A 54179-nucleotide genomic window follows, 5' to 3' on the forward strand; every position below is an offset into this window, starting at 1 on the left:
TCTTCGTGGAGCCTTCCGCTTTCACGAGGAATTCGCGGTCGCCGTCGAGCTGCTCAACAAGGGGCTGGTCGACGTCAAGCCGCTGATATCGGCAACCCTGTCGTACCGCGATTCGGCCCGCGCCTTTGCGCTGGCGGCCGATCGTACGCAGGCGATGAAAGTGCTGCTGAACTTCGAGTGACGCGTGCGTATTACTTGCTCATGACCGCGTCGGTGGCGTCCGTGGCTTGCGGGGCTTGGGGGTCTTCGTATGCCCTGCCGCCCGGAACCAGCGCCGAGTGAGCGCGCCGCGAGTGGATCAGCGGGTAGAACATCTCGACGAACCAGCGCTCCTTGCCGAAGACCAGATCGTCGTTGAGACCCACCTTGGGCGGATAGCGGCGGGTGATCTTGGCTGTGCCGAAGAGCATGTCCCACACGAACAGCAGGTTGCCGAAATTGCCCTTGTAGTGCCCGACGCCGTCGTCGTTGGTGAGCGCGTGGTGCGCCCAGTGTGTGGCGGGTGTCGAGATCGTGCGTTCGAGCACCCAGGCGAGGGGATTCAGCCACTTGATGCGATAGAGCGGCGCATCCCATGGCACGGCACTATGGGCACCCAGGATCACTGCGAGCTTGATCACGATGTAGACGAGGTAGGCGTTCCCGAAGCCCAGGTAGATCAGCACGCCGGAAGCCCACAGGCCGGGCATCATCAGGTAGTAGAAGAAGTTGTTGCGGTACGTGATGCGGATGCTCATGTAGTGCGCGGTGTGGTGCGCCCGGTGCAGCGGCCAGAGCAGCGGCGAATGCGAGATGCGATGCCACCAGTACTGCGTCATGTCGTCCGCCACCAGCAGGATCGCGCCCATGGCCCACCACGGCAGGTGCGCCCATGCGCCGCGCTGGCCGGGCATGGCCAGTTCGCTCAGCTTGCCCGTCACGCCGAAGATGAAGGGCTGGGACACCGCCAGCAGCGAAAGGAACATGAACAGTTCCAGCTTGGTGTCGTCCTTGGTTGCATTGAAGTGCGCGTGCTTGCCGGAGCGGATCTCCAGCACGGCAAAGAACAGGATGATCGCGACGAGCACGACGTTTTGGATCAGGTTCACCAGGTTGTCTCCTTGGCTTTGATTCGGCGGGCCGGGGTCCTGTGACTGAACGCCGGGCTCTTTGGGGGCTTGATGGAGGCGATTGTTGAGGCGAACCCCGATTGAGTCCAATGCATAGTTCGTCCACGATCCATGCAGTGGATGCAATCGGACCGAAGGAGCAGTTCATGGATCTCAAGCGCTGGACACACATCGTCGCCGTCGCCGACCGGCGAAGCTTCATCCGGGCTGCCGAGCAGGTGCATCTGAGTCAACCGGCACTGACGCGCAGCATCCAGGCAGCCGAAGCCGAACTAGGCCTGCAGCTTTTCGATCGCGGCGCGCTGGAGGTGGTCCCGACGCCGGCGGGTGAGTTCGTGGTCGCACGTGCGCGCCAACTGGTGTTCAACAGCCGCTGCCTGGAGCGCGACGTCGAGCTGTACCGCAGCCGTGCCTTGGGCGACACGGCATTCGGCATCGGCCCGTTTCCCGCGGTCACCTTCCTGAAGCCGCTGTTGGCAGCGATGCGGCGGGAATATCCGGCGATCAACCTGCGTGTCGAGGTCAGCAACTGGCAGCTCTTGCTGAAGCGCCTGCTCGAGGAAGACATCGAATTCTTCGTTGCCGAGACCAGGGACCTGCCGTCGGAACCCAACCTGCATGTTCAGGGATTGCGCAACGATCCGGGCGGCTTCTTCGTGCGCGACGGACATCCATTGACCCAATGCGGCTCCGTCCCGCTGGAGCAGCTTTGGGAGCACGGCGTGCTTTCGGTCCGGCTTCCCAAGGCAGTGCGCGCGGTGCTGTCCGGCCTTCTTGGCCTTGGCTCGGCTGAGGCGCTCTCGCTGGCCCTGGAATGCGACGACTTCGATGTGTTGAAGGACGTGGCGCTGGAGAGCGACTCGGTACTGGCTGCGACGCATGCCTCCGTGGCGCGAGAGGTCGCCTCCGGCAGACTTCACCTGCTGAAAGTCACGGGCCTGCCCGCCGTCGCGACCGAGATGGGTCTGGTCACTTTGCGCGGACGCACGCCGTCCCCCATGGCCGAGCTCATCATCGGCCGGTTGGCGAGAAATGAGCTTACCGGCGTCCGGACGCTTCGCGCGTAGATGCCCTCATCCGTCAGCGGATGCCGATCAATCCGGCGCCGAGAAGGACCACTGAAAGGCCTGCCAGCCTGGGCCACCACGGCTGGGCACGGCGCAAGCCGGCGCCCAGGGCGATACCGGATACATGCAGCAGGATAGATGCTGCAAGCATGCCCGCCAGCGCGAATGCCGCGTCGGACTGGTCCGCCAGTTCGCTGCCGTGTGCGTGGCCGTGGAACAGCGCGAAGAGACCGACGACCATCGCCGCCATGGGCGCGGGCAGCCGGTACTGTGTCATGACGAGCAGGCCGAGCACCAGCAGCGACACGGCGATCGACGATTCGACAGCCGGCAGTTGCACGCCGGCCATTCCCAGGAGCGCTCCCAGCAGCATCATCAGCGCAAAGGCCGATGGGGCGACCCACAGGTCAGCCCGACTGCGCGCTGTGAGTGCGGTCCAGAGCCCGACGGCCAGCATCGCAGCCAGATGGTCGGCGCCGGTCAATGGATGCAGGAACCCGGCAGCAAAGCCGTGATGGAGCCCTGCATCGGCGCCGGTATGGGCCATTGCCGCGAAAGGCAGGAGCGCGGACAGCCAGAGCGCTGCCCGAGTCGTTTGGTGAACAAGCTTCATGTCGTTGGTCCTCGGTCCTTGCTGATGCTCAGCGCCAAGCGCCTCGCCAGTTCCTGTCGATGGCGATCCATCCGATCGAGTCGCCGCCCGACGCCTGCGCCGGGCTTGCCGGGTCTTCGCTACGGTCCCAACCGACGATCCGGAAATCGAAGGAGGGTTGTCCTTTCATCGCTTGCAGCGGCGTCGCGGCGACCCAGGCGCTGAAAGAGGCGAAGGCACCGCCGGCAGCGGCGGCACCGCTGCCGAGCACAAAAGTCCTGCGATCGATGGGCATGGCCGATCTCCGTTTGATCCGTTTGGAAGTCCGCGAGCCGCTAAGGCATGGCCGCGAGCGGCGATTGCCTGAAGGCCGATGTCGATCCCCATTGCACCCGCGCCGCAGCCAGGATGCCTTGGGCCGCCAGCGTCTCTCCAGCATTGCTGGCGGCATCATGCGCCTTCTCGAACGCGCGCAGGGTCTGCCGGTTTGCCAGGTCGACCCGGGTCAGCTCGAAGGCTCTGCGTGAATCGCCGCCGCTGCCGGCGTAGAACTCCGCCGCGTGGTCCGCAAAGGCGAGGGGGTGCCGAGCCAGCAAGCGCTCGAAGCCACTGCGAGCGGCCTCCGACTGCGTCTCGGCCTCCGCGGATCGGCCCAGCGCGAGCGCCACATCGGAAAGGCGCCAACTCACTTCCGGGTCGCCGCTCGGAAGCGCTGGAACCAGCAACGCTCGCGCTTGCGGAGCGCAGTTCTCGGACAGACGAATCTCGGCAAGGTGTACGCGCGCCTTGACGTAGCCGGGCACGTACTCGATCGCCTTGGCATACCAGCGAGCCGCGCGCTCCGTCTGCGCTTGCGGCACGCGTTCGCCCCACAGCACGCCGAGTTGAAAGCACACCCAGGCGACTGCGAAAGGAGAGACATCGCTGTAGGCGCCCAAGCCCCTGCAGTAGGCGCGTTCGGCCTCATCGAATTCACCGAGGTCGGCAAGCAGCGAGCCCAGAGGCACCCAGTCTTCAAGGCGGCCTGAGTGCGCGGCGAGGCGCAGCCTGCGCTCCAGCAAGGGCTCGAGCGATACGCCGCATGCCTGGTCGATGCTCATTTCGAGTCGATCGGTGGCCTCCGCCGGACATCCTCGCTCCCCCGCACGCGCAAGAAAACCCCTCGCATCCGAAAACCGGTGCGTGGATGCAGCCACTTGTCCGTTGATGAGTGCCGTGCGAGCGGAGCCCTCATCGACCCGCATCAGGTGGCTCGCCATTTGCTCCAGCCGGTCGAAGGCATCGAGATCGCCCAGGTATTGCGCGTTCAGTTGCTCTTGCTCGATGAGTGCTTCGGCGATGCCCGGCCTCAGCGGCGCTTGCCAGAAGCGGCTCCATGATTGCGCGAGCGTGCTGCGCAGGTTGATCGCGGCGATCACGCCATCGGTCGCCTGCACGGGGCTCGTCGCGAGATCGGGCTCGGCGATCATGAGGCGGCGCCGAACCGAGGCTTCAGGCTGTCGAGGCCGGTCTTCAGCAGCGTGGAGCTGATGGTCTTGACGATGAGATCCGGCTGTCCGCCCGGCATGTATTGCACGCGCCATTCGACCGAACTGCCGCTGCCCTTGGGCTTGACGTCCAGCATGCCGGTGTAGTCGGTGGCAGGAATGCCAGCGATGGACGTGTAGCGATAGTTGCGCTGTGCGTCGTCCATCGCGTCAAGCCTTTCGATGATCTGCTTGCCGTCGATGGTCTCGATCGTGCGCAATTGACCCACACCGGTGCCTGTCAACTTGATGCTTGCGATCAACGGATGCCACTGGCCCCCGAAGCCGCCAATGAGTGCCCAGACTTGCTCAGGCGGCGCGGCAAGGTCGACGGAGAAGGCCAGGTTCTGGAGTTCCGCGTTGGGGGACGCGAGGTAGGGGAAGGTTGTGGTGCCGGGTTTTGTCGCGCCAGCCGAGCCGCCCTGCAGGAATTCGCGATCGTGGTTGACCATCCATGTGAGGAGGATGTCGATGACATCGGCGTTCACGGTGCGGCCGCCGCCTGTCTGATAGGGCCGACCGGCGAGCGTGCTCTTCTCGATTTCCATATGGCTGGTATCGGTCGTAGGCTTCGTCACGTCGATCACCATGAAGTCGTCGAGGAACATGTTCGCGTTGGCTGCCAATGCAGCCGGGGTCCAGTCTTGTTTGCCGTCGCGCATGTCCCAGTTCTTCAGGCTGTCGACCATGCGCTTGCGGAACACGGGCATCAACTCCTCCGAAATCGCGAAGGGAGTCTGCTGGTTCCACAAGTCACGCACATCGTCAGTGCCTTCCATGCCGTTGTTGTTCAGGCGCATGTTGGTCTGTTCTGGGCGGCCGACCCAATCGATGCGCGGCGGCTCATGACCGATGAAGCCGCCCGGCTTGGGTATCGGAATGGTTTCGGCGACTACGCCGAAGAGCGGTCCCTTGGCCGGCTCCAGCACACGCCGAGTGTCGAACTCGATGAGGAAGCTCAGCACGTTGTCGTGCTGAAGCAGATTGGGGAAGCGCTTGAGTTCGGCCACGATCCAGGCCAGGTAGAACGGATCGGAGCGAAGGCCCGCGAACACGCGGTAGGTGCCGTCGGCGGAGGTCGCTCCTTTTTCGTCATCGACGACGAAGCGGAGCGTTTGCCCGCCCGGCAGCGTGCAGGTGCCTCGTTGCACGGGCCGCTTGCCTTCCGGTGCATGCTCAAGCACATCGAAGCGAAACGTGAAGCGAAGCTCCGGATCGCTCGGCCTGAACTTGGTCGACTCGCCGGTACCGGCAATGGTCAGGCGCCGGATGACGATCGCATGGTCGATGGCGTTGGAGAACATCGCCTGGGTGCCGGCGGACGGAAACACGTTGGCCGCGAGGACGGTGCGGTTCGGGTCGGTCGGGCTGACGAAGGCAAAAAGATCGGTGAGGTCTGCCGAGGGATCACCGATCTGGCGTGGGCCGTCGACGTGGTCGGACATCGTTGCGCCCCGCTACTTGCGTGACCACTGGCTGGTGCCAGTCACCGCGTTAGGTGGGCCACCGAATGGCGTCGCGCGGCCCGGTTCCTCAGGGATCGACTTCAGGTATTCGACCAACTCCCAGCGTTGCGAATCTGTCAGCAAGGGGCCGATGATGCCGTTGCCGAGCGGGCCGTTCTCGAACGAATGTCCGGCATTCGAATTGCCCCGCAGTTCGGTGTCGAGCAAAAAGGAGCCGCTCTTGCCGCTGGTGTCCAGACCGACCTTGACCGGATCGAACTCGCGGCCCACGTAAAACTTCTTGGTCCGCTCCTTGGCTGGGACCAGCATTTCATAGAGATTGGGCACCGAGCCGTTGTGCATGAAGGGTGGGGTCGCCCATACGCCGTCGCGCGGCGCCGCCTTGTACGCTTCTTCCATCTGGCGGGGCGGCGGCAGTTCGCGATAGCCGTGCAGATTGATGGTCTGCTGTTCGTCGAGCTTCAGTTGCGACAACGCCTTGTCCAGCACGAGCTTCTGGGTGATCAGGTAGAGAGCGCCCGTCGGGATGATCTCCTTGTCCTTGAAAGGCCCCGGCAGATAGGGCGCGAGATTGGCGGTGATGGCATAGGGGCGCAGGTTGTCGAACTGGCCCGGGTCGGTGCCGACGTACTTCTGCGGGACCACGCCGACCTCCAGGAAGCGCTTGCCGTATTTATTCGGCGCAGTCCACGTATAGGGCCAGGCGTTGTGGCAACTCGCGCAATGCGTGGAGAACAGTTCCTTGCCGGCAGCTGCCTTCTGGCGGTCGATCTGCCCGAAAACCTCCTCGGGCCATTTCGGCGGCGCGAGCCGCGTCAACTGGTTCTCGATCTGCTGCAAATTGAGAAGCTGCGCATTCGAATCGAAGAGTCCTTCCTGTGGCGTCTTCGAGTGCAGGTTCATCGGGAGATAGACACCCATTGATTCAACGAGATTGCGATTGATCGGGTCTTGCTGCGAGGCGCGCCACTGGGTCCAGGTGCCGTGAGGGGCATTCCACAAGAACGGAGGCTTGGTCGGCGCGAGCGGGGTAGACGAGTTCTGCGGGATATTGGGCTCGATCGCCAGCAAGCGATTCACGATGGCGGAAATCGCGTCGATACGAGACGGTCCCCAGGCAGTCGGCGTTGCGAGCGTGCGTGTGCGGTAGTCGTGAATCGGAACGGCTTCGCGCTCGAAGCGCTTGCCCAATTCACTCTTCGCCTCCGCGCTCATGGCCCCGAGCTTGGTCGCCAGCCGGTCGAACTTCTGCTTGTCCGCCAGGGTGGCCTGCATGGCATCGTCAAGGGCGCTCACGTAGCCCAGCATATCGAAGGTATTGGCCACACCCCCGTCGATGCGTATGCGTTTTCCCTGGTAGTTCAGTTGAGCGTTGTGGCATGCGGCGCAGTTCAGGCCGATCTGCACGTCCTCCACACCGTTGCCCTTCTTGATGATCGTCTTGCTCAAGCCGATCGGCAACGCATCGGGATTGTTCTGCGGGTCGGCTGGCTGGGTGATCAGGCCGAACCGGTCGCTGTTGGCATCCGAGCGGAAGAGATCCTTGGCACCCGCCACCTCGAGATTCATGAAAAGGTCATAGGACATCACCGCCGAGCCTTGCGACACCTGGTAGTACCAGGCTCGCTCCGCAGGCGTCCAACCTTGGTCGAGGAAGATGACCGGGCCCTGCGAACCGGTCTCGGCCTGTGCTGCCGCGCCTTGCAGCGCCAGCCCCAGGACGAGAGTGCATCCAGGAACAAACAGGAGTCTGCGTTGCATGAAGGTACTCCAGACGATGACCACCGACCACGACCACGACCATAAGCATGGGCTTTCCGCCCGGGCCTGATGCGGCATTCTGAAACGGCTGGTTTGGGCGGCCTATCCCGGCAGCTACGTAACGGCACGTACGTGGCAATTGCACGTGTACAACGCCCGCCGAATGCGTGATCGACATGAAGAGGGAATTCCTTGATGATCCCGTGGCGCGGCCAACCACGTACGTGCAAGTACGTGCTGGCCCGGCTGGATTTGCGGAACAGCCGCTTTCACAATGAATTCACCGCACACCATGGCGGATGAAGTGGACGTCGCATCGCAAGGCCGGAGTCGTGAAGGTTCTTCATGGCTCTGGGACGCTTCAACTATTCACCAAAGGAAAACATGATGAGCAAACTACTCGCAGTCTTGATCGCCGGCCTCTTCGCAGCTGGCGCCTATGCTCAGAATCCTGCCGGCGCGTCCTCGCAGGAGCAGGAGATCACCAACAGCAAACCCCAGGAGAGGGCACAGGCCAAAGCCAACGCGCGTCCGCAGGACAAGGTCAAGAAGGTGGGCGGCGACGAATTGAAGTCGTCCGAAAACGATGCGATCGGCACCGGCAAGTCCGCCAGCGCCGGCCAGGCAAAGATCCAGTCGCGCGACAAGAAGCACCCCAACCGGAAGCAGGCGCCGCAGGGCGGAACGCCTGACATGGCGGGCGCCAAGTAAGAGCCAAGCTATACAAAAGCCGCCGCTGCAATGCACAGGCGGCGCAACGGGGCCGGCCGGAAGGAGATGTCAGTGAAAACGCGATTTCAAATCCTAGCCAAGGCGGTGTTGCTTGCCGTGAGCCTGACGTTCGCCGTCGGAGCCAGCGCGCAGGCAACGCCTGCCAGGACCTCTGCACCAAAGGGCAAGGCCGCAAAGCCCGCGGCCGAGCTGGAACCGCAGGTGATGGACTTGCTGCAGGCGATGAGCAAGGCCCTCACTGCATCGTCTTCGATGGCTTTCACTGCCGTCGCGACCTATGAAAGCCCCACGGAGGTCGGTCCGCCGCTGGCGTTCAACACGGTCTCCGAAGTGTTGGTGCAGCGGCCGAACAAGCTGCGCGTCATCACGACGGGCGACGGCAGGGCTTCCGAGTACTACTACGACGGCAAGACCTTGACGGCATTCGCGCCGTCCGAAAACCTGGTCGCCGTCACCAACGCTCCGCCCACCATCGACGGCATGCTCGAAGCGGCGTTCAAGCAATCCGCCATCTATTTCCCCTTCGCGGATGTTCTGGGCGCGGACCCCTTCAAGAACATCACCGAAGGGGTGACCAAGGCCTTCTACATCGGATCTTCAACGGCGGTCGGCGGCACGACGACCGACGTGATCGCCGTGGCCAGCGACGAACTGTTCATGCAGATATGGATCGGCACGGAGGACAAGCTGCCGCGAAGGTTGCGGGCCACCTACCGGGGCGATCCGCTGCTGCTGCGCCACCAGGTCGATCTGTCTAACTGGAAGCTCGATCCCGTGATTGCCGCCGAGGCGTTCGCGTCGGTCAATGCCGCCAACGCCAGGAAGATCCCGTTCGCCACGCCGCAACCAGTCTCCGCTGCGGCGAACGCCAAAGCCAAGGGGAAGGCGAGGAGCGGCGGCAAGGCGAGCGACGCGCCGTGAAGCACATGGAAGGACTCTCGAAATGAAAACGATGAAAACCCTCCTTCCCCTGCTCGCCGCTGCGATCCTGGCCACCGGGTTCCACACCAGCGCGTCGGCCTGGGCGCGAGCGAACGCCTGGGGCGGGCGCAGCGCGGGCGGATTCGGCGGCTTCACGCACGACAACGCTTTCGGCGGCAGCACCACGCACAGCTGGTATGGCGGCACCAGCCACACCAACCGGTACGGCGGAACGACCACCGGAGCCTATGGATACGGCGCCGTACACACCACGGCCGGCGGCTTCACGACCTATCACCCACCGGCCTACGGAGCCGGCGGCTACGCGCCTTACTACCGGCCCGTCGGTGTGCCGTACTACCACCCGGGCTGCTACTACAGCTGCGGCGGCGCTGTCGCCGCGGGCGCGGTCGCGGGACTGGCAGTGGGGGCGGTTGCGGGGGCCGCGGTCGCCAATGCCAATGCCGCCGTCATTCCCGCCTACCCGCTGGGTGCGCACTTCTCGGCACTGCCGACGGGCGCTGTCTATGTGGACCGCGGCGGCGTCACCTACTACCAGATCGGCAACTCCTGGTTCAGGCCGGCGTTCGGCGCCAACGGCGTCTACTACAGCGTCGTGCCGGCGCCCTGACCGGGCCCCGACTATCGCCGGAACCCATCATGGTGGATGCGATGCTCGATGTGTGGACACGTGTCTGGGACGACATCACGAGCGGCCGGCATGCACCGCTCGCCTTCCGGTTCATTCTCCAGCCGGCCGTTGCCGCCTTCTTTGCCATCAGGGCCGGAAGGAAAGATGCGCGGGAAGGGCTGCCGCTCTACATGTGGGCGCTCGTGCAGGACCGCGCGCAGAGAAAGGTCCTGCTGCGCGAGGGCTGGCGGCACATCGGCAAGGTGTTCATCTTCGCGATCATCATGGACGGCATCTACCAGTTCATCTCGGTTCGCTGGTTCTATCCGGGTGAGGCCGTGATCGTCGCGGTGGTGCTTGCAGTGCTGCCTTATCTGGTGTTTCGCAGCGTGGTCAATCGCATTCTTCGGCACCGAACGCACAGCTGAGCGGGCGGAACCATGACCACTTCCATTTCGTTGACGGTCAATGGCAAGCCCGAGGTTCTGCAGACGGATGATCCGGCCATGCCCCTGCTGTATGCATTGCGCAATCAGCTGGGCTTGCATGGCATGCACTTCGGCTGCGGACTGGCGCAGTGCGGCGCCTGCACCGTTCACTACGACGGCGAGCCGCTGCGCAGTTGCGTGATGCCCGTCTCGGCCGTCGCTGGCGCGCACATCGTGACGCTGGAGGGGCTCGGCACACCGGAGAAGCCGCATCCGCTGCAACAGGCCTTCGTCGACGAACAGGCGGCGCAATGCGGCTATTGCATCAACGGGATGATCATGCAGGCGGCGGGGCTGCTTGCGAACACGCCGCATCCGACCGAGCAACAGGTGCGCCAGGCGCTGGCGGGCAATCTTTGCAAGTGCGGCACCCACGTGCGCATCCTGCGTGCCGTGATGCGAGTGGCGGACAAGAAGGCCTGAAGAGTTCGCAATGACCTCCTCCGCGCAGATGCACCTGTCCCGTCGCGCGATGCTGAAAGCCGGCGGCGCGCTGGCGGTCAGCTTTGCGATCCATTGCCCGGCCGAGGCGGCGAACGAGGACCGCGAGGCGGCTTCCACTGCCGCCGGCAGGACCGTGTCGCCCACTGAGGTCGACGGCTTCATCGTCATCGATGCGCAAGGACGCGTAACCCTCTACAGCGGGAAGGTGGAGTTGGGCACGGGTGTGCTCACCGCGATGACGCAGATCGCCGCCGAGGAGCTGTCGGTGCCGTTCGATCGTGTGACGACGGTGCAGGGCGACACACTGCTCACCCCAGACCAGAGGCCGACCTATGCAAGTCTGTCGGTGCAGGAAGGCGGCATGCAGATTCGCCGTGCGGCAGCGACGGCGCGCGAGGCATTGATCGATCGTGCGGCGCAAAAGCTTGGTGTCGCAAAGACGACGCTGCGAGCGCAAGACGGCCGGATCGAATCCCTGGCAGGCGGAGCGGGCCTGTCCTACGAGCAACTGTTGACCGGCCAGAGCCTCTCGATGAAGGTCGACCCGCAGGTCCGGCTCAAGGATCCCAAGGACTACACGATCGTCGGAAAGACTGTTCCTCGGCTCGACGTTCCTGCCAAGATCTACGGCCAGTTCGGCTTCGTACACGATGTCAAGGTGGCGGGCATGCTGCATGCGCGCATGGTGCATCCGGCCGCGATGGGCGCCACGCTGGAGTCGTTCGACGATGGGCCTTGCAAGCGCATCCCTGGCTATGTGCAGGCGGTGCGCAAGGGCAACCTTCTCGCCGTCGTGGCGAGCGACGAATGGGCGGCGATCCGGGCGTCGACCGCCATTCAGGCGCACTGGAGTGCCTGGGCGGGGCTTCCCGACGACACGCGGCTGGTCGAGTATCAGCGCGGCGCAAAGGTCGATCGCAAGGAAGTGCTGCAACACATCGGCGGTGCGTCCAGCGGAGTGAGCCATGCGGGCCGCCAGTTGCAGGCCACCTATGACTTCCCGCTCAATACGCACGGCTCCATCGGCCCCTCCTGCGCGGTCGCCGAATTCAAGGACGGACAGCTCACGGTCTGGACGCCTTCGCAAGCGAGTCACCTGTTGCAGAAGCAGTTGGCCACCATGCTGCGGCTCGCGCCGGAGAAGGTCCGCTGCATCTATGTCGAGGGCGCCGGCTGCTATGGCCGCAATGGCTCGGACGACTGCACATCGGAGGCCGCGATCATTGCCGTGGAGATCGGCCGCCCGGTGCGGCTGCAGTGGATGCGCAACGACGAACACGGCTGGGACCCCAAGGGGCCGCCAACGCTGATGGACTACCGGGCAAGCATCGACGCGCAAGGAAAGATCGCGGCGTGGGAGGCAGACATCTATCTGCCGGAACGCCCGATGAAGCGCTCGGGCGTGACCTTGCTCGGCGCCGTGCTGGCGGGTCTGCCGCGCTATGGACCGGACTCGGGCATCTACGACCCGGGATTGGGCATTCCTTATGCGATCGAGAACAGCCAGCTCACAGCGAATTGGCTCGTCGATGCGCCACTTCCCGCAGCATGGATCCGCGCACCCGGGCGCATGCAGAACACCTTCGGCAACGAAAGCTTTCTTGACGAGATCGCCGCGGCCGCCGGGGCCGATCCCTTCGACATTCGCACGCGTCACCTGACCGACAGCAGGGGGCTGGAACTGATGGAGCGGCTGCGAAAGTTCGCGAACTGGCAGCCTCGCGGATCGCGTGCGCGCGACTCTGGCGATGTGGCACAAGGGCGCGGCGTGTCATATGCAAAGTACGAACTCGTGCGCACCTACGTCGGCGTGGTCGCGGATGTGGAGGTGCATCGCCAGACCGGCGCAATCAAGGTGAATCGCGTCTTCGTCGCTCACGACTGCGGACAGGTCATCAACCCCGATGGCTTGCGCAATCAGATTGAAGGCAATGTCGTGCAGACGGTGAGCCGAACGCTGGTCGAGCAGCTCACCTTCAGCCGCAGCGCCGTCACCAGCCTGAACTGGGAGAGCTATCCCATCCTCACCTTTCCGGATGTTCCGGAAGTGCTCGTCGAGCTGATCGATCGACCGACCGAAGTTCCCTGGGGTGCGGGCGAACCGACGACCTCGGTGATCCCGTCAGCGATCGCCAATGCCGTTTTCGATGCGACCGGCGCGCGAGTGCGGTCGGTTCCCTTCAGGCCCGCGGTGGTGCTCGCGGCCTTGAAGCAAGCGGACAACAAGTAGGCAACCGCATGCACCCCCTGGACCCCTTGGACCCCATCGACCGCAGCGATTACATCTCCGCTTCGTCCTTGAGGGAGAACGTCGCCTTCTTCGGCACCGAGCGCGAGCTCGCCAAGATCGGCGATGCCGGCCCGCGCGGTGCGTTCGCGGTCGCCGGGTTGGCGGTGTTCATCCTGCTCGCGCTGTGGTTTGCCTTTTTCTTCTTTGTCTTTGCGCCGCGAGGCAGCGTTGGCTGATCCTGGCGAAAACCTTCTTGCAGGCGTGACCGATGCGTCCGAGCGCAGATGGGCGCAGGTAGTCGCCGTGGTCGTGGCGCTGGTGGTGACCGTCATGATCTACAGCGGCCTGCACTGGACCGCCGTGGCCCCATCGAACGTGGAGACGATCGAGCCCGGCACGCTGCATCTTTCCGGCGAGTTCGTCGAAGGCAACCTGGGCACGGCCATCCGGCCCGACCGATCGGCCGTGGTGCGGATCGTCGCGCAGCAATACTCCTTCGTGCCGGGTTGCATCGTGGTGCCGACCGACACGCCGGTCACCTTCAGGGTGACCAGTCCGGACGTGGTGCACGGCTTCCTGATCGCGGGCACCAACGTCAACACGATGGTGGTGCCCGGCTATGTCGCCGAGGTCCGGACCCGTTTCGACAGGCCCGGCGAGCACGTCATGCCGTGCCATGAGTACTGCAGCGTGGGACACGAAGGCATGTGGGCCCGCGTGAAGGTGCTCGACAGGCTCGAGTTCGAGCGCCTGCACGGCGGCCAGGGGAGGGCCTCCTGTGCAGGGTAGCAACAGGCTCGTCCTTGCCCACCTCTGGGCGGCGTTCGCAGCCCTGGGGCTCGCGATTCCGCTCGGTGCATGGCAGATGCTGGTGCGCAGCCCGCTGCATCGGTGGGTCGATCCGGAGCGCTACTACGCCGCTGTCACTGCACACGGCAGCACGCTGGCCTACATCTTTCCGACGCTGATCGCGATGGGCTTCGGCTATGCCGTGTGCGCGGTGTCGCTCGGGCGTCCGATGCACGGCATTCGCCTCGCGTGGGCATCGCTGTGGCTCGTGATCGGCGGCGCAGTGGTTGCGCTTGCCACGGTGGCAGCGGGCAGGGCGACGGTGCTCTACACCTTCTATCCGCCGCTGCTCGGAAGCGCCTGGTATTACCTCGGCGTACTGACGGCGGTCGCGGGCTCGTGGATCTGGGTCGGCCTCATGGTTTCGCATTTCAGGCGCTGGAAGCGCGACCATCCCGGGCTGCCGGTTCCGCTGGCAATGTTTGCCACGACAGCTGCCGCATTGCTCTGGGCATGGACGTCGCTGGGAGTGGGTTCGGAGATCATCTTCATCATCCTGCCGAACGCATTCGGCTGGACAGCGTCGATGGACCCCGGCCTGGCGCGGATTCTCTTTTCATGGACGCTGCATGCCATCGTCTATTTCTGGCTGATGCCCGCATACATCGCCTTCTACGTCCTGCTGCCGCAGGCGGCGGGCGGGCGGCTCTACAGCGACCTGATGGGCCGCATCGCCTTCCTGCAGTTGCTTGTCTTCTCGATGCCGATCGGGCTGCATCACCTCTTCGTGGATCCGCAGATCGGCGCGGGATTCAAGTTCCTGCATGCGGTGTTCACCGGCATGGTCGCCGTGCCGACGCTGCTCACGATCTTCACCATCTGCGCATCGCTGGAGATTGCAGGACGCCTGCGTGGCGGGCGGGGCGTGTTCGGGTGGGTGGCGGCACTGCCGTGGGATCGGCCACTGGTGCTGGCATCCGGCCTGTCCCTTTTGATGCTGGGGCTGGGCGGCGCGGGCGGGCTCATCAACATGAGCTATGCGATGAACGCGACGGTGCACAACACGCAGTTCGTCACGGCGCATTTCCACCTGATCTTCGGCGGAGCCGTGGTCATCATGTACTTCGCGATTGCCTATGAGCTCTGGCCGCGACTGACAGGGCGCAGCTTGCCGACGAGGCTCATGCTTGTGCAACTGTGGACCTGGTTTGCCGGCATGCTGATCGTGACGCTGCCGTGGCATGTGGTCGGCATCATGGGACAGCCGCGGCGCATGTCCTACTACGACTATTCGGACCCGGCGCTGGCGCCGCAAGCCATCTGGGTCGCGATATCGGCCATCGGCGGCTTCGTTCTCGTGTTTTCGACACTGCTGCTCATCGTTACGCTCCTGGCATCGCACAGGAGGCCTGCCAGCGCCGCGCAGACCCCCCTGCTGTTCTCGCTCGCGCTCAACCCGCCGCGCCGACTGCCCGCGTCCCTGAACGGCTTCGGCATCTGGATGCTGCTCGTGGCGGCGTTGACGATCACCAACTACGGCTTTCCGCTGGCGCAGGCACTGCTCATGCAGCACAGCGGCGTGGCACCGTACCCTGTCGGACCCCGATGAACCCCGGCAGCGCAGCTCCTTCGCGAGACCACCGCTTTGCGGTGTGGATCGGCGCGACGGCGGCGCTCTTTGTTGCGGCGGCACTGGTCGGCTTCGTATGGATGCCCACCGTGCAGGCCGGCCGCAACTCGCCCGGTTGGTGGGATGCCATCTGCAGTGCGGTCGGGTTGCCGACGCGCGACGTGCAGAGCGGCGCCGCAGTGACAGGCAAACCTGCTTCCGAGGTTGCATGGACCGCGGCCACGCGGCAGTTGCTGGCAAGCGGCAATGCAAGTCATGGCGCCGTGCTGGCGGCCGCATCGTGCAATGCCTGCCATGGGCAAGCAGGCGTGAGCGACGACGCCATCTTTCCCAACCTGGCGGGGCAGAGCGCCGCATCGATCTACAAACAGCTGCAGGACTTCAAGAGCGGAATGCGGGCGGCAGCAGTGATGGGCCCCTATGCCGCTCCCTTGAGCGATGACGACATGCGAGATCTCGCGGCGCATTACGCGTCGTTGCCGCATGCGGTCGCGCGGACGCCGGATACGCCACGCCCCGGCGATGCAACCCTGCGGCTGATCGAGTTCGGTGATCCGATGCGCGGCATCGTCGCTTGCGCCGCCTGCCATGGCCCGCTGGGGTTCACCACCGCAGCGCCTCCGCTGCATGGGCAGCAACGCGCCTATCTCGAAGCTCAACTGCAAGCACTTGCGGGCGGACGGCGGCACAACGACATCAGCGCGCAGATGCGAAGCATCGCCCGCAGCCTTACGCCCCAGGAAATCAATTCACTGGCCGCGCACTATGCAGGCGTGGACAAATGAAAAGGCCAGTGAGAGTGAACCGATCAACATGACTGGAGGAATCGACATGCGCATTTCCCGTGACAACTGCGGCAGTCCCGCCAAGGCACTCGCCATCTCCGGCATGGCCGCGATGCTGTTCGCGAGCCAGTCGGCGCGCGCGGAAATGAGCGCTGAAGAACTCGCGAAGCTCGCGCAGAACCCGGTCGGCAACCTGATCAGCCTGCCGTTCCAGAACAACACCAATCTCAACTTCGGGCCGGAGAAAGGAACGCAGAACATCCTCAATATCCAGCCCGTCATTCCTATTTCGGTCAACAAGGACTGGAACATCATCACGCGGACGATCTTGCCGGTGATCTCCATGCCATCGCTGGGCCCCGGTACGCCGAGCCTCAATGGCGTGGGTGATGTGGTGATGACTGCGTTTCTCTCTCCGGCCAATCCGGGCAAGTGGATCTGGGGTGCGGGGCCGGTGGTGCAGATTCCGACCAACAGCAATTCGGAGCTGGGCAACAACAACTGGGGGCTCGGGCCTTCGGCCGTGGTGCTGCATCTCGACCATGGCAGCCCATGGGTCTATGGCGCGCTGTTCAACAACATCTGGTCGGTCAGCAGCAGCGGCAAGGGCGGCTCCTACAACAACTTGCTGCTGCAGCCCTTCATCAACTACAACTTCAAGGGTGGGCTCTATCTGACGACTGCGCCCATCATCACCGCCGACTGGAATGCGACCGGCAGCCAGCGGTGGACGGTGCCGCTCGGGGGCGGCATCGGCAAGATATTCCACCTGGGCAAGCTGCCGGTGAACACGCAGCTTTCGGCTTACTACAACGTGGTAAGGCCCGACAACGGCGCCAACTGGCAGATCCGGGTTCAAGCGCAGTTCATGTTCCCGAAGTGATCGGCGAAAGGAGCGGTGCGCACCGCTCCTTCTCGAGACTGGTCAGCCCTTCCGGACTACCGAGGTCGCGAGCGCCTGCGTGATGGTCATCTTCATCTGGTCGCCGACCTTCACGCCGTCGAGCATGGCGGGATCCTTCAGCGTCACTTCGGTGAAGTGCCCGAACGGGCCGCGAACCATCACGGTGCCCTTGGACTGATTGACCGCCCAGATGTTCGAGACCATGGTCGTCTGCTTCATCGCGGCTGCGCCGGGGAGCTGGCCCACCGCTGCGCGATCGGCAGCCACGGTCTGCGTGGCCATGCGAATACCGTCGCCCTTCTGGAAGTCGAGCGCCACCGAACGGATGTACGTGATGTCCACCGTGTCGCCGACCTTGACCTGCGCCAGGTTCCTCACCCTCGGGTCGACCATGACCGCAAATTCATTCCCTTCCGGTCCCTTGATGGTCACGATGCGGTTCTTCTGGTCGATGGCGGTCACCTGTGCGGTCACCGTGACCGACTTCATGATGTCGCGGACGTCCAGGACGTGGGGTTTGTCCGACGGGGTGTTCTGCTGTGCGGAGATGGGTGCGCTGAACGCCAGGGCAGAAGCCAATACGAGCAGTGTGCAGTGGGTCGCTTTCATTTCACGTTTTCCTTTCACTTCTGGAAGATCTGGGTTGACGGAATGCGGCATCGCGCGCAGTGATCCCTTGCACTCCGGCGGTTGATTCTCACCATTGGCCGGGCGTGCGCCATCCTGACGGCCACGCATGGACACGTACGTGGTGGCGCACCGGCAATGCGCCCGGAGGCGCTCAGTCGACCTGGACGCGCGCCTCGAACAGATATCCGGCCAGCGCCTGCTCGACGCGCGGCACTGACTCTTCGGCGGCTGCAGGCAGGGTGACTGTGACCGTCATGCCGTGGCGCCCCCCTTCGCTGGCCCGCACTTGCGCGCCGGTCAGGTCGAACTGCTCCCGCATCAGATCCGTCACCAGACGTGCCGCCGCATCGCAGCGCAACTGCGGCTTGTAGATCTTTCCCACGGTGGTCAGGGGGATGGCGTCCACGACGTGGATCTGCTTCGGCCACGCCGGGCGCTCGCCGATGGTGCGCTCGGCGTGCTCGCTGAGTTCGTCCGCCGTGACGCTGGCTCCCGGACGCAGCATCACGTAGCAGACCGGCAGCTCGCCGGCGTAGGCACAGGGCATCCCGACGGCGGCGGCCAACATCACCGCCGGGTGGGCTGCCATGGCGTTTTCGATCATCAGCGGATCGATGTTGTGGCCGCTTCGGATGATCAGGTCTTTCGCGCGGCCCGCGATATGGATCCGGCCTTCCTCGTCGGCGTAGCCGAGGTCGCCGCTGTTGAGCGCGCGGTCTTCGAAAACGCCCGCGTCGTGCCCGGGATCGCGATAGCCCGGCGACACATGTTCGCCGGAAGCGGTGATCACGCCGACCTCGCCCGTCTCGCACGGCGCTCCCAGCCAGCCGCCCGCCTCCAGGCGCCGCACGACGACGCGGGTATAGGGCAGAGCCAGCCCGACAGATCCGATGCCGCCGCTGCCGGCGACGGGGTCGATGGCGATCAGGCCCGACGCCTCCGTCATGCCGTAGACCTCGAACAGCCCGACGCCGATCAGCTGCCTGAATCGCTCACCCACGGCAGGCGGGAGCGACGCGGCACCGCAGAAGCCGGCGCGTACGGCGCTCAGGTCGGCATCGGCGATCGGCACGTTCAGCACAGCACCCACCGAAGTCGGCACGGCCCCTACAAAAGTGGCGCGGTATTGGCTCGCCAGGCGCCAGAAGCCTTCGACCATCGCCGGGTTGCGCAGCCCGCTCGGCGACATGACCAGCAGCCCCATGCCCGCCATGAAGGCGCTCAGGCCGCAGAAGATGGTGCCCCCGACATGAAACAGCGGCAGCGTGGCCGTGAGCGTGTCGCTCGGTCGCATGTCGCCGAGGATGGCGCCGCCCAGGGCCGCGACCAGCTGGCTCCGGTGCGTGAGTGCGACCAGCTTGGGTGCGCCCGTGGTCCCGCCCGTGTGAAAGTACGCCGCCACATCGCCATCGCGGCCGGGCTCTCCGAAGACGAGTCGATCGTCCGGCTGCTCCATCAGCGCCGCATGGAAGTCGATCACGCCTTCTTCGAGTGGCACGCCGGGCGGCGCCACGCGCACCAGCGTCAGTCCCGGCACTTCGTCGCGCAAGGCCAGGGCCTTCTGCCAGATGTCCAGCGCCGGATGCGGACCGAGCGCGACCAGCACGCGTGCGCCGGAGGCCTTGAGCAAGCCGGCGATGTGCGAGGGTTGCAGCAGGAAGTTGATCGGCACCGCGTAGCCCACGCTTTCGGCGCCCCAGAGCGTGGCGTGGGTCTCGACCAGGCTGGGCAACATGTAGGCGACGCCGGGCCGAGGACCAGCCAGGAATGCGAAGAGGTTGGCGGCCCGCCGGATCAGGCCCAGAAGTTCACCGTAGCTGACACGGCGGGGCTGCTCGTTGGGCGCCCCCGTCATCAACATCGTGAGCGCCGTGCGATCCGGCTGCCGAGCGGCGGTACCGATGAAGACATCGAGCACGCTGCGCTCCGGCAGCCGGGCATCGAGTGTCATTTCCGCCTCGACGCGCTCCAGGTCTTCGAGGTTGCGAACGCCGGTCTCGGGCAGGAGTGCCATGACAAGTTCCCTCGTATGGATGAAAGGCGCAAGACAGTACGCGTTCTGCGCCGTCGCAACAACGAGGTCTTTCCCGCGATTGGCCGTATGGTGATCGGGCCGGACGCGGTGAGCGCTGTCAGCCCTTCACGAAGGCGAGCAGGTCGGCGTTGATCACATCGGCGTTGGTGGTCGGCATGCCGTGTGGAAAGCCCTTGTATGTCTTGAGCGTGCCGTTCTTCAGCAGCTTTGCCGACAGCGGCGCCGAATCTTCATAGGGCACGATCTGGTCATCGTCGCCGTGCATCACGAGGACGGGCAGCGTGAGCTTCTTCAGGTCATCGGTGAAGTCCGTTTGCGAGAAGGCGACGATGCCGTCATGGTGCGCCTTGGCGCTGCCCATCATTCCCTGGCGCCACCAATTGAGGATCACGCCTGGCGCGGGCTTGGCACCAGGCCGGTTGTAGCCATAGAACGGGCCCGATGCGATGTCGTGGAAGAACTGCGCCCGGTTGGTCGCCGTTTGTGTCTGGAAGTCGTCGAAGACCTGCTTGGGGAGCCCGCCCGGATTGGATTCGGTCTTCATCATCAACGGAGGCACCGCGCTGATGAGCACGGCCTTCGCAGCGCGACTCTCGCCATGTCGCGCGAGGTAGTGCACCACCTCGCCGCCGCCGGTCGAGTGGCCGACATGCACCGCGTTCTTGAGATCGAGATGGGTGGTCAAGGCCGCGAGGTCGTCGGCGTAGTGGTCCATGTCGTGGCCACCGTCGACCTGGCTGGAGCGGCCGTGGCCGCGGCGGTCGTGGGCGATGACGCGATAGCCGTTCTTCAGGAAGAACATCATCTGCGCGTCCCAGTCGTCCGACGAAAGCGGCCATCCATGGCTGAACACGATCGGCTGGCCCTGGCCCCAGTCCTTGTAAAAAATCTCGACGCCGTCCTTGGTGGTGATGGAGCTCATGGACATGCTGGTTCCTTGCAGAGGTTGCTGGGTTGTTGAAAGCCGCGGTCGCGGCAGGAGGCATTGTTCTCCCAATCGGCATCTGCAACATCCGTTCCATGGGAGCCCCAGTCCCCCTCTTTCGGGTTGACTCGTTGACAGACAACGGCAATGACATCTACGCCGAAGCGCGCGGCCTGCTTGCCGGCTATCGGTGGCCGCAGTATTCGCTGCACCGCGGGCAACTTCAGATGCTGTCGTACAAGGCCGTGCTGGAGCGCCTCGGCCCGGAGGCTGTGCGGCTCGGCCATCGGATCACGGGCTATCGCAACCATGACCACGGTGTGACCGCGCTCGTCGAAACTCAGGACGGCCGGCGCCTGGAAGCGGAAGGGAGTGCTTTATCCGATCTCGCCGCCCGATCCGCGCACGGGCCTTGCCACCATCAACTGGATCGCCGAGATCACCGTCAACGCAACGGATGGACCCAGGGCGACTGGAACCGCCGGGTGGCGCTGGACGACTTCGCGCATCATTTCGACGGCTGGAACTGCGGCTGGCTCGACGTGCCGGCGATGCTGCGCGGCGCCGACGAAATCTTCGAGTACCCGATGATCGACCGCGACCCCGTACCCATCTGGGTGGACGGCCGTGTGGTGCTCATGGGGGACGCCGCGCACGTGATGACGGGGCTGGTCGACGATCGCTGCGGCGGCGTCTTCGACGACATCGACGAAGTGATTCCGGCCGCGGAGCGCGAGGCTTTCATGGCGCGCTACAAGGCCGCCGCGGGGTTTGCCATCGAGACGCTCAATGCAGCGCCGTCGACGATCGCGCCGGGAGCGCGCGCGTCGGCTCAATAAGCGACGTACGGCCCCGGCCCGGCGGGCGTTGGTGCGCCCTCGATTGCCGAGAACACATTCCGCCCGAAGAAGAAGGGCAGACCCCAATCGAAGCCCTGGTCTCCAGGAAAGCTTCCGGCGACGTTGTTGAACGCCGTCGCTCCAATGTTGCCCGTGAACAAGGCGTGGGCATTCGCGACCGTGAAGCTGACCGTGCCGTTCGTACCGTTGATCCCCTGGTTGACGGCCGAGAGCGTTTGCTCCATGGGAGGGCAGTAGAAGGCGCTCTCACCCAGGTTGGGACATTTCGGCAGCGCAGTGGTGTTGAAGAAAAGAAAATTCGAGCCGCTGTCGATGAAGCTGTGAGGGTAGGTCTGCCCGTTGAACACGGTCGTGAAGTCACCCGAGTTGTCGACGCCATAGGCCTGCGCGCTGCCCAATCCATTGTTGTTGCGCGTGCCGATGCCCAGCACCAGTGAACCCGTCACGTTCTGGCCGCCCCGTGGGTCGATCGCCGGAAGCTGGATCAGCACGCCGTTGTTGTCCGATGGAAAAAGCGCCACGGGATTGGTCACCTGTTTGGCAAGCGGGACGGACGTGGGCGAGCACCCATTGCCGTCCGGGCACGCGTAGTAGGTCCCGGAGATCGCCCTGCTGACGCATGCGGCGCCGCAATCCTGCCGGAACGAACCCACGCCGAGCAAGCCGTTGCCGCCCAGGCTCGCGACCGTGTTGTTCGCCGAGCCGGCGTTCGAGCACGAGGTAGGCGCAGCAGGGAGATCGGGGTCGGCAATGATCTGCACCGGCAAGGATGCGGCCGTAGCGCCTGCGATGCTGACATCGGCCAGCTTGACCGTGCCCCACGAATAGCTGCTGACGAACTGCGCGCATTCGGCAATCGGATTGTTCGAGCTGTCGGATTGCTGCTGGAGTGCCGATAGGTTGGTCACGGCCGAGGCAATCAGGCGAAGGCCGGTCGATCCGGTATCCAGGATCACATGGTCGATGGTCTGGCAAGACGAGGTGCCCGGGGCGCACACTCTGACGCTGACGAAGGGCACGTTGACGATGCCCGTCACGCCGGGAGGCCCCGCATCGAGGATGATCGGCGCCACGTTCGATCCGGAGACGCTTGCATTGCCATCTGAAGGCCCTGGGTTCGCGGCCGCTCCGGTCGGCGGACTCGGGGATCCGATCACGCCATTGCCGACTGCACCTACTCCGCCACCCCCGCCGCCCCCGCCGCCGCAAGCAGCGGCAACGAGGGCGCAGAAGATGGCCGCGGAGGCGAGGCGTGCGCGCACGAGGACGCCGAAGCTTTGTCTAGCGGATGTCTTCAATTCGCACTCCCTCTGGCAATTGACCGGGCAGATAGGCCTTTCCTGTAAAGGACCGCATGTGGCCACCCGAATGAATGACGACTTCGGGTCGGCTCACCAGCGCGTGGCCGCGGCCGATGCGTTCTTGCCCGGTGGACTCCACGAAGGTGGCGAAGTGATCGCCCAGAACCTGCTTGAGGTCGGGCATGAACGGACCCTGCCAAGTCACCGCGAATACTTGTCCCGAGGCGGAAGAAACGTATTCGCGGACCACCGTTCCGGTGTCCGTGGTGATTTCATGGATGCTGAAGGCGGTGCCGGCCTTGACTTGGCGCATGGCCTTCATGCGCGTCTGGTCGACTGCCACCGATGAAGCAGGGCCGCCGAGCGCGGCAAACGCATTGAACGGCAACGACGTGGGCAGCAGGAGGACAAGCGCCATCCCACCCAAGCCACGAAGGCCACGAACTTTTCGAACCGCAGGCATGTCAGCCCTCCCTTTTCGCGAACGAAAATATTGTGGCCCTCGCTGTGTGACCCTCTACGTAGGATATGAGGCACTGTGGCGCGCGTCACACAAGTGTTTTCCCTTCAGCGAGCGGCTGACGCGGTGCGCCTTTTTTCACGCTTCGTTCACCTGCCTGGATCAAGCGCTGGACGGGTACCTTCTTGCGGTTAGCATCGTCGTAACAAATTGAAAGCGACCTATGCTTCCTTCGGTTTCGCACGTCATCCGCGCTGCAGTCGTTCTTGCAATCGCAGCCGCAGCCGCCTCTGCGTCCGCTGAAATCCATCGGTGCAAGGACGACAGGGGACAGACGGTGCTTTCCGATCGCCCATGCGGTGCCGCGTTTGCCGGTGATGCGCTTCGCCCGAACGCCCTCGGCTCGGGTGCCGACAAGGTGGCTGCCGGTGAAATGCGCACTGCTCATGGCAGGGACATGACTGCGCAATATTCGTTCATTGCCGACCAGGCTTCGCGCTCCGCGAGAAGGTCGTCCGAGAGGTAGCCGCTGCCGGTTTGGCCGGGCGCCTGGCGCGCTGCCCTATACTCCGCGCCGCTTGCAGCTTGTATGTACGCTGCGCCGCCATCGGCAACATGGCGAAATCAATCCTAAGGAAATTTACTCGTGAACCGTATCGAACTGGTCGAAAAGATCGCCTCCACCCACGTCGTCAGCAAGGCCGAAGCCGCCCGCATCCTGGAAACAGTGACGGGTTCCATCGTCGCCGCAGTGAAGAAGGGTGATCCGGTTCAACTCATCGGCTTTGGCACTTTCAAGCAAGTGGCCCGCGCTGCTCGCACCGGCTTCAACCCGCAAGCCGGCGCGAAGATCAAGATCGCCGCACAGAAGGTGCCCAAGTTCGTGCCGGGCGCTGCTTTCAAGGCGGCCATCGATCCCAAGGCCGCCAAGCGCAAGGCCGAGAAGGCCGCTGCAAAGCCCGCTCCGAAGAAGGCTGCTCCTGCGAAGAAGGCAGCGCCTGCAAAGAAGGCCGCCAAGAAGTAATTCTTCTTCGCGCAAAAAAAAACGGCCTCTCTCGAGGCCGTTTTTGTTTTTGAAGGTGCGCAGGCGCCTCAGGCCTCGGCCTTGCGAAGCAAACGCAAGCCGTTGCCGACCACCAGCAGGCTCGCGCCCATGTCCGCGAAGACCGCCATCCACATGGTTGCGCTGCCGAATATCGCCAGCGCGAAGAACACTGCCTTGATCGAGAGCGCCAACCCGATGTTCTGCCACAGCACGGCATGCGTGCGGCGCGACAGCCGAATGGTTTCAGCGATACGCCCGAGGTCGTCGTTCATGATCACGACGTCGGCCGCCTCCATGGCTGTGTCCGTTCCCGCGGCTCCCATGGCAAAGCCGATGTCGGCGCGCGCCAAGGCAGGGGCATCGTTGATGCCGTCTCCCGTCATGGCGGTGGATCCGTAGCGCTTGCGCATTTCGTCGATCGCGTCGAGCTTGTCTTGCGGCAACAGCCCGCCGCGCGCATCGTCAATGCCTGCTTCGCGCGCGACCGACTGTGCCGTGGCTTCGTTGTCGCCAGTCAGCATCACCGGCACCACGCCGAGTCGCTTGAGTTGCGCAATGGCTTGCACGGAACTCGCCTTCACCGTGTCGGCCACCGCGAAGAGGCCGAGCACGCCGCGGTCGCTGGCAAGAAGCGTCACCGTGCGTCCTTCGGCTTCGTGCGCAAGCAGCGCTTCGTCCAGTGCCGGATCGGTCTGGCCGCGTTCGCGCAGCAGCCGGTGATTGCCGAGCACCAGACGCTCGCCGTCGATCACGCCTTCGACGCCGCGCCCGAGCAGCGCACCGAATCCTTCGACGTCCGTGATGGTGCCCCCCAGCCCCTCAGCGATGGCTCTGGATACTGGGTGGTCCGATCGAGCCGCCAGACTCTTCGCGCGCTGAAACACGTCGGCTTCGTCCGCATTGCCCCATGGCGCGGAGGCGACCAACTGCGGCTTGCCTTCGGTGATGGTGCCGGTCTTGTCCAGCGCAACGGCCTTGAGCCGGCGTGCGTTCTCGAGGTAGGTGCCGCCTTTGATCAGGATGCCGCGCCGTGCTGCGGAGGCAAGGCCGCTCACGACCGTGACCGGCGTCGAAATCACCAGAGCGCACGGGCACGCGATGACCAGCAGGACCAGCGCCTTGTACAGCGCGGCCAGCCATTCCCAACCCAGAAAGACCGGCGGCAACACCGCGACTGCCAGCGCAAGGACGAACACCGTCGGCGTGTAGATGGCCGCAAAGCGATCCACGAAGCGCTGCGTCGGCGCGCGCGAGCCCTGCGCTTCCTCGACGGCGTGGATGATGCGGGCCAGCGTCGTGTCGTTGGCGGCCGCAGTCACGCGGAATTCGATCTCGCCGTTTTCGTTGACGGTGCCCGCAAACACCGGATCGCCGGGCTCCTTGTCGACCGGAATGCTTTCGCCTGTGACGGGCGCCTGGTTGATGGAACTGCTGCCGCGCGTCACGATGCCGTCCAGCGCCACCCGTTCGCCCGGCTTGACCCTGGCGACTGCGCCGAGCGCGATCTCGCTGGCGAGCATGCGCTTCCAGCTGCCATCCGCCTGCTGCACCTCCGCATCGGTCGGCGCAAGGTCGACGAGACCCTTGATGGCGTTTCGTGCGCGGTCCACCGCGCGAGCCTCTATCAGTTCGGCGATGGCGTAGAGCGCCATCACCATCGCCGCTTCCGGCCATTGACCAATGACGAAGGCGCCGGTGACGGCCACCGACATGAGCGCGTTGATGTTGAGCCTCGCGTGCCGCAGCGCCTGCAGGCCCTTTGCATAGGTTTCGAGGCCGGCCAGCCCGATGGCCACTGCTGCGACGACCATGCCGGCCGCTTTCCAGGCCGCGGTGTCCGGCGCGAAGTAAGAAACGCCTTCGGCGACGAGCGCAAAGCCGAGCGCCGCCACGAGCCGCATGTAGCCGCCGCCGTCACCGTGGTCGTCCTGTGATGCGTCGTTTGCGTCTGATAGTGCTTTGGGCGCGAGCAGTTCGGGCGAGTAGCCCGCCTTGCGGATCGCCGCCAATGCGTGTGGAATCGCGCCCGGCGCGCCGTCGATCCTGAGCGTTCGCTGGCTCAGTTGGAAATGCAGCCCGCGGATGCCGGCGATCGGTTCGACGACGCGGCGAATGTCCGATTCCTCGGCGCTGCAATCCATCGTCGGAATGCGGTACGTGTTGGCGCCGATGCGCCCTGTCGGCGCTGGCGCATGGACGTCATGCTCCGCCGCACAGCAGTCCCCGTGGGGACGGTGCGAGTTGGGCGAGTGCGAGTGAGGCACTCCGACGGTAGACGCTTTCGAGATTGTTCTTGCCATCCAGGCATTGGAAACCTTCGAGTCACTGCAAGGTCAACACCGCCAGCAGAACGTGGGCATGCGGCCAGCGCCAGTCAAAAATCGTTGCTGTGCAGGCAGATGGCGGTCGTCGGATCCTCGCGATAGCGTGCCGTTGCCAGCGCATCGATCGAATCGGCGTTTCGCGTATAGGCCTGCACCAGTTCCGAATCCTCGCCTTCGGGCGCGTGGAAGCGGGTGTGGAGCGCTTCTTCGTCGATGCGCGCAATGATGCGCGCGCCGTCGTAGCCGTCGGGGTAGATGGCGAATTGAACGGTGCCAGCCGCTGGGATGAAGATTGCTTCGGAAGCCATGGTGTTCTCGAACGTCAGATTCGTTTCAATCAGTATCCTGCGATTGCAGACCCCAAAATATAGGTCCTAAGTTGTATACCCCAAGCAATCTGCGGACCATTTCACGGCGCGCGTGACAAATCGATGCCGACGACAATCCGGCTCCTCCCACCGACAAGACTCACCCGACCAAGATGAAGCCAATCCGCGCACTGCTCGCCTTCAGCCTTCTCACTGCCGCGACCGCATTGCATGCACAGGCGCTGCCGGCCGGCGTTCGGTTGGGGATGTCGACAGAGGAGCTTCGGGCGGCGCTGCCCGGCGTGGAGCGTGTGCAGCGCCCGCAGCGTCTAGCGGGTGGGCTCGCCGGCACATGGCATGCCGCGCCGGCAAAGGTTGCGGGCTTGCTTTTCGAGCCGGTCTTCTTCTTCGCGGGCGGCGAGTTGCGCAGAGTCGAATGGGTGGCGCCCGCTGGCACATCGCCCGATCTCGGGGCAGCCGCCTTCGCTGACATCGTCGCCTGGGGCCGCAGCAACTATGGCCCTGAGCTCAGCTCGAACGATCCGGGCAGCGCATATGCAGCCTGGGTGCAAGGCGACATGGACGTGTATGCGCAACGCACGAGAGATTCGCACCACGCGAGCGTGCGGCTCGTCTACAAGGCCCGTCAGGTCAAGGACGCGAGCGAGCTTTGAATCAGGCGTCCTTCAGCATGCCGCGATCCTCGATGAACGACACGACTTCGGCCAGGCCTGCGTGCGTCTTGAGGTTCGTCATCACGAAGGGCCGCTGCTTGCGCATGCGCCTCGTGTCCGCTTCCATCACGCCCAGGTCGGCGCCGACGTAGGGCGCCAGATCGGTCTTGTTGATCACGAAGAGGTCGCTCTTGGTGATGCCCGGGCCGCCCTTGCGAGGGATCTTCTCGCCGGCCGCCACGTCGATCACGTAGATCGTGAGGTCCGATAGTTCGGGGCTGAAAGTCGCGGCGAGGTTGTCTCCGCCGGATTCGACGAACACCACATCGGCATCCGGAAACTGGTCCAGCATCCGGTCGATCGCTTCCAGATTGATCGATGCGTCCTCGCGAATCGCGGTGTGTGGGCAGCCGCCCGTTTCGACTCCCATGATGCGTTCGGCCGGCAGCGCGCCCGCGACCGTCAGCAGGCGCTGGTCTTCCTTGGTGTAGATGTCGTTGGTGATGGCGATGAGGTCGTACTTGTCGCGCATCGCCTTGCAGAGCATCTCGAGCAGGGTGGTCTTGCCGGAGCCGACGGGGCCGCCGATGCCCACGCGAAGCGGCGGCAGTTTCTTGGTGCGATGGGCGATGTGATGGAGTGCGGACGACATGGGGAATCAGCTTCTGAAAAGGCGCGAGTACTGGGTTTCGTGGCGGGCCGACAGCACCGCAAGCATGGGCGAAAAAGCCTGCCGGTCATCATCTTCCAGCGCCATCGCGTTTGCGACGGCCATGGGGATTTCGCCGCTGAGCCGGGCGAGCATGCGCTGCCCCGCGCTCTGGCCGAGGGGGACAGCCTTGACGGCGGCGGCGACCATGTTCTCTGCCCAACCGAAGGCGAAAGCGAGACAGGCGTCGCGCACCGAGGCTTGGGTGCGACTTGCCGCAAAGGCGAATGCGACGGGGTAGCTGGCTGGCAAGGTGCCGAAGACTTGAGTTGCATCGGCGTGATGCAGCTTCAGCCATTCGACGAAAGAGCGGCCCATCTGCTCGGTCTGCAGCAGGAACTCTGCGGACTCGCGCGTATGAAAGACCCAATCGTTGAGCGAACGGATGCGCGAAGAGTCGCCACTTCGCCATGCGCCGATCGCCTGGGCGACCACGGTGAGGTCGGCACGCTCCAGGCTGAGGTGCAACTGGTCAGCCAGCCATTCGGCGGCCGCTTGCTCGGTGCCGATGCCGGCCCATTCGATGGCTGCTTCGAGCCCCTCGGAATACGAGAAGCCGCCGACGGGAAGCGCCGGCGAGGCCAGCCAGATCAGCTGGAGGAGGCTTGCAGCGGGCAGGGCCGCCGGCGTGTCATCCATCAGTGCGAATGGTCATGGGAATGGCCATGCGAATGATCGTGATCGTGAGAACCTGCGTAGGCATCCGGATGAAGCACTGGCCCGACCGGCGCCGGCCCATGCGAATGCCCTGAATGCCCTTGCCCGTGCGAACCATAGGCGCCGCCTTCGGGCTCGAAGGCTTCCTCGGCTTCTCGCACGATCAAGTGCATCGATCGCAGCATGCCGGCGAGCACATGGTCAGGCTCGATCTTCAGGTGATCGGGCTTGAGTTCGATCGGCACATGGCGGTTACCGAGGTGATAGGCGGCGCGCAGCAAGTCGAAAGGCGTGCCGTGCTCGGTGCAATGCGTGATGACCAGCACCGGCTGCGGCGCGGCGATCACCTTGATCAGCGAGCCGTCTTCCGCAACCAGAACGTCACCCCCGCGCACCGCCGTGCCGCGCGGCAGGAACACGCCGATCTGCCGACCTTGCGAATCGCTTGTATCGAAGCGGCTTTTCTGGCGGACGTCCCAATCGAGTTCGACGGTCGCGGCGCGCTTGAGCAGGACAGGCGCGAGGCCGCCGCCCTGGGGCATGAGTTTGTTGGCGGTGAGCATTGTGGCTTGCGGTCGTATGGAGCTGGCGATAATATAACGCTTGTTATAACGTTGAAATTACGGAGCATTCGATGTCCGCTCTCAAGTTGACTCAGATCGGAAATTCCGTCGGGGTGATCCTGCCAAAGGATGTTCTCGCAAAAATGAACCTAGGCAAGGGTGATACGGTTTACCTCACCCAGGCCACGAATGGCGGAGTCAATCTTTCGCCATACGACGACGAGTTCGAGCGCCAAATGGAAGCCGCGCGGCGAATCATGAAGAAGCGACGCAACGTGCTGCGCGAGTTGGCCAAGTGACGGCCGCCAATCAGCAGTGGACGTGGCTGAGCACGCGAATGATCCTTGCAGCGCATGACGAGCAGTTGGTCGAACATGGTGGACCGGGGGGACTGCGCGATGAAGCGCTCCTCACATCTGCCATGGGGCGTCCTCAGCACAGAGCTTTGTATGAGTCGCCCGACGCCGCAACGCTCGCAGCCGCCTACGCGTTTGCAATTGCCCGCAATCATCCATTCGTCGACGGCAACAAACGCACGGCGTTCATCGCTCTGGAGCTCTTTCTCGACCTCAACGGATGCGAACTGAATGCGTCCGACGAGGACTGTGTTCTCGTGATGCTTGGCCTTGCTGCCGGTCAAGTGGATGAAACGGCGCTTGCACAATGGGTTCGCGAGCGCCTCCTTACGAGCTTGGCCTGACATTCAGAACAGAAAATACCGCTGCGTCATCGGCAGCGAGACCGCGGGATCGCAAGTCAGCAACTGCCCATCCGCGCGAACCGCATAGGTCTGCGCGTCGATCTCCATCTTTGGCGTGAACGCGTTGTGCACCATGTGCTGCTTGCGCATGCCGCGGATGTTCTTCACTGCGCTCAGGTTTTTCGCAAGCCCGTAGCGGCGTCCGATGTCCGCCGCGAGTCCCGCTTGCGAGACGAAGGTCAGCGAACCCTTGGCGAGCGATCCGCCGAAGGCGCCGAACATCGGCCGATAGTGCACGGGCTGCGGCGTGGGGATCGATGCATTCGGGTCTCCCATCGCGGCCATGGCAATGGTGCCGCCCTTGAGGATCGTGAAAGGTTTGACGCCGAAGAAGGCCGGCTTCCAAACCACCAGATCGGCCCATTTGCCGATCTCGATGCTGCCGACTTCATGCGCGATGCCATGCGCGATGGCGGGGTTGATCGTGTACTTGGCGATGTATCGCTTGGCGCGGAAGTTGTCGCTGCGCGCAGGGTCTTCGGGCAGCTTGCCTCGTTGGGCCTTCATCTTGTGCGCCGTCTGCCAGCAGCGAATGACGACTTCGCCGACGCGGCCCATCGCCTGGCTGTCGGAGCTGAACATGCTGATCGCACCCATGTCGTGCAGGATGTCCTCGGCCGCGATGGTTTCCTTGCGGATGCGGCTTTCTGCAAAGGCGAGGTCCTCGGCAATGCCGGGGTCGAGGTGATGGCACACCATGAGCATGTCGACGTGCTCGTCGAGCGTGTTCACGGTGTAGGGCATCGTCGGGTTGGTCGACGACGGGAGAAAGTTGGCTTCTCCGACCACGCGAAGAATGTCCGGTGCATGGCCGCCGCCCGCGCCTTCGGTATGAAAGGCGCAGATCGCGCGGCCCTTGACCGCCGCGATGGTGTTTTCGACGAATCCCGATTCGTTGAGCGTGTCGCTGTGGATCGCGACCTGCGTGTCCGTGGCATCGGCCACGTCGAGGCAGTTGCTGATCGCGGCAGGCGTCGTGCCCCAGTCCTCATGCAGCTTGAGCCCGATCACGCCCGCATCGATCTGCTCGTGCAGCGCCGCCGGCAAGCTCGCGTTGCCCTTGCCAAGAAAACCCAGGTTCATCGGGAAGGCGTCGGCAGCCTGGAGCATGCGCTCGATGTGCCATGGACCCGGCGTCGCAGTGGTCGCGAAGGTGCCCGTCGCGGGACCGGTGCCGCCGCCGAGCATCGTGGTCACGCCCGAACTCAGCGCTTCCTCGATCTGCTGCGGACAGATGAAGTGGATGTGGCTGTCGATGCCGCCAGCGGTGACGATGTTGCCCTCGCAGCTGATCACCTCTGTGCCCGCGCCGATGACGATGTCCACGCCCGGTTGCACGTCAGGATTGCCGGCCTTGCCGATGGCGACGATGCGGCCGTCCTTCAATCCGATGTCTGCCTTGACGATGCCCCAGTGGTCGAGGATGAGCGCATTCGTCATGACTGTGTCGACGGTGCCTTCGGCGCGTGTGCGCTGCCCTTGCGCCATGCCGTCGCGAATGGTCTTGCCGCCGCCGAACTTGACTTCCTCGCCGTAGCCGCCGGCGTGCAGCGTGTAGTCCTCTTCGACTTCGATCACGAGGTCCGTGTCGGCGAGACGGATCCGGTCGCCCACCGTGGGCCCGAAGATTTCTGCGTAGGCGCGGCGCCCGATGGTTGCCATTTTTAAAGCTTTCCTTGCACGAGACCGCGAAAGCCGTAGATCACGCGGTCCCCTGAGAAGTCGACCAGTTCGACGGTGCGTTGCTGTCCCGGCTCGAAGCGCACGGCGGTGCCCGACGCGATGTTCAGCCGCATTCCGCGCGCCGCTTCGCGGTCGAAGCCCAGCGCGCCGTTGGTTTCAGCAAAGTGATAGTGCGATCCGACCTGGATCGGCCGGTCCGCCGTGTTCTGGACCACCAGCGTCAGCGTGCGGCGGCCGGGGTTGAGGACGTGCTCGCCCTCGTCAGTGATGAGTTCGCCGGGGATCATCGAAATGCCTCAAGCAAGTCCGCCGAGTAGTGCGACGCCGAATGCCGCCACGGCGGCGCCCGCAAGACGGGGCAGCCACCGGTGGCCGTTGCGCAGCGACCATCCAATGGCGATACCGGCGATGTGCAACAGCACGGTCGCGGCGAGCATGCCAGCCAGCGTCAGCGCGGCACCGGATTCGCTCGCCAATTCCTGCCCGTGTGCGACGCCGTGAAAGATGGCGAACACCCCGACGAGCATCGCTGCAGCCAACGCGGGCAGACGCTGTTGCGTGACGACCACCAAGCCGATCACCAGCAGCGACGCAGCAATCATCGGCTCGACCGCCGGCAGCTGCAGACCGCCGAGACCAGCCAGCGCGCCGGCCAGCAGCATCACGGCGAAACCCAAGGGTGCCCACAGCAGATCAGGCCAGGCACGGCGCGCGGTCAGCGCGCTCCAGAGCCCCACCGCCACCATTGCGGCCAAGTGATCAGCGCCGGTCAACGGATGAAGAAACCCGCTAACCAACCCATGGTGAAGCCCCCCATCCACGCCGGTGTGCGCACGCGCGATGAGGGGCAGGGTTGTCAACAACGCAAGCACAGGTGCAAAACGAGCAAGACGCATAAAGAATCCTCAGTTGTTATTCATTCCAGAAACACCGCGGAACCGGCTCAGCCGGGCCGCCGGTGTTGCCCCCGGCAGGGGGTGGAGAGCGACACGAAGTACGCGAGCCTGGGGGCGAGCAACATGAAATCGGCGAGTCATAAGATCGGTTGGTGCACCGTGACGAGTTTGGTGCCGTCAGGGAATGTGGCTTCCACCTGAATGTCCGGAATCATCTCCGCAACCCCGTCCATCACATCCGAGCGAGTGAGCACCGAGCGCCCCTCGCTCATGAGCGACGCCACGCTCTTGCCATCGCGCGCGCCCTCCATGACGGCCGCCGAAATCAGCGCGACGGCTTCAGGGTAGTTGAGCTTCAGCCCTCGCGCGCGGCGACGTTCGGCCAGCAGCGCAGCGGTGAAGATCAGCAGCTTGTCTTTTTCGCGCGGTGTCAGTTCCATGGGTGCGGGGCTCGGCGGCCAGGTCAAATCATTGTGGGCATCCAGAATGCTTTGCAACAGTCGTGCCTCCCTCGAGCCTCCTTCGTGCCCCCATGGGCGCGACTGCGGCCGGGCATGAAAGCTGCACCGCCCTCGCGTGCACTCCTCCGCAGTTCCCCCCGCTCCGGCCGCCGAAGCGCCGCAGCGCATCGTCAAGGTCAGGCGCGACTACAACAGCTGGGTTGCCAGCGAGACGCTCGAAGACTACGCCCTGCGCTTCACGCCGCAGCGCTTCCGGCGCATGGCCGAATGGCGCGTGGCGAGCACCGCTTTTGGCGGTGCGGCCTCGTTCCTGATCCTGGAGGCCGTCGGCGCGACCCTGCTGGTGCAGTACGGCTTCGTGAACGCCTTCTGGGCCATCTTGTGCACCGGTCTGATCATCTTTCTGGCCGGACTGCCGATCAGCGTCTACGCGGCGCGCTACGGCGTCGACATGGACCTGCTCACGCGCGGAGCCGGCTTCGGCTACATCGGCTCGACGCTCACGTCCCTGATCTACGCATCGTTCACCTTCATATTCTTCGCGCTCGAAGCGGCGGTCATGGCCTATGCGCTCGAACTGGCGCTCGGCGTGCCGCCCGTCTGGGGCTACCTCGTTTGCGCGCTGGTGGTCATCCCGCTCGTGACGCATGGCATCTCCGCCATCAGCCGCTTGCAGGTCTGGACGCAGCCGATCTGGCTGCTGATGCTGGTCGTGCCGTTCGGTTATGTGCTGGCGCGCAATCCTGGTGCGTTTTCAGGCATTGCGCACTATGTAGGTGTCAAGTCATCGTCGATCGGCTTCGACTTGCACCTGTTCGGTGCCGGCTTGACTGTCGGCATCGCACTGATCACGCAGATGGGGGAGCAGGCCGACTATCTGCGCTTCATGCCGGCGCGCTCGGCGGCGAACCGGCGGCGTTGGTGGGCCGGCGTCCTGGTCGGGGGGCCGGGCTGGGTGGTGCTCGGGGTGCTGAAGATGCTCGGCGGTGCGCTGTTGGCATATCTCGCCATCAGCCACATGGTGCCGCCCGAGCGAGCCGTCGATCCCAACCAGATGTACCTTGCCGCGTACGAATACGTGTTTCCGAACTACGGCTGGGCAGTGTTGGCGACGGCCATCTTCGTGGTGATCTCGCAGCTCAAGATCAACGTCACCAATGCCTACGCCGGCTCGCTCGCATGGAGCAACTTCTTCTCGCGCGTCACGCACAGCCACCCCGGCCGCGTCGTCTGGGTGGTGTTCAACGCGCTCATCGCCTTCATGCTCATGGAGATGAACGTGTTCGAGGCGCTGGGCGACGTGCTCGGCCTTTACGCCAATATCGCCATCGCGTGGATGATGGCCGTGGTGGCCGACCTGGTCATCAACAAGCCGCTCGGGCTCTCGCCGCCCGGCATCGAATTCAAGCGCGCGCACCTGTGGGATATCAACCCGGTCGGCGTGGGCGCGATGGCGCTGGCTTCTGTGGTGTCGATCACTGCGCATCTGGGCGCGTTCGGGCCGCTGGCGCAGGCGTTCTCGGCGCTGATTGCGCTCGGCACGGCTTTTGTCACGTCGCCTCTCATCGCCTGGGCCACGCGCGGCAAGTACTACATCGCGCGCGTTTCCGACGAAGGCGGCGCAGCGCCGTTCGAGCCGGCCGCGCGACGCTCGGTCGTGCGATGGGCGCGGGTCGAATCCGATGCGGGGAGCTATCGGCGCCTCTCCGTGCAGCGCTGCGTCATCTGCGAGCGCGAGTACGAAGGCCCGGACATGGCGCATTGCCCGGCGTATCAAGGTCCTATTTGCTCCCTGTGCTGCACGCTCGATGCACGCTGCGGTGACCTGTGCAAGCCGCAGGCGAGCCTTTCGGCGCAATGGTCGGGCGCCTTGCGATGGCTGCTGCCACGCCGCGTCTGGCCGTATCTGGACACGGGGCTCGGGCACTTCCTGCTGTTGATGCTGATCGTCGTGCCTCTGCTCGCGGCGGTGTTTGGCGTGCTCTATCAGCAGGAACTCCGCGCTCTCAGTGAAGGTGCCGTGAGCGGAGCAATGCTTGACCTGGAGCTTGCGTCGCTGCGTTCGGGTTTTTTCAAGGCGTACATGGCGCTGATGCTCATCGCAGGCATCGTCGCCTGGTGGCTCGTGCTTGCGCAGCAGAGCCGCAAGGTGGCGCAAGAGGAGTCGAACCGCCAGACGCATCTGCTGGTGCGTGAGATCGACCTTCACCGCGAAACCGATCGCGCCCTGCAAGCGGCCAAGCAGTCTGCCGATCAGGCCAACCAGGCCAAGAGCCGCTACATCAGCGCCATCAGCCATGAACTGCGCACGCCGCTCAACAGCATCCTGGGCTACGCGCAGCTCATGGGGGAGGACGCCGCGGTGCCGCCGCATCGCAGGCAAGCGGTGGCGGTGATCAAGCGCGGCGGGGAGCATCTGCTGTCGCTGATCGAGGGAACGCTGGACATTGCCCACATCGAAGCCGGCAAGCTGACGTTGCATGCCAAGCCGATGCAGTTCGCCGACGTGATGAGCGAATTGGCCGACATGTTCGAGCTGCAGGCGCTCGAGAAAGGCCTGGCGTTTCGCTTCGAGCCCACGGGCGCCTTGCCCGAACTGGTGCGCGCGGATGAAAAGCGCGTGCGCCAGATCCTCATCAATCTGCTGGGCAATGCGATCAAGTTCACGACAGCAGGGCAGGTCACGCTTCGGCTTCGCTACGCACGCGAGTTCGCGGCCATCGAGATCGAAGACACAGGCGCGGGCATGTCCACCGAAGAGCTGGGCCGGATCTTCGAACCGTTTGCACGCGGCACCACCGCGGGATCTGCGGCGCCCGGCGCGGGTCTTGGCCTGACGATCGCCAAGATGCTGGTCGACCTGATGGGTGGAGAGATGACGGTGCAGAGCACGCGAGGCGTGGGCTCGGTGTTTCGGCTGCGCCTTTTTCTGCCGCACGTGCATGCTCTGCCCCCCGGGCAGCACCTGCGCCGTGTGCCGGCAGCGCGCGCGAGGCGTGGCTACGAGGGCCGGCGACGCCGGTTGATGCTCGTCGACAACGAGGAAGCCGACCGCGAGTTGCTTGTGCAAGTGTGGGCGCCGCTGGGCTTTGAACTGCGCACCGCCGCGAGCGGGCACGATGCGCTCGACCTGATCGCGGCCGGCTGGCGCCCGGACGCGATGTTCGTGGACCTTGCCATGCCCGGCATCGATGGATGGGAAACCATCCGCCGCTCGCGTGCGCTGGGGCTCGCGGGTGCGGCCGTTGCCATCGTCTCGGCCAACGCCTTCGACAAGCGCCTGGATAACGACGTCGGCATCACGCCGGAGGATTTCTTCGTCAAGCCGGTGCGCCACAGCGAGCTGCTCGACTGGCTGGAGCGGCGACTCGAACTGCGCTGGACCGACGACGCCGTCGCGGCACCGCCGTCCGCACCAGGCGTGGCAGCAGGCACGATGCCTTCACCAGACAGGCTGCGCGCGCTCGAAGAAGCCGTGAGCCTGGGTTACTTTCGCGGAATCATGAATCAGCTCGACGAGATCGATGCGGCCCAGCCCGAATGCGCGGCATGGACCGCCACGCAACGCGCGCTGGCGCGGCAGTTCCAGTTCGAAAAGATGTGCGCTCTTCCGGCGGGGAGCACTTCATGAGCATGTCCGCACGCGAGTTCGCCGGCAACAGCGATCTCGTTCTCATCGTCGACGACGTGCCGGACAACCTTGCCGTGCTGCACGATGCGCTGGACGAATCCGGCTACACGGTGCTCGTCGCCACCAGCGGCGAGCAGGCGCTGCAACGTGCCGCGCAGGCCCGCCCCGACATCGTGCTGCTCGACGCGATGATGCCCGGCATCGACGGCTTCGAGGTGGCGCGCAGGCTCAAGGCCGACGCCGCGACCGCGCACATTCCGATCGTCTTCATGACGGGATTGACCGAGACCGAGCATCTGGTCGCTGCGCTGGAGGCGGGCGGCGTCGACTACGTGACCAAGCCGATCAAGCCCAAGGAAGTGCTCGCCCGCATGAACGTGCATCTGCAGGGCGCGCGCCGCGCACGGCAGGAAGCGCAGCAGGCCGGGCAGGCGCGCAACGCCCTCGACGCCTTCGGCTATGCAAGCTTCACGGTGCGCATGCCGGACGGCAAGCTGATCTGGCAGACCGCGCTCGCGCGCGACCTGCTCCTGCGCTATTGCGGCACCAGCGCGCCCATGACGCCACCGGTCGTCCTCGAATGGCTGCAGCGCCATCTCCCGGACGCGGCACAGCGGCAGATCGAACCGCCGGTGCTGTCGATCGAACAGGGCGCCGCGCGGCTCAACTTGCGGCTGCATCAGCAAACCGGCCATGACGATGACGGCGATGACTGGCTCATCATCATGCGCGAGGAGTCCGACACTTCGGTGATCGAGGCCATGAGCCTGAGCCTGAAACTCACCGCGCGCGAGGCGGAAGTGCTGTACTGGGTGGTCAAGGGCAAGACCAACAAGGACATCGGCGAAATCCTCGGCAGCAGTCCGGCGACCGCCAAGAAGCACCTCGAACGCGTGTACGTCAAGCTGGGCGTCGAGACCCGCACCGCGGCCGCAGGCGTTGCGATGAAGCGCATCCGCGAATTGCAGCCGCAGTTCGAGATCTGAAGCAGCATTGGGCACAACGGCTTCTCGGGGTCGCCGCGGCGCTTGCATCTCGCGCTCCTAGAATGCGCCGCCATGACTCGGGCCGTTCTCCCTTTGCTTGCATTCATGCTTGCTGCGACAGCGCACGCCGGCGGCCATTTCGATGTCGATGACGCCGGCACCCTGGACCCCGGCCGGTGCCAGTACGAGCTATGGGCCGGACGATTCGGCGCGGCCGAAGCGACGGACTACCACGTCGGCCCCGCCTGCCGCGTCGGACCGGTCGAACTGGGCCTGAACATCGATCGCTATTCGGCGCTGGATGCGCACGGCTACGTCGTCGGCCCGCAGCTCAAATGGACCTACTTCGGCAACGCGACCGATGTACCCCTCGAAGCAGCGATATCGGCGGGCCTGAGTTATGACGTGACGCATGGTGGGCACACGGGCGGCCAACTTGTGTTTCCCGTGAGTTGGCGCGCGCTGGAGAGCCTGTCGCTGCACGCGAACCTCGGAGCCGACTGGGACACGGTGAACGGCAAGCGCACCGGCCGCGGCGGCGTTCAGGCCGAATGGGCCCTGAACGGAAAGGCAAGCCTGATCTTCGAGCGCTTTCGTGCGTTCGACATCTGGACCTCGAGGGCTGGACTGCGATACAGCGTCACACCGATGCTCAGTGTCGATCTGAGTGGCTCCCGGAGCGGGACAAACAAGGTCTGGGGCTACGTGATCGGCGTGAACCAGGAGTTCCGGGGATTTTGAACGCGTGAGCTCGACAGGCACGCAAGGCGCGCCCTACGCCAATGGGCATCATCCATACGACGGATGCGCAAGCGCCCAGGGCCATGCAGACTCGGATCAGATGTCATCCCCGCTTCACCGGACCGTGATGTAGTTCACGTTTTGCACGAGTGAGGCCCCACTGCGCCATGCCACGAACCGACCCCTCCTTGCACACTGGTTTGCACTCGAACGCCACCCGCGAAAGGCTCGCCATGCGTATCGTGCGGACCCCCTCGAACAAGCTCGAAGGACCGATCTCGGACTATCACGTACTCACCTACGCGGACTCCGAATACGGCCCCTTGCCCCACTACACGAAGCGTCGCGTGCCGCGTGAGCAGGTGGAGGAGCTGGTCAGCCGGATCAACCAGCGCGGCGAAGCCGCAAGCTTCTTTCCTCTGCCGCTGAGTGCGGTGCCCAGGGCGGTGATCTGGGACAAGCTGCGTTGGCCCGAGCTTCGGGCGCACCTTGCGGACTTTCTGCGCGCCAATGCGCGTGGCTTCGGCGCCCGGCGCATCCTCATCGACCTGCAGTCGCCGCACGGCACCGCGCATGTCATGGAGGCGGTGCGCGGCGCGGTCGAAGACGCTCCCCCCATTTGCGTGGACGAGATCGTGGTCGTTGCACCGGCAGAGCCGGACGCGGTGGACACGTCGTCCAGGCGCCAGCGCAACGCCGAGACGTCAGAGGCTCAAGCCGCCAAGGAAGAGCTGGTGCGCGCGACCCCGAAAGCCCGCATCGAACGCATTCGCCCGCCTGCTTCCTGAGAAGCCGAGGCGCCTCAGATTTCAGCGCCTTCAACCAGGAACCTGACCCGCCGCACGCCCTGCCATTCGTCGGCATCCAGCCGGTAAGCGATCACCACGCGAGCCGGCAGCGGCTCGGTATGGCCGAACCAGATGCCGTCGACCGGCTTGCCCTTGTGCTTGAGCTTGAGGGCCAGGTGCTTTTCGCCGACCAGCCGCTGCGAAATCACCTCGACCTCTTCGCTGAAGGTCGGCGGTGCGAAACCCTGGCCCCACACTTCGCGGTGCAGCGTGTCGACCAGATCGACACGGAGATATTCAGGTGCGAGCGGGCCGTCGGTATCCAGTCTGCGCGTCAGGGTGGCTGCGTCGAGCCATTCCTGCGCCACTTCGGCCAGTGCCTTTTCGAAAGCCTCGAAGTGCTCGCGCGCGACCGTGCAGCCCGCCGCCATCGCATGTCCGCCGAATCGCAGCAGCACGCCTGGATGCCGCTTGGCGACAAGATCGAGCGCGTCGCGCAGGTGGAAGCCGGGGATGGATCGCCCGGACCCCTTGAGCTCGTGCGACTTGCCGTCGGCGCCGCTCGCCGCGAAGACGAAGGTCGGCCGATGGAATCGTTCCTTGATGCGCGATGCCACGATGCCGACCACGCCTTCATGGAAGTCGGCGCCGAACACGCTGATGGCCGCAGGCGCTGTCTGCACGTCGGCAAACAACGATTCGGCCAACACCAGAGCCTTCTCGCGCATGCCGCCTTCGATGTCGCGCCGTTCGCGATTGATGCCGTCGAGGGTGCGCGCAAGTTGGTCCGCGCGCCCGGCATCATCGGTCAGCAGGCATTCGATGCCGAGCGTCATGTCGGCCAGGCGGCCGGCTGCGTTGATGCGCGGGCCCAGCGCAAAGCCGAAGTCGAACGTCGTCGCCGCCGCGGCATTGCGGCCGGCGGCCTTGAACAGCGCCGCTACGCCTGCCGGCATCGCGCCCGCCCGGATGCGCCGCAGGCCCTGCGCCACGAGCCGCCGGTTGTTAGCGTCCAGCCGCACTACGTCCGCGACCGTGCCCAGCGCGACCAGTGGGAGCAGGGCGTCCAGCTTCGGCTGATTCGTGACGTCGAACACGCCCCGCGCACGCAACTCGGAGCGCAACGCGAGCAGCACGTAGAACATCACGCCGACGCCGGCGATGCTCTTGCTCTCGAATGCGCAGCTCGGCTGGTTGGGATTCACGAGCACATCGGCGTCCGGCAGCGAGGGACCCGGCAGGTGGTGATCGGTGACCAGCACGGCCAGTCCGCGCGCCTTGGCGGCGGCCACCCCTTCGACGCTTGCGATGCCGTTGTCGACTGTGATTAGCAAGTCCGCGCCGCTGTCCGCCACGCGTTCGGCAATGGGCGGCGTGAGCCCGTAGCCGTCGGTCACGCGATCGGGCACGAGGTAAGCGGCGTGCTTCGCGCCCAGGAGCCGCAGGCCGCGCACGGCGACGGCGCAGGCGGTGGCGCCATCGCAGTCGTAATCGGCGACCACGCAAAGCCGCTTGTCATCCCGGATGGCATCGGCCAGCAGCACCGCTGCCTCACGGGCACCGTGCAACGTGACCGGCGGCAGCAGCAGTGCGAGTCCGTCGTCGAGCTCGTCCTTGCCGAGCACGCCGCGCGCTGCATAGAGTCGCGCCAGCAACGGATGCACGCCGGCCTGTTCGAGTGCCCAGGCGCTGCGCGGGGGGATGTCCCTGGCGATGATCTTCATGGTTATAGCGCTCCGAGCACGTCGCCGGTGCTGACTCTGCTGAAGAGGTTGCGGGCCCATCCGACCAGTCCGCGAGGCTGCACGCCGAAGCAGCGGGCGCCGCGATCGCCGCACAGTGTCAGCATGACATCGGCGCCCCCGGAGGCATCGGCCAGCAGTGCGGCCATCGGGCCAGCATCGAGCGCCTGCCAGGCTGAAGCCCAGGCGGCGCCATCGTCGCGCAGGGCAGCCGTGCGCAAGGAGTCGTCCACCTTCGGCGGTGGGCCGTTCGGGCTCCGTGATTCCGGCAAGTTGCCCGTGCCGCTCAGCCAGAAGGAATTGATCGGCGGGACACCGCGCGCAGCACGGTCGTCGTTCACGCGTTCGGTATAGAGCAGCATCTGCATCTCGTTCTGGAGCCTGCGGAGCGGCCGCGCGGCATCGGTGAGCGGCGACCACTCGGAAATCGGCGAGCCGACCGCACGATCGATCGATGCCGTTGCGAGCCCGTCGAAAACCTTGCCGTGAGCGAGCCAGCGGCCCGGCGTCGACGATGCGTGCAATGCGATGCCGTCTTCCGCGAAGAAGGGCTGTGCGGCCTTCAGTAACGCGGCCGACTCGGATTCGTCGATATGAATGGCGGCTGGGTCGCCGAGCACCACGTCGTCGATGCCGACATGCCAGTGGCAAAGCGTCGCCAGACCCCAGCTCGCACCGGTGTCGGTGGGACCGAGGCCGGATTGCTTCGCTTCGAGGGCCGCCCACGGAATGCAGCCGTCGGGCGCCGCGATGCCCAAGGCATCCGCCAGGGCGCGTTCGTGCGGCGGCGAAAGGGTGTTGTCGTCCTGCATGTCCTCATGCATCAGCGAAATCCGGCCGAGGAGGGCTTCGAGCTTTGGCAGCCGAAGTCCGGTCAGCGCTTCTCGGCAGGCGGGCGAGCCTCTGCCGGCGAAGGGGATCAACAAATGACGGGAGCTGGAGGGCACAGGGGACACGGGCATAGGCCTATTGTCCGGGATGCCACAATTACCGCCCTATGCGACTCCCCTACGAACTGCAACTCGGCTGGCGCTACACGCGCGCAGGCCGGGCGACGCGGCGCAACGGCTTCATTTCCTTCATCTCTGGCGTATCGATGTTCGGCATCGCGCTCGGCGTGGCTGCATTGATCATCGTGCTGAGCGTGATGAACGGCTTCCAGAAGGAAGTGACCGACCGGATGCTCGGCGTGATCTCCCACATCGAGATCCTGTCGCGCGATGGCCAGGCGCTCGGCGACATCGACGCGATCATGGCCGAAGCGCGCAAGAACCCCCAGGTGATCGGCGTCGCGCCGTTCATATCAGCGCAGGCGCTGATCGCGCGCGGCGAAGACATGAAGGGCGCCCTGGTTCGCGGAATCCAGCCCGAACTGGAAGCACAGGTGACCGATCTTTCCAGCGACATGCAGCAGGGTTCGCTGTCCAAGCTGGTGCCGGGGCAGTTCGGCATCGTGCTGGGGGTCGAACTCGCGCGATCGCTGTTCGTGCGCGAAGGCGATCAGGTCACGCTGATCGCACCCGGCGGCCAGGTCACGCCGGCTGGCGTCGTACCGCGGCTCAAGCAGTTCACGGTCGTCGGCACCTTCGATTCGGGGCACTACGAATATGACTCGTCGCTCGCCATGATCCACGAGGAAGACGCCGCCCGTGTGTTCCGCCTGGAAGGGCCGAGCGGGGTGCGCCTCAAGCTCAGGGACCTGCATCAGGCGCGCGAGGTGGCCGACGAACTCGGCGCCACGCTGCCGGGGCAATTCCTCATTCGCGACTGGACGCGCGCGAACAAGACGTGGTTTGCGGCCGTGCAGGTCGAGAAACGCATGATGTTCATCATCCTGACGCTGATCGTGGCGGTCGCGGCCTTCAACCTCGTCTCCACGCTCGTCATGACGGTCACCGACAAGCGCGCGGACATCGCGATCCTGCGCACGCTGGGCTCCAGTCCGCGCAGCATCATGGGCATCTTCGTGGTGCAGGGGGCCATGGTCGGTGTCGTGGGCACGCTGGCCGGCTTGCTGCTGGGGCTGGGCATCGCCTACAACATCGACGTCATCGTCCCGGCGCTGGAGCGGCTCTTCCACGCGAGCTTCCTGCCCAAGGACATCTACCTCATCAGCAAGATGCCGAGCGATCCGCAGCGAGGCGACATCGTGCCGATCACGGTGATCTCGCTCATCCTCGCCTTCGTCGCGACCCTCTATCCAAGCTGGCGCGCGAGCCGCGTCAATCCCGCGGAGGCTCTGCGCTATGAGTGAGGTGAAGAACAACGGGAACGTTGTCCTCAAAGTCCGCGGACTGACCAAGCGCTTTCAAGAAGGCCGCATCGACCTCACGGTTTTGCACGGCGTCGACCTCGACGTGCATGCGGGCGAGACGCTGGCGATCGTTGGCGCGTCGGGCTCGGGCAAGAGCACGTTGCTGCATCTGATGGGCGGGCTCGATGCGCCAACCTCAGGCACGGTGGAACTGCACGGTGAAAACATCGCGCATGTCGATGCCGCCGAGCAGGGGCGCCTGCGCAATCGGCATCTGGGCTTCGTCTACCAGTTCCACCATCTGCTGCCGGAGTTCAGTGCACTCGACAACGTGGCGATGCCGCTCAAGATCCGGCGCATGCCGCCGGCAGAAGCGCACGATGCGGCGGTCGCGATGCTGCGCGCCGTGGGTCTCGGCGAGCGCGTCCAGCATCGTCCCTCGGAACTGTCGGGCGGCGAACGCCAGCGCGTCGCCATCGCCAGGGCTCTGGTGACGCAACCCGATTGCGTGCTGGCCGACGAGCCGACCGGCAACCTCGACCGTGCGACGGCCGACACGGTGTTTGCGCTCATGCTGCGCCTTGCGCGCGAGCGCAACACCGCTTTCGTGATGGTCACGCACGACGAGAGCCTGGCAACGCGCTGCGACCGCGTGCTGCGCCTGACGGCAGGCCGGCTCGCCGATTGAGCCTTCAGGCCGCGATCGAATAGCCGCCGTCGACCGGAATCGCCGTTCCGGTCACGAAATCCGACGCGTCGCTGGCGAGAAACACCGCGATCCCGGCCAAGTCCCGGGGCTGTCCCCAGCGGCCGGCGGCGGTGCGTGCAATCACCCGTTCATTGAGCCCCGGCACCTGGGCGCGTGCGCCGTCGGTCAGCTCGGTCTGGATCCATCCCGGCAGCACCGCATTGACCTGGATGCCGTCGGCCGCCCATGAAGCGGCCATGGCGCGCGTCAGTTGCACGATTCCGCCCTTGCTGGCGCCATAGGCGGGCGCATAGGGCGCGCCGAAGATCGACATCATCGATCCGATGTTGATGATCTTGCCGCCGCCGGCTGCCTTGAGATGCGGATGCGCGGCGCGGCAGCAGAGAAAGGCGCTCGTCAGATTGGTGTCCATGACCTGGTTCCACTCGGCCAGTGCGAGTTGGTCCACGGGCTTGCGCACGGTGGTTCCGGCGTTGTTGACAAGGATGTCGAGCCGGCCGCAGCGCTCCGCGAGCTGATCGAACAACGCCTGCACCGATGCCTCGTCCGTGACGTCGGCGGCAAGTGCGAAGCTGTCGCTGCCCAGCGCCTTCAGCGCGTCCAGCGCCGCCGCCGACTTCTGCGCATTGCGCCCCGCGACCACCACTCGAGCGCCGGCTTTGGCCAGTCCTTGCGCCATGCCGAGGCCGATGCCGCCGTTGCCGCCGGTGACGAGCGCTACTTTCCCACTCAGATCAAACATTCGCAATCACTCCTTTGCGTTCGAAGGAACGTCAGAGGATGCGATTGAACCAGAGCAGCGAAAGTCCCGCCGAAAGCAGCGCCAGGGCGGCGGCGCCCATCGCGAAAAGCGCGGAGACTTCGGTCTCCTTCTTCTCGACCGTGAGACGCGAACTCAGCGAGCTGTAGACCTTTTTGAGGTCGGTCGCCGTGCCCGCGTAGAAGTACTCCGCCGAGGTCTTGTTGGCAATCGCCTTGAGCGTTTCCTCGTCGAGCCGCACGCGCATCGACCAGCCTTCGAAGCCGATCGTCTCGCCGTCGACCGTGCCGATGCCCACCGTGTAGACGCGCACACCGCGATCGGCCGCAGCCTTGGCGGCATCGAGCGGGTCGACGCCGGTGGTGCGCTGGCCGTCGGTCAGCATGATGATCGCCGCCGAGGTGTAGGAGCCCGGCGCGACCGGCGTGAAGTCTTTCTGCTGTGGCTTGCCGGCGTGGTCGATCGAGACACCGCGCTCGCGGCTTTGCGGACCGAAGTCGGAGATGTCGATGCCCGCGTCAGGGAACAGCGTGGCGAGCGAGACGACGATCGCGTTGCCCGTCGCGGTCGCGCGCTGCAACTGGAACGAGTCGATGGCGGTGACGAGGTCCTCGCGATTGGTGGTGGGCAACTGCGCGACCTGGGCGCTGCCGGCAAAGGCGACGACACCGACCTTCACGGTGCGCGGCAGCTCTTTGAGGAAGCTCTTGGCAGCTTCCTGTGCGGCCACGAGGCGGTTGGGCTGAACATCGGCCGCCCGCATGCTGCCGGACACGTCCATGGCGAGGATGATGGTCTGCTGGTTCGACGGCAGCACCACCACGGCCATCGGCCTCGCAGCGGCAATCAGCATCGCAGCCAGCGCCAGCAGAAAGAGGAAGGGCGGGATGTGGCGGCGAATCGTCTGCCCCGCACCCATGGCCTCGCGCACGATGGACAGGCTCGCATAGCGCAGCGCCAGCTTCTTCTTGCGCCGGATCAGCCACAGGTACAGCAACACCAGCAGCGGCAGCGCCAGCAGGAGCCAAAGGAATTGAGGCCACAGGAAATTCATGCTGCCACCGCCTTGGAGTTGGAGGCGCGTACGCGGCGCTTGCGCATGTCGGCGAAACGCACGATGGCATCCACCAGATCGTCGTCGGTCGAGAGCTCGAGTGTGTCGACGCCGATCTTCGCCAACGCCTCGCGCAACGTGGCTTCGCGCTCCGCGGCGATGCGGGCAAATCGCTTGCGGAAACCGGCGTCGTGCGTGTCGACCCAGAGTTGCTCGCCGGTTTCGGCATCGCGCAGGGGCACCAGGCCGAGGTCGGGCAGTTCGAGTTCGAGCGGATCGAAGAGCCGCACCGCCACGACGTCATGGCGCTGGACCAGGTGCGAGAGCGGCTTTTCCCAGCCGGGTTCGCTCATGAAGTCGGACACCACGAAGACTGTCGATCGACGCGGCATCAGCATGGCTGCGGACTTCAGCAAGTCGGCGAGGCGTGTCATGCCTTTCTGGTCCGGCGCGATCTTGGCCGAGCGTCGTTCCATGGCGTGCAGCAGATGCAGCACATGCCGCCGTCCGCATCGCGGCGGAATCACCGCCTCGACATCGTTGCCATAGACCATCGCGCCGACGCGATTGCCGTGGCGTGTGAGCAGCCGGGCGATGACCGCGACGAAGCCGGCCGAGATCTCGCGCTTGGCCCTGACGCCGGAGCCGAAATCGACCGAGCGGCTCAGGTCTAGTACGAACCACGCCGCCATTTCGCGGTCCTCGGTGAAAACGCGCACGTGCGGCGTCTGCAGCCGCGCCGTCACGTTCCAGTCGATGTGCCGGACGTCGTCGTGGTGCTGGTATTCGCGCAGGTCGGCCAAGTCCAGGCCTGCGCCACGCATCAGGGTTCGGTAGTCGCCCTGCAGAAGGCCGTCGAGCCGCCGGATGACCGTCCACTCGAGCCGGCGAAGCGCGCGCTCCACTCCGCCCGCCACGGCGTCGGCCGTCGCGAGCGCCTCGTCGTTGGCCGCTTTCGCGCGCCTAGGCCACCAGCTTTTCATGTTCGAGTGGTTTGGCGGGTGCAGGTACAGCTCGCATGATCCTGTCGATCAGCCCATCCGGGGTCAGCCCTTCGGATAAGCCCTCGTAGGACATCGTCACGCGATGGCGGAGCACGTCCGGGACCAGCGCCGTCATGTCTTCGGGCAGCGCATAGCTCCTGCCTCGCAACAGCGCCAGGGCGCGAGCGCCTTCGGTCAGGTTGATGCTGGCGCGCGGGCTGGCCCCGAAGGTAATGAAGCGGCGCATGTCCTTCATGCCGTGCTTCTCGGGCGTGCGCGTGGCCGATACGAGCCTGACTGCGTACTGAATGAGAGAAGGGTCGACATATACGCGGCGGGCTTCGGCCTGCAGGGCCGCGAGCTGGTCCGTGGTGGCAACGGCGGCGGCTTCCACGAGCGGGCCGATCACGCGCTCGACGATCACGAACTCTTCTTCATCGGTCGGATAGTCGACCAGCACTTTCATCATGAAACGGTCGACCTGCGCTTCGGGAAGCGGATAGGTGCCTTCGGTCTCGATGGGGTTCTGCGTCGCCATCACCAGGAAGGGACGCGGCACCTTGTGCGTTTCGCCGGCGATGGTCACCTGGCGCTCCTGCATCACTTCGAGCAGCGCGCTCTGCACCTTGGCTGGGGCCCGGTTGATTTCGTCGGCCAGCAGCAGGTTGGCGAAGACCGGGCCGAGCGAAGTGCTGAAGTCGCCGGTCTTCTGGTTGTAGATGCGGGTACCCACGAGGTCGGCCGGAACGAGATCGGGTGTGAACTGGATGCGCTTGAACTGCCCGCGCACCGTGTCGGCCAAGGTCCGGACCGTGAGCGTCTTGGCAAGGCCGGGCACCCCTTCGACGAGCAAGTGGCCGCCGGCCAGCATCGCGACCATCACGCGTTCGAGGAATCGGTCCTGGCCGACGACGACGCGCTTCACCTGATAGAGGATCTGCTCCATCAGCTCGGCGGTGGCAGCGGAGGTCGGTTCTGTCTCTGTGGTCATGCCTTGTGCTTTCTTCGAGTGTTCGGAATCAGGTGGTGGTCAGAAAGGCGGCGAGCCGGCCGCGGTTGCGGCGTTTTCGATCGGCACCGCGAAACCGATGCCAATGAAAGTGCGCTGCTGAGTCGGATTGAGGATGGCGGTGACGATGCCGAGCACTTCTCCGTTCATGTTGACGAGCGGTCCGCCTGAATTGCCCGGGTTCGCAGCAGCGTCAAACTGGATGAGATTGCCCAGTTCCTGCTTGCCCTCCGGCGATCGGAACGAGCGATTCAAGCCCGACACCACGCCCGCGGACACCGACGGACCGATACCGAACGGAAAGCCCACGGCGGCAACTTGATCGCCAGGCTGGAGGTCGGCGGTCGAGCGCATCGTGGCCGGGATGAGGTCGTCAGGCAGCTTCTGCGCCTGCAGCACGGCGAGGTCGTTTTCGGGCTGCACGCCGGTGACGGTAGCGGGCGATTCGAGGCCGTCGGCAAAAGTGACGTGGATCGATTCAGCCCCCGCCACCACGTGCAGGTTGGTCAGGATGATGCCCTTGTCCACGATCACGACGCCGGTTCCCACACCGCGCTCGACCAGTTGTCCTGGGCCTTCGTCGGGCGGCGCTTCCGGCGGTTTTCCCTTGGCGACGTTGCGGCCGCGCTTCTCGGCCTTGGCTTCGGGCGTGGTCTTCTCCATGCCGTAGCCCACCACACGCACGACCGACGGCCGGATGATCTCCGCCGCCTTGGCCGCGGGAGAAGGGAGCGTGGTGGTCTGCAGCGTGCGCAGCACTGCCGCGTCGATGTCTTTTTGCGTGAGGACGCGCGTGCCTTGATGCGGCCACATGCTGGCGCCGCCGGCTCCCAGTCCGACGCAGAGCACCAGCAGCAGCGCAGAGAGGCTGCGGCGTCCGGGCCGCCAACGCTTGCCGGAAGATCGTCCTGACGCGCCGGGCATGTCGGTCGCATCGGGAACGTCGGCAGCGCCGGGCGCGGCCGCATCCTGCGGCCCACGGGGCGAGCGGCTGTAGAAAGCTGGCCTGCGCATTGGGCACCTCCGACAAAAGAGAACGCTTGAGGAGGCACGGTAGCACGCTTTCCGCGGCTATGCATCCGTTCGGGCATCATCGCGGGATGGTCGTCTTTGTCGATACCCACTGCCATCTGGACGCGCCCGAATTCGGCAACGACATGCCCCAGATCCGGGCGCGCGCGAAGAGCCTGAACGTGGCGCTTTGCGTCATCCCTGCGGTGGCTCAGTTCAATTTCTCGGTCGTGCGCGAACTGGCGCATCGTCAGCATGACGCCTATGCGCTTGGCATCCATCCGATGTGCACGGGCGAGGCTTTGGACGAACACCTGCAGCTGCTCGACGCCGAACTTGCGCAACATCGCGACGATCCCCGGCTGGTTGCCGTTGGGGAAATCGGCCTCGACTTCTTCGTCGAAGGCTTGGATGAGGACAAGCAGACGCGCTTCTTTCACACTCAGTTGCAAATCGCGCGCAAGCACGATCTGCCTGTGATCATTCACGTGCGCCGATCGGTCGACAAGGTGCTCAAGCACCTTCGGCAGGTCGCCCCCGGACAGAAATGGAACGGGATCGCGCATGCCTTCAACGGAAGCGAGCAGCAGGCGCAGGCCTGCATCGAACTTGGGCTCAAGCTGGGATTCGGCGGCGCCGTGACCTTCGAACGCGCGCTGCAACTGCGCCGCCTCGCGACGACGCTGCCGCTGGAGGCGATCGTGATGGAAACCGATTCGCCGGACATTCAACCCCACTGGCTCTACCGCACGCAGCCCCAGAGGGACGCAGGCGAGCCGCAAGGGCGAAATGAGCCCGGCGAGTTGCCCCGCATTGCTGCCGTGGTGGCGAAACTGCGCGGCATCGCTGTCGAAACCCTGGCCGAGGCGACTACCCGCAACGCGATGGCCGCGCTTCCCCGGCTGTCTTCGCTGCTGGCGGCGTCGGAGGCGACGCCGCCCCCTGCGTAGGCCAAGCGCTCGACTTGCGCCGTCCGCGGGGTTCAAATGTCATTCGGTGTCATCCTTTGCCACCGCGACATCGTTGCGTCATAGTGGCCCCACGGTCACTCCAACTTACAGAGGAGTTTTTCCAATGAGCAAAATCATCGTTCGTACCTTGCCTGCCGCTTTGGCTGTGGCCTTCGCTTGCGTCGGCATGTCGGCTGTAGCGCAGACTGAAACCCAGAAGCTGGAGAAGGACACCGAAAAGGCCTGGGACTCGACCAAGAAGGGCACCGAGAAAGCCTGGGATGCCACGAAGAGCGGGACCAAGAAGGCTGCGCACGCGACCGAGAAGGGCGCCAAGAAGGCCGGTGACGCGGTCAGCGACGTCGCCAGCGATGCCGCGTCGGGCACTCGCCACGTCGGGAACAAGATCGGCGAGAAGATCCCGGGCACCGAGCAAAACGAAGCCGCCAAGAAGAAGCCCTGAGCTTCCCCGCTTTTTTATGATGAAGAAAAGCCCGCTCACGCGGGCTTTTCTTCACGCTGCCGCCGGCGTCACGTTGCGATGCGCGAGCGGCGTTTCCGGCGTCGGATAGCCCGCCATGCCGAAGGTCTGGACGATGGCCCGGTGCGTGTCGAAGTACACCTGCCAATAGTGATCGGTATGTGTGTAGGGCCGCACGGCAAGCAGCGGCCCTTCAGGCGTGAACTGGAGGATCTCGATGTCCGGCGGCTGTTCGGTCGACACATTCGGAATATTGCGTACCGCCGTCTTGAGCAACTCGATGGCCTGATTGACATCGACGCCGTTGGCAACCTTGGCCGTGGTGTCGACCCTGCGCCATTTCAACTGGCTGAAGTTCTGGATCGTCTCCGAGAGCACCTTGTTGTTGCCGACGGTGATGATGGTGTTGTCGGGCGAGATGAGCGTGGTGCCGAACAGGCCGAGCTCCTTCACGGTGCCGGTGGTGCCTCCGCCCACGGTCACGAAATCGCCGACGCCATAGGGCCTTAGCACCTGCAAGAAGACGCCTGCCGCGAAATGCGTGAGCAGGCCCCCCCAGGCGGTGCCAATTGCCAGGCCTGCGCCCGCGAGCAATACGGCGAATGACGTGGTGCGAATCCCGAACATGTCCAGGATCGCGAGGACCAGCACGATGGTCAGCAAGACCCCGAGGATCGAGACGAGGTAATGGCTCAGCGTCGCATCCAGCTTTCTGCCGCGTTCGAGGGCCTTGGCCGTCAGCCGCTGCGCAAGCCCGATGAGCCATCGTCCGATGATCCAGGCCGCGATGGCGCCGATCACTTTCAGGCCAAAATCCACCCCCTGCGTCGTCAGGAAAATCCAGATCGCTTCCGTATTCATGCTTTCTTCCTCACAGGTGCTGGTGCTTCTGCAAACCAGCCATCGTTATGGATAAGCCGACTCCGCACCCAGGCGACGCGAAAGTCGTGCTCACGGGGCTTGCTCCGATCGTTTCCGCCAACACCGCCTTGTTGATACTCGGCAGCTTTCCTGGGGCCCGGTCGATCGCGCAGCAGCAGTATTATGCGCACCCGCAGAACCACTTCTGGAAAATCTTGCAGGCCTTGTGGCCCGGAAACCCGCTGCCAGTGGGCGAAGGCAGCTATCAAAAGCGTAGCGAATGGCTCCTCGACCGCGGGTTGGGCGTGTGGGACGTGTACGCCAGTTGCCAGCGCCAAGGGAGCCTCGATTCGGCAATCCGCGATGCGGTGGTCAACGACATCGCGAGTCTCCGGCTGCCGAAGCTCGCGGCCATCGCCCATAACGGCGGCGAGAGTTTTCGACACGCGCGGCACACCCGGACGCTCGGCGTGCCCGTTTACCGATTGCCTTCGTCGAGCCCGGCCAATGCATCATGGAGTTTCGAGCGCAAGGTCCAGGCTTGGCGCGAAGTGTTTGAAAGGTATCTGGTCATCCCATGAAGATCGTTCTCCCCGAGGTCAATTTCTCCGATTGGGGAGACGTGCGCTATCTGCATCTGGGCACTGAGTGGGTGCAAGGCTCCATGAAGCTCGATGCACCTTTCGAGATCGAGCTCGAATACGTGCAGCGCATGATGGCTTGGCTGCTCTTCGTCGACGATGCCAGCGTCTCAAAGCGGCATGCGATGCAGCTCGGCCTCGGCGCTGCGAGCCTCACCAAGTTCTGCCGCAAGACGCTGCGCATGCGGACGACGGCCATCGAACTCAATCCGCAGGTCGTCGCCGCATGCCGTGGCTGGTTCAAGCTGCCGCCCGACGACGGCAAACTGGAAATCGTGATCGCCGATGCCGCGAGCGAAATCCGCGAAGCGAAGTGGCTCGGCACGGTCGATGCGCTTCAGGTCGATCTCTATGACCATGAAGCCGCCGCGCCGGTGCTTGACAGCGAGGACTTCTACGCCGACTGCCGCGCGCTGCTCACCGAGGACGGCTGCATGACGGTCAATCTCTTCGGCCGTTCTTCGAGCTACGAAGGCAGTCTGGAGAAGATTTCGGCGGCGTTCGGCCAAGACGCGGTCTGGGCGTTCAAGCCGACGCGCGAGGGCAACACCATCGTGCTGGCGCAGCGCACCGCGACCCGGCCGAAGCGCCCCGCGCTTGCCGAGCGCGCGCAAAGCATCCAGACTCGCTGGCGCCTGCCTGCCTCGAAGTGGCTCCGGGTGTTCAAACCGCTCGAAGCGAAAACCTGATTCATCCATGAGTGCTGTCCCCGCCGCTCCGTCCGGTCCATCCGCCCCTTCGCGCCACGAAGGTCCACTCGACCTGCGTAGCCTCATCGAATGGCTGGCAAAGGATGGAGTGATCTCGCCGCCCGAGGCCAAGCGCACGATCGCCCGATGTGCCCAGGCAGAGAGCCGGCAGGCGCCGCTGGTGCGGCTCGCGAATGTCGCCATGACGCGCGAGAGCGACGGCAAGCCGCTCGATCTGGAAATGCTCACGCAATGGCTCGCTGCCCGCGCCGGGCTCGCGTACCTTCGAATCGATCCGATGAAGGTGGACGTGGGCAAGGTCGCCGACACGATGAGCGCTGCCTATGCGGAGCGGCACAAGGTGCTGCCGGTGCAGGTCACGCCGAGCGAAGTCGTGGTGGCCACCTCGGAGCCCTTTCTCACGGACTGGATCGCCGAAGTCGAGCGGCAGGCGCGCCGCTCGGTGCGGCGAGTGGTTGCCAATCCGGCCGATATCCAACGCTATACGGCGGAGTTCTTTGCGCTGGCCAAATCGGTTCGGGCGGCGCAGAAGGCGGGCTCCAACACGGGCGGCGCGAGCTTCGAGCAACTGGTCGAGCTCGGCAAGAGCACCAAGCAACTCGACGCCAACGACCAGAGCGTGGTGCAGGTGGTCGATTGGCTCTGGCAGTACGCCTTCGACCAGCGCGCGAGCGACATCCATCTGGAGCCCCGGCGCGAGCAGGGGGTGATCCGCTTTCGGATCGACGGCGTGCTGCATCCCGCCTACCAGATGCCCATGGGCGTGATGAATGCCATGGTGTCGCGCATCAAGCTCCTGGGCCGCATGGACGTGGTCGAGAAGCGCCGGCCTCTGGACGGCCGCATCAAGACCCGCAACATGCGCGGCGAAGAAGTCGAAATGCGCCTTTCGACGCTGCCGACTGCCTTCGGCGAAAAGATGGTGATGCGCATCTTCGACCCCGACACCGCGGTCAAGGACCTGGACGCGCTGGGCTTTGCGCAGCACGACGCGCGGCGCTGGGAGCATCTCGTGACACGGCCGCACGGGATCATCCTTGTGACCGGCCCGACGGGCTCGGGCAAGACGACGACGCTCTACTCGACGCTCAAGCGGGTGGCAACGGAAGAAGTCAACGTGAGCACGATCGAAGACCCGATCGAAATGATCGAGTCGTCTTTCAACCAGACACAGGTGCAGCCGCAGCTCGACTTCGGCTTCACTGAAGGTTTGCGCGCGCTGATGCGGCAGGACCCGGACATCATCATGGTCGGCGAAATCCGCGACCTCGCGACGGCCGAGATGGCGGTGCAGGCGGCGCTGACGGGCCATCTGGTCTTCAGCACCCTGCATACCAACGATGCGCCGAGCGCCATCACGCGCCTGATGGAGTTGGGAGTGCCTTCGTATCTGATCAATGCCGTGATGCTCGGCGTGCTCGCCCAGCGGCTGGTGCGCACGTTGTGCAAGCATTGCAAGGCGCCCGACGAGACGGTGACGCGCGAAAAGCTGGCCGAGTTCG

The 54179-nt window shown here is 64.8% G+C and carries 57 protein-coding genes and 1 pseudogene (1 of these 58 running past the window's edge); 30 read left to right on the forward strand and 28 right to left on the reverse strand.

Annotated features, from left to right (window positions below):
- Positions 1-181 (forward strand): annotated as a pseudogene (locus AC1DEK_RS25675) (L-idonate 5-dehydrogenase); the annotation flags it as partial.
- Positions 182-191: 10 nt separating this feature from the next.
- Here the strand turns inward: AC1DEK_RS25675 and AC1DEK_RS25680 are convergent.
- A complete protein-coding gene (locus tag AC1DEK_RS25680) occupies positions 192-1091 on the reverse strand; it encodes a sterol desaturase family protein (RefSeq protein WP_478128230.1) in 900 nt (299 codons plus the stop codon).
- Positions 1092-1198: 107 nt separating this feature from the next.
- On the opposite strand from AC1DEK_RS25680, the gene AC1DEK_RS25685 reads away from it, so the two are divergent.
- Positions 1199-2176 carry a LysR family transcriptional regulator gene (locus AC1DEK_RS25685; RefSeq protein WP_478128136.1) on the forward strand — a complete coding sequence of 326 codons (978 nt, stop codon included), beginning with the start codon at positions 1199-1201 and terminating at the stop codon, positions 2174-2176.
- 13 nt (positions 2177-2189) lie between these two features.
- Here the strand turns inward: AC1DEK_RS25685 and AC1DEK_RS25690 are convergent, their stop codons facing one another.
- Genes AC1DEK_RS25690 through AC1DEK_RS25710 form a run of 5 tightly spaced genes read right to left on the reverse strand, consistent with a single transcriptional unit; the run spans position 2190 to position 7521 of the window.
- Entirely contained in the window at positions 2190-2789 is a 600-nt protein-coding gene (locus AC1DEK_RS25690; protein ID WP_478128137.1) for a HupE/UreJ family protein, read from the reverse strand.
- Between the two features lie 28 nt (positions 2790-2817).
- Positions 2818-3063, reverse strand: coding sequence for a hypothetical protein (locus AC1DEK_RS25695; RefSeq protein WP_478128138.1), 246 nt, complete (start codon positions 3061-3063; stop codon positions 2818-2820).
- A gap of 40 nt (positions 3064-3103) precedes the next feature.
- Positions 3104-4237 carry a hypothetical protein gene (locus tag AC1DEK_RS25700; RefSeq protein WP_478128139.1) on the reverse strand — a complete coding sequence of 378 codons (1134 nt, stop codon included), beginning with the start codon at positions 4235-4237 and terminating at the stop codon, positions 3104-3106.
- Positions 4234-5739, reverse strand: coding sequence for a DUF4331 family protein (locus AC1DEK_RS25705; protein ID WP_478128140.1), 1506 nt, complete (start codon positions 5737-5739; stop codon positions 4234-4236). The genes AC1DEK_RS25700 and AC1DEK_RS25705 overlap by 4 nt, the downstream gene beginning before the upstream one ends.
- 12 nt (positions 5740-5751) lie before the next feature.
- Positions 5752-7521 carry a di-heme-cytochrome C peroxidase gene (locus tag AC1DEK_RS25710; RefSeq protein WP_478128141.1) on the reverse strand — a complete coding sequence of 590 codons (1770 nt, stop codon included), beginning with the start codon at positions 7519-7521 and terminating at the stop codon, positions 5752-5754.
- Between the two features lie 387 nt (positions 7522-7908).
- Here AC1DEK_RS25710 and AC1DEK_RS25715 point away from each other — a divergent pair, with 387 nt between their 5' ends.
- The 11 genes from AC1DEK_RS25715 to AC1DEK_RS25765 all read left to right on the forward strand — a co-directional run bounded on the left by AC1DEK_RS25715 (position 7909) and on the right by AC1DEK_RS25765 (position 17054).
- On the forward strand, positions 7909-8232 hold the full coding sequence (locus tag AC1DEK_RS25715; protein ID WP_478128142.1) for a cell envelope biogenesis protein TolA: 324 nt from the start codon (positions 7909-7911) through the stop codon (positions 8230-8232).
- Between the two features lie 72 nt (positions 8233-8304).
- Positions 8305-9174: a DUF2092 domain-containing protein gene (locus AC1DEK_RS25720; protein WP_478128143.1), complete on the forward strand. Its 870-nt coding sequence runs from the start codon at positions 8305-8307 to the stop codon at positions 9172-9174.
- A 22-nt stretch (positions 9175-9196) separates the two neighbouring features.
- Positions 9197-9805 (forward strand): hypothetical protein, encoded by a 609-nt coding sequence (locus AC1DEK_RS25725; protein ID WP_478128144.1) that lies wholly within the window; start codon positions 9197-9199, stop codon positions 9803-9805.
- A 29-nt stretch (positions 9806-9834) separates the two neighbouring features.
- Positions 9835-10233, forward strand: coding sequence for a hypothetical protein (locus AC1DEK_RS25730; RefSeq protein ID WP_478128145.1), 399 nt, complete (start codon positions 9835-9837; stop codon positions 10231-10233).
- Between the two features lie 12 nt (positions 10234-10245).
- On the forward strand, positions 10246-10716 hold the full coding sequence (locus tag AC1DEK_RS25735; protein WP_478128146.1) for a (2Fe-2S)-binding protein: 471 nt from the start codon (positions 10246-10248) through the stop codon (positions 10714-10716).
- 10 nt (positions 10717-10726) lie between these two features.
- A complete protein-coding gene (locus AC1DEK_RS25740; protein ID WP_478128147.1) occupies positions 10727-12967 on the forward strand; it encodes a xanthine dehydrogenase family protein molybdopterin-binding subunit in 2241 nt (746 codons plus the stop codon).
- A gap of 8 nt (positions 12968-12975) precedes the next feature.
- Positions 12976-13203, forward strand: coding sequence for a hypothetical protein (locus tag AC1DEK_RS25745; RefSeq protein WP_478128148.1), 228 nt, complete (start codon positions 12976-12978; stop codon positions 13201-13203).
- Positions 13196-13756 (forward strand): cupredoxin domain-containing protein, encoded by a 561-nt coding sequence (locus tag AC1DEK_RS25750; RefSeq protein WP_478128149.1) that lies wholly within the window; start codon positions 13196-13198, stop codon positions 13754-13756. The genes AC1DEK_RS25745 and AC1DEK_RS25750 overlap by 8 nt, the downstream gene beginning before the upstream one ends.
- The gene (locus tag AC1DEK_RS25755; RefSeq protein WP_478128150.1) at positions 13746-15365 is read left to right on the forward strand and encodes a cbb3-type cytochrome c oxidase subunit I; all 1620 of its coding nucleotides are present in this window, start codon (positions 13746-13748) and stop codon (positions 15363-15365) included. The genes AC1DEK_RS25750 and AC1DEK_RS25755 overlap by 11 nt, the downstream gene beginning before the upstream one ends.
- Positions 15362-16171 (forward strand): c-type cytochrome, encoded by an 810-nt coding sequence (locus tag AC1DEK_RS25760; RefSeq protein ID WP_478128151.1) that lies wholly within the window; start codon positions 15362-15364, stop codon positions 16169-16171. The genes AC1DEK_RS25755 and AC1DEK_RS25760 overlap by 4 nt, the downstream gene beginning before the upstream one ends.
- A gap of 46 nt (positions 16172-16217) precedes the next feature.
- Positions 16218-17054 (forward strand): transporter, encoded by an 837-nt coding sequence (locus tag AC1DEK_RS25765; RefSeq protein WP_478128152.1) that lies wholly within the window; start codon positions 16218-16220, stop codon positions 17052-17054.
- A 42-nt stretch (positions 17055-17096) separates the two neighbouring features.
- Here the strand turns inward: AC1DEK_RS25765 and AC1DEK_RS25770 are convergent, their stop codons facing one another.
- The 3 genes from AC1DEK_RS25770 to AC1DEK_RS25780 form a co-directional block, all read right to left on the reverse strand.
- Positions 17097-17684 (reverse strand): hypothetical protein, encoded by a 588-nt coding sequence (locus tag AC1DEK_RS25770; protein WP_478128153.1) that lies wholly within the window; start codon positions 17682-17684, stop codon positions 17097-17099.
- Between the two features lie 172 nt (positions 17685-17856).
- Entirely contained in the window at positions 17857-19719 is a 1863-nt protein-coding gene (locus tag AC1DEK_RS25775; RefSeq protein ID WP_478128154.1) for an AMP-binding protein, read from the reverse strand.
- A 118-nt stretch (positions 19720-19837) separates the two neighbouring features.
- Entirely contained in the window at positions 19838-20662 is an 825-nt protein-coding gene (locus AC1DEK_RS25780) for an alpha/beta fold hydrolase (protein WP_478128231.1), read from the reverse strand.
- A 98-nt stretch (positions 20663-20760) separates the two neighbouring features.
- On the opposite strand from AC1DEK_RS25780, the gene AC1DEK_RS25785 reads away from it, so the two are divergent.
- On the forward strand, positions 20761-21504 hold the full coding sequence (locus tag AC1DEK_RS25785) for a Rossmann-fold NAD(P)-binding domain-containing protein (protein WP_478128155.1): 744 nt from the start codon (positions 20761-20763) through the stop codon (positions 21502-21504).
- Here the strand turns inward: AC1DEK_RS25785 and AC1DEK_RS25790 are convergent.
- Both AC1DEK_RS25790 and AC1DEK_RS25795 read right to left on the reverse strand, forming a co-directional pair.
- A complete protein-coding gene (locus tag AC1DEK_RS25790; RefSeq protein WP_478128156.1) occupies positions 21498-22823 on the reverse strand; it encodes a DUF3443 domain-containing protein in 1326 nt (441 codons plus the stop codon). The genes AC1DEK_RS25785 and AC1DEK_RS25790 overlap by 7 nt on opposite strands.
- Positions 22807-23244, reverse strand: coding sequence for a DUF2844 domain-containing protein (locus AC1DEK_RS25795; RefSeq protein ID WP_478128157.1), 438 nt, complete (start codon positions 23242-23244; stop codon positions 22807-22809). The genes AC1DEK_RS25790 and AC1DEK_RS25795 overlap by 17 nt, the downstream gene beginning before the upstream one ends.
- 265 nt (positions 23245-23509) lie before the next feature.
- Here AC1DEK_RS25795 and AC1DEK_RS25800 point away from each other — a divergent pair, with 265 nt between their 5' ends.
- Together AC1DEK_RS25800 and AC1DEK_RS25805 are read left to right on the forward strand one after the other, a co-directional pair.
- Entirely contained in the window at positions 23510-23812 is a 303-nt protein-coding gene (locus AC1DEK_RS25800; protein ID WP_478128158.1) for a DUF4124 domain-containing protein, read from the forward strand.
- Positions 23813-23932: 120 nt separating this feature from the next.
- Positions 23933-24310, forward strand: a complete 378-nt coding sequence (locus AC1DEK_RS25805) for an HU family DNA-binding protein (protein ID WP_478128159.1) — start codon at positions 23933-23935, stop codon at positions 24308-24310.
- A 68-nt stretch (positions 24311-24378) separates the two neighbouring features.
- Here the strand turns inward: AC1DEK_RS25805 and AC1DEK_RS25810 are convergent, their stop codons facing one another.
- Together AC1DEK_RS25810 and AC1DEK_RS25815 are read right to left on the reverse strand one after the other, a co-directional pair.
- Positions 24379-26631, reverse strand: a complete 2253-nt coding sequence (locus AC1DEK_RS25810; protein ID WP_478128160.1) for a heavy metal translocating P-type ATPase — start codon at positions 26629-26631, stop codon at positions 24379-24381.
- A gap of 74 nt (positions 26632-26705) precedes the next feature.
- A complete protein-coding gene (locus AC1DEK_RS25815; RefSeq protein WP_478128161.1) occupies positions 26706-26963 on the reverse strand; it encodes a hypothetical protein in 258 nt (85 codons plus the stop codon).
- 173 nt (positions 26964-27136) lie between these two features.
- On the opposite strand from AC1DEK_RS25815, the gene AC1DEK_RS25820 reads away from it, so the two are divergent.
- Positions 27137-27637 carry a hypothetical protein gene (locus tag AC1DEK_RS25820; protein ID WP_478128162.1) on the forward strand — a complete coding sequence of 167 codons (501 nt, stop codon included), beginning with the start codon at positions 27137-27139 and terminating at the stop codon, positions 27635-27637.
- A gap of 1 nt (position 27638) precedes the next feature.
- On the opposite strand, the gene ureG is transcribed toward AC1DEK_RS25820, so the two are convergent.
- Genes ureG through ureE form a run of 3 tightly spaced genes read right to left on the reverse strand, consistent with a single transcriptional unit; the run spans position 27639 to position 29566 of the window.
- A complete protein-coding gene (gene ureG, locus AC1DEK_RS25825) occupies positions 27639-28289 on the reverse strand; it encodes an urease accessory protein UreG (RefSeq protein ID WP_478128163.1) in 651 nt (216 codons plus the stop codon).
- A gap of 6 nt (positions 28290-28295) precedes the next feature.
- Complete coding sequence (locus AC1DEK_RS25830) at positions 28296-28985, reverse strand: urease accessory protein UreF (protein ID WP_478128164.1); 690 nt, start codon at positions 28983-28985, stop codon at positions 28296-28298.
- The gene (gene ureE / locus AC1DEK_RS25835; protein WP_478128165.1) at positions 28985-29566 is read right to left on the reverse strand and encodes an urease accessory protein UreE; all 582 of its coding nucleotides are present in this window, start codon (positions 29564-29566) and stop codon (positions 28985-28987) included. Before ureE ends, AC1DEK_RS25830 begins: the two co-directional genes overlap by 1 nt.
- Before the next feature lie 71 nt (positions 29567-29637).
- Here ureE and AC1DEK_RS25840 point away from each other — a divergent pair, with 71 nt between their 5' ends.
- Positions 29638-29865, forward strand: a complete 228-nt coding sequence (locus AC1DEK_RS25840) for an AbrB/MazE/SpoVT family DNA-binding domain-containing protein (protein ID WP_478128166.1) — start codon at positions 29638-29640, stop codon at positions 29863-29865.
- Complete coding sequence (locus AC1DEK_RS25845; protein ID WP_478128167.1) at positions 29862-30266, forward strand: type II toxin-antitoxin system death-on-curing family toxin; 405 nt, start codon at positions 29862-29864, stop codon at positions 30264-30266. The genes AC1DEK_RS25840 and AC1DEK_RS25845 overlap by 4 nt, the downstream gene beginning before the upstream one ends.
- A gap of 3 nt (positions 30267-30269) precedes the next feature.
- Here the strand turns inward: AC1DEK_RS25845 and ureC are convergent, their stop codons facing one another.
- From ureC to AC1DEK_RS25865, 4 genes are all read right to left on the reverse strand, one after another.
- Positions 30270-31988, reverse strand: coding sequence for an urease subunit alpha (ureC, locus tag AC1DEK_RS25850; RefSeq protein ID WP_478128168.1), 1719 nt, complete (start codon positions 31986-31988; stop codon positions 30270-30272).
- 2 nt (positions 31989-31990) lie between these two features.
- Positions 31991-32296, reverse strand: coding sequence for an urease subunit beta (locus AC1DEK_RS25855; RefSeq protein ID WP_478128169.1), 306 nt, complete (start codon positions 32294-32296; stop codon positions 31991-31993).
- Between the two features lie 9 nt (positions 32297-32305).
- Positions 32306-32905 carry a HupE/UreJ family protein gene (locus AC1DEK_RS25860; protein WP_478128170.1) on the reverse strand — a complete coding sequence of 200 codons (600 nt, stop codon included), beginning with the start codon at positions 32903-32905 and terminating at the stop codon, positions 32306-32308.
- 137 nt (positions 32906-33042) lie between these two features.
- Positions 33043-33345 (reverse strand): urease subunit gamma, encoded by a 303-nt coding sequence (locus tag AC1DEK_RS25865; protein WP_478128232.1) that lies wholly within the window; start codon positions 33343-33345, stop codon positions 33043-33045.
- A 136-nt stretch (positions 33346-33481) separates the two neighbouring features.
- On the opposite strand from AC1DEK_RS25865, the gene AC1DEK_RS25870 reads away from it, so the two are divergent.
- From AC1DEK_RS25870 to AC1DEK_RS25885, 4 genes are all read left to right on the forward strand, one after another.
- Positions 33482-36997 carry a hybrid sensor histidine kinase/response regulator gene (locus tag AC1DEK_RS25870; protein WP_478128171.1) on the forward strand — a complete coding sequence of 1172 codons (3516 nt, stop codon included), beginning with the start codon at positions 33482-33484 and terminating at the stop codon, positions 36995-36997.
- A complete protein-coding gene (locus AC1DEK_RS25875) occupies positions 36994-37983 on the forward strand; it encodes a response regulator (protein WP_478128172.1) in 990 nt (329 codons plus the stop codon). The genes AC1DEK_RS25870 and AC1DEK_RS25875 overlap by 4 nt, the downstream gene beginning before the upstream one ends.
- 72 nt (positions 37984-38055) lie before the next feature.
- Positions 38056-38724 (forward strand): hypothetical protein, encoded by a 669-nt coding sequence (locus AC1DEK_RS25880; protein WP_478128173.1) that lies wholly within the window; start codon positions 38056-38058, stop codon positions 38722-38724.
- Between the two features lie 233 nt (positions 38725-38957).
- A complete protein-coding gene (locus tag AC1DEK_RS25885; protein WP_478128174.1) occupies positions 38958-39512 on the forward strand; it encodes a hypothetical protein in 555 nt (184 codons plus the stop codon).
- Positions 39513-39526: 14 nt separating this feature from the next.
- Here the strand turns inward: AC1DEK_RS25885 and recJ are convergent, their stop codons facing one another.
- A complete protein-coding gene (gene recJ, locus AC1DEK_RS25890) occupies positions 39527-41236 on the reverse strand; it encodes a single-stranded-DNA-specific exonuclease RecJ (RefSeq protein WP_478128175.1) in 1710 nt (569 codons plus the stop codon).
- Positions 41237-41238: 2 nt separating this feature from the next.
- On the reverse strand, positions 41239-42216 hold the full coding sequence (locus tag AC1DEK_RS25895; RefSeq protein ID WP_478128176.1) for a hypothetical protein: 978 nt from the start codon (positions 42214-42216) through the stop codon (positions 41239-41241).
- Between the two features lie 35 nt (positions 42217-42251).
- On the opposite strand from AC1DEK_RS25895, the gene AC1DEK_RS25900 reads away from it, so the two are divergent.
- Both AC1DEK_RS25900 and lolD read left to right on the forward strand, forming a co-directional pair.
- Positions 42252-43508: a lipoprotein-releasing ABC transporter permease subunit gene (locus AC1DEK_RS25900; RefSeq protein ID WP_478128177.1), complete on the forward strand. Its 1257-nt coding sequence runs from the start codon at positions 42252-42254 to the stop codon at positions 43506-43508.
- On the forward strand, positions 43501-44196 hold the full coding sequence (lolD, locus tag AC1DEK_RS25905; protein ID WP_478128178.1) for a lipoprotein-releasing ABC transporter ATP-binding protein LolD: 696 nt from the start codon (positions 43501-43503) through the stop codon (positions 44194-44196). The genes AC1DEK_RS25900 and lolD overlap by 8 nt, the downstream gene beginning before the upstream one ends.
- A 4-nt stretch (positions 44197-44200) precedes the next feature.
- Here lolD and AC1DEK_RS25910 read toward each other — a convergent pair whose 3' ends face one another.
- The 5 genes from AC1DEK_RS25910 to AC1DEK_RS25930 are packed head-to-tail and all read right to left on the reverse strand — an operon-like array spanning position 44201 to position 49037.
- On the reverse strand, positions 44201-44959 hold the full coding sequence (locus tag AC1DEK_RS25910) for an SDR family NAD(P)-dependent oxidoreductase (protein WP_478128179.1): 759 nt from the start codon (positions 44957-44959) through the stop codon (positions 44201-44203).
- A gap of 31 nt (positions 44960-44990) precedes the next feature.
- Positions 44991-46031, reverse strand: coding sequence for a VWA domain-containing protein (locus tag AC1DEK_RS25915; RefSeq protein WP_478128180.1), 1041 nt, complete (start codon positions 46029-46031; stop codon positions 44991-44993).
- Entirely contained in the window at positions 46028-47014 is a 987-nt protein-coding gene (locus AC1DEK_RS25920; RefSeq protein WP_478128181.1) for a DUF58 domain-containing protein, read from the reverse strand. Before AC1DEK_RS25920 ends, AC1DEK_RS25915 begins: the two co-directional genes overlap by 4 nt.
- On the reverse strand, positions 46995-48005 hold the full coding sequence (locus AC1DEK_RS25925) for an AAA family ATPase (RefSeq protein WP_478128182.1): 1011 nt from the start codon (positions 48003-48005) through the stop codon (positions 46995-46997). Before AC1DEK_RS25925 ends, AC1DEK_RS25920 begins: the two co-directional genes overlap by 20 nt.
- Positions 48006-48044: 39 nt before the next feature.
- The gene (locus tag AC1DEK_RS25930) at positions 48045-49037 is read right to left on the reverse strand and encodes a S1C family serine protease (protein ID WP_478128183.1); all 993 of its coding nucleotides are present in this window, start codon (positions 49035-49037) and stop codon (positions 48045-48047) included.
- A gap of 86 nt (positions 49038-49123) precedes the next feature.
- Here AC1DEK_RS25930 and AC1DEK_RS25935 point away from each other — a divergent pair, with 86 nt between their 5' ends.
- Together AC1DEK_RS25935 and AC1DEK_RS25940 are read left to right on the forward strand one after the other, a co-directional pair.
- Complete coding sequence (locus AC1DEK_RS25935; RefSeq protein WP_478128184.1) at positions 49124-49984, forward strand: TatD family hydrolase; 861 nt, start codon at positions 49124-49126, stop codon at positions 49982-49984.
- Positions 49985-50108: 124 nt separating this feature from the next.
- Entirely contained in the window at positions 50109-50447 is a 339-nt protein-coding gene (locus tag AC1DEK_RS25940; RefSeq protein WP_478128185.1) for a hypothetical protein, read from the forward strand.
- A gap of 51 nt (positions 50448-50498) precedes the next feature.
- Here AC1DEK_RS25940 and AC1DEK_RS25945 read toward each other — a convergent pair whose 3' ends face one another.
- Entirely contained in the window at positions 50499-51326 is an 828-nt protein-coding gene (locus AC1DEK_RS25945) for a mechanosensitive ion channel family protein (protein WP_478128186.1), read from the reverse strand.
- Between the two features lie 47 nt (positions 51327-51373).
- Between AC1DEK_RS25945 and AC1DEK_RS25950 the strand changes: the two genes are divergently transcribed.
- The 3 genes in view from AC1DEK_RS25950 to tfpB are tightly spaced (at most 7 nt apart) and all read left to right on the forward strand, a layout consistent with a single transcriptional unit that may run on beyond the window.
- The gene (locus tag AC1DEK_RS25950) at positions 51374-51907 is read left to right on the forward strand and encodes a DNA-deoxyinosine glycosylase (RefSeq protein WP_478128187.1); all 534 of its coding nucleotides are present in this window, start codon (positions 51374-51376) and stop codon (positions 51905-51907) included.
- Positions 51904-52656, forward strand: a complete 753-nt coding sequence (locus tag AC1DEK_RS25955; protein WP_478128188.1) for a class I SAM-dependent methyltransferase — start codon at positions 51904-51906, stop codon at positions 52654-52656. The genes AC1DEK_RS25950 and AC1DEK_RS25955 overlap by 4 nt, the downstream gene beginning before the upstream one ends.
- Positions 52657-52663: 7 nt before the next feature.
- Positions 52664-54179 carry the 5' portion of a type IV pilus assembly ATPase TfpB gene (tfpB, locus tag AC1DEK_RS25960; protein WP_478128189.1) on the forward strand. It continues 281 nt past the right edge of the window, so 1516 of the gene's 1797 nt are visible here — the first part of the coding sequence; its start codon is at positions 52664-52666; its stop codon lies beyond the right edge, outside the window.

This window comes from Variovorax sp. 10N420, assembly GCF_056394705.1.

Excerpts from the sequence above, each read along its gene's own strand:
- AC1DEK_RS25685 (WP_478128136.1), top strand. The coding sequence starts at position 1,199 with ATGCATAGTTCGTCCACGATCCATGCAGTGGATGCAATCGGACCGAAG.
- AC1DEK_RS25690 (WP_478128137.1), bottom strand. The coding sequence starts at position 2,789 with ATGAAGCTTGTTCACCAAACGACTCGGGCAGCGCTCTGGCTGTCCGCG.
- AC1DEK_RS25695 (WP_478128138.1), bottom strand. The coding sequence starts at position 3,063 with ATGCCCATCGATCGCAGGACTTTTGTGCTCGGCAGCGGTGCCGCCGCT.
- AC1DEK_RS25700 (WP_478128139.1), bottom strand. The coding sequence starts at position 4,237 with ATGATCGCCGAGCCCGATCTCGCGACGAGCCCCGTGCAGGCGACCGAT.
- AC1DEK_RS25705 (WP_478128140.1), bottom strand. The coding sequence starts at position 5,739 with ATGTCCGACCACGTCGACGGCCCACGCCAGATCGGTGATCCCTCGGCA.
- AC1DEK_RS25710 (WP_478128141.1), bottom strand. The coding sequence starts at position 7,521 with ATGCAACGCAGACTCCTGTTTGTTCCTGGATGCACTCTCGTCCTGGGG.
- AC1DEK_RS25715 (WP_478128142.1), top strand. The coding sequence starts at position 7,909 with ATGAGCAAACTACTCGCAGTCTTGATCGCCGGCCTCTTCGCAGCTGGC.
- AC1DEK_RS25725 (WP_478128144.1), top strand. The coding sequence starts at position 9,197 with ATGAAAACGATGAAAACCCTCCTTCCCCTGCTCGCCGCTGCGATCCTG.
- AC1DEK_RS25730 (WP_478128145.1), top strand. The coding sequence starts at position 9,835 with ATGGTGGATGCGATGCTCGATGTGTGGACACGTGTCTGGGACGACATC.
- AC1DEK_RS25735 (WP_478128146.1), top strand. The coding sequence starts at position 10,246 with ATGACCACTTCCATTTCGTTGACGGTCAATGGCAAGCCCGAGGTTCTG.
- AC1DEK_RS25740 (WP_478128147.1), top strand. The coding sequence starts at position 10,727 with ATGACCTCCTCCGCGCAGATGCACCTGTCCCGTCGCGCGATGCTGAAA.
- AC1DEK_RS25745 (WP_478128148.1), top strand. The coding sequence starts at position 12,976 with ATGCACCCCCTGGACCCCTTGGACCCCATCGACCGCAGCGATTACATC.
- AC1DEK_RS25760 (WP_478128151.1), top strand. The coding sequence starts at position 15,362 with ATGAACCCCGGCAGCGCAGCTCCTTCGCGAGACCACCGCTTTGCGGTG.
- AC1DEK_RS25765 (WP_478128152.1), top strand. The coding sequence starts at position 16,218 with ATGCGCATTTCCCGTGACAACTGCGGCAGTCCCGCCAAGGCACTCGCC.
- AC1DEK_RS25770 (WP_478128153.1), bottom strand. The coding sequence starts at position 17,684 with ATGAAAGCGACCCACTGCACACTGCTCGTATTGGCTTCTGCCCTGGCG.
- AC1DEK_RS25775 (WP_478128154.1), bottom strand. The coding sequence starts at position 19,719 with ATGGCACTCCTGCCCGAGACCGGCGTTCGCAACCTCGAAGACCTGGAG.
- AC1DEK_RS25780 (WP_478128231.1), bottom strand. The coding sequence starts at position 20,662 with ATGAGCTCCATCACCACCAAGGACGGCGTCGAGATTTTTTACAAGGAC.
- AC1DEK_RS25785 (WP_478128155.1), top strand. The coding sequence starts at position 20,761 with ATGGGAGCCCCAGTCCCCCTCTTTCGGGTTGACTCGTTGACAGACAAC.
- AC1DEK_RS25795 (WP_478128157.1), bottom strand. The coding sequence starts at position 23,244 with ATGGCGCTTGTCCTCCTGCTGCCCACGTCGTTGCCGTTCAATGCGTTT.
- AC1DEK_RS25800 (WP_478128158.1), top strand. The coding sequence starts at position 23,510 with ATGCTTCCTTCGGTTTCGCACGTCATCCGCGCTGCAGTCGTTCTTGCA.
- AC1DEK_RS25810 (WP_478128160.1), bottom strand. The coding sequence starts at position 26,631 with ATGGCAAGAACAATCTCGAAAGCGTCTACCGTCGGAGTGCCTCACTCG.
- AC1DEK_RS25815 (WP_478128161.1), bottom strand. The coding sequence starts at position 26,963 with ATGGCTTCCGAAGCAATCTTCATCCCAGCGGCTGGCACCGTTCAATTC.
- AC1DEK_RS25820 (WP_478128162.1), top strand. The coding sequence starts at position 27,137 with ATGAAGCCAATCCGCGCACTGCTCGCCTTCAGCCTTCTCACTGCCGCG.
- ureG (WP_478128163.1), bottom strand. The coding sequence starts at position 28,289 with ATGTCGTCCGCACTCCATCACATCGCCCATCGCACCAAGAAACTGCCG.
- AC1DEK_RS25830 (WP_478128164.1), bottom strand. The coding sequence starts at position 28,985 with ATGGATGACACGCCGGCGGCCCTGCCCGCTGCAAGCCTCCTCCAGCTG.
- ureE (WP_478128165.1), bottom strand. The coding sequence starts at position 29,566 with ATGCTCACCGCCAACAAACTCATGCCCCAGGGCGGCGGCCTCGCGCCT.
- AC1DEK_RS25840 (WP_478128166.1), top strand. The coding sequence starts at position 29,638 with ATGTCCGCTCTCAAGTTGACTCAGATCGGAAATTCCGTCGGGGTGATC.
- ureC (WP_478128168.1), bottom strand. The coding sequence starts at position 31,988 with ATGGCAACCATCGGGCGCCGCGCCTACGCAGAAATCTTCGGGCCCACG.
- AC1DEK_RS25855 (WP_478128169.1), bottom strand. The coding sequence starts at position 32,296 with ATGATCCCCGGCGAACTCATCACTGACGAGGGCGAGCACGTCCTCAAC.
- AC1DEK_RS25860 (WP_478128170.1), bottom strand. The coding sequence starts at position 32,905 with ATGCGTCTTGCTCGTTTTGCACCTGTGCTTGCGTTGTTGACAACCCTG.
- AC1DEK_RS25865 (WP_478128232.1), bottom strand. The coding sequence starts at position 33,345 with ATGGAACTGACACCGCGCGAAAAAGACAAGCTGCTGATCTTCACCGCT.
- AC1DEK_RS25875 (WP_478128172.1), top strand. The coding sequence starts at position 36,994 with ATGAGCATGTCCGCACGCGAGTTCGCCGGCAACAGCGATCTCGTTCTC.
- AC1DEK_RS25880 (WP_478128173.1), top strand. The coding sequence starts at position 38,056 with ATGACTCGGGCCGTTCTCCCTTTGCTTGCATTCATGCTTGCTGCGACA.
- AC1DEK_RS25885 (WP_478128174.1), top strand. The coding sequence starts at position 38,958 with ATGCGTATCGTGCGGACCCCCTCGAACAAGCTCGAAGGACCGATCTCG.
- recJ (WP_478128175.1), bottom strand. The coding sequence starts at position 41,236 with ATGAAGATCATCGCCAGGGACATCCCCCCGCGCAGCGCCTGGGCACTC.
- AC1DEK_RS25895 (WP_478128176.1), bottom strand. The coding sequence starts at position 42,216 with ATGCCCGTGTCCCCTGTGCCCTCCAGCTCCCGTCATTTGTTGATCCCC.
- AC1DEK_RS25900 (WP_478128177.1), top strand. The coding sequence starts at position 42,252 with ATGCGACTCCCCTACGAACTGCAACTCGGCTGGCGCTACACGCGCGCA.
- lolD (WP_478128178.1), top strand. The coding sequence starts at position 43,501 with ATGAGTGAGGTGAAGAACAACGGGAACGTTGTCCTCAAAGTCCGCGGA.
- AC1DEK_RS25910 (WP_478128179.1), bottom strand. The coding sequence starts at position 44,959 with ATGTTTGATCTGAGTGGGAAAGTAGCGCTCGTCACCGGCGGCAACGGC.
- AC1DEK_RS25915 (WP_478128180.1), bottom strand. The coding sequence starts at position 46,031 with ATGAATTTCCTGTGGCCTCAATTCCTTTGGCTCCTGCTGGCGCTGCCG.
- AC1DEK_RS25920 (WP_478128181.1), bottom strand. The coding sequence starts at position 47,014 with ATGAAAAGCTGGTGGCCTAGGCGCGCGAAAGCGGCCAACGACGAGGCG.
- AC1DEK_RS25925 (WP_478128182.1), bottom strand. The coding sequence starts at position 48,005 with ATGACCACAGAGACAGAACCGACCTCCGCTGCCACCGCCGAGCTGATG.
- AC1DEK_RS25930 (WP_478128183.1), bottom strand. The coding sequence starts at position 49,037 with ATGCGCAGGCCAGCTTTCTACAGCCGCTCGCCCCGTGGGCCGCAGGAT.
- AC1DEK_RS25935 (WP_478128184.1), top strand. The coding sequence starts at position 49,124 with ATGGTCGTCTTTGTCGATACCCACTGCCATCTGGACGCGCCCGAATTC.
- AC1DEK_RS25940 (WP_478128185.1), top strand. The coding sequence starts at position 50,109 with ATGAGCAAAATCATCGTTCGTACCTTGCCTGCCGCTTTGGCTGTGGCC.
- AC1DEK_RS25945 (WP_478128186.1), bottom strand. The coding sequence starts at position 51,326 with ATGAATACGGAAGCGATCTGGATTTTCCTGACGACGCAGGGGGTGGAT.
- AC1DEK_RS25950 (WP_478128187.1), top strand. The coding sequence starts at position 51,374 with ATGGATAAGCCGACTCCGCACCCAGGCGACGCGAAAGTCGTGCTCACG.
- AC1DEK_RS25955 (WP_478128188.1), top strand. The coding sequence starts at position 51,904 with ATGAAGATCGTTCTCCCCGAGGTCAATTTCTCCGATTGGGGAGACGTG.